The 57,671-nt window shown below is 72.9% G+C and carries 47 protein-coding genes (2 of these 47 only partly in view); 31 read left to right on the plus strand and 16 right to left on the minus strand.

Annotated elements, in window-relative coordinates:
- On the minus strand, window positions 1–405 hold the beginning of the coding sequence (locus ABT354_RS00445; RefSeq protein ID WP_351486869.1) for an ATP-binding protein. 1,872 nt of this gene lie to the left of the window's left edge; the window shows 405 of its 2,277 coding nt (coding positions 1–405); its start codon is at window positions 403–405; the stop codon falls past the left edge of the window.
- 257 nt (window positions 406–662) lie between these two features.
- Window positions 663–1,232: a TetR/AcrR family transcriptional regulator gene (locus ABT354_RS00450; RefSeq protein ID WP_351486872.1), complete on the minus strand. Its 570-nt coding sequence runs from the start codon at window positions 1,230–1,232 to the stop codon at window positions 663–665.
- A 119-nt stretch (window positions 1,233–1,351) separates the two neighbouring features.
- On the opposite strand from ABT354_RS00450, the gene ABT354_RS00455 reads away from it, so the two are divergent.
- Window positions 1,352–2,386 (plus strand): medium chain dehydrogenase/reductase family protein, encoded by a 1,035-nt coding sequence (locus ABT354_RS00455; protein ID WP_351486874.1) that lies wholly within the window; start codon window positions 1,352–1,354, stop codon window positions 2,384–2,386.
- Window positions 2,387–2,458: 72 nt separating this feature from the next.
- Window positions 2,459–3,133, plus strand: coding sequence for an ABC transporter permease (locus ABT354_RS00460; RefSeq protein WP_351486876.1), 675 nt, complete (start codon window positions 2,459–2,461; stop codon window positions 3,131–3,133).
- A gap of 40 nt (window positions 3,134–3,173) precedes the next feature.
- Here ABT354_RS00460 and ABT354_RS00465 read toward each other — a convergent pair whose 3' ends face one another.
- Window positions 3,174–3,863 (minus strand): TetR/AcrR family transcriptional regulator, encoded by a 690-nt coding sequence (locus ABT354_RS00465; protein WP_351486879.1) that lies wholly within the window; start codon window positions 3,861–3,863, stop codon window positions 3,174–3,176.
- Window positions 3,864–4,123: 260 nt separating this feature from the next.
- On the opposite strand from ABT354_RS00465, the gene ABT354_RS00470 reads away from it, so the two are divergent.
- From ABT354_RS00470 to ABT354_RS00495, 6 genes are all read left to right on the plus strand, one after another.
- Window positions 4,124–5,170 (plus strand): PDR/VanB family oxidoreductase, encoded by a 1,047-nt coding sequence (locus ABT354_RS00470; protein ID WP_351486882.1) that lies wholly within the window; start codon window positions 4,124–4,126, stop codon window positions 5,168–5,170.
- 79 nt (window positions 5,171–5,249) lie between these two features.
- Complete coding sequence (locus ABT354_RS00475; RefSeq protein ID WP_351486885.1) at window positions 5,250–6,563, plus strand: cytochrome P450; 1,314 nt, start codon at window positions 5,250–5,252, stop codon at window positions 6,561–6,563.
- Window positions 6,564–6,749: 186 nt separating this feature from the next.
- Window positions 6,750–8,240: an MFS transporter gene (locus ABT354_RS00480; RefSeq protein WP_351486887.1), complete on the plus strand. Its 1,491-nt coding sequence runs from the start codon at window positions 6,750–6,752 to the stop codon at window positions 8,238–8,240.
- A 116-nt stretch (window positions 8,241–8,356) separates the two neighbouring features.
- Complete coding sequence (locus ABT354_RS00485) at window positions 8,357–9,724, plus strand: aminotransferase family protein (protein ID WP_351486890.1); 1,368 nt, start codon at window positions 8,357–8,359, stop codon at window positions 9,722–9,724.
- Between the two features lie 80 nt (window positions 9,725–9,804).
- Complete coding sequence (locus tag ABT354_RS00490; RefSeq protein ID WP_351486893.1) at window positions 9,805–10,101, plus strand: DUF1905 domain-containing protein; 297 nt, start codon at window positions 9,805–9,807, stop codon at window positions 10,099–10,101.
- Window positions 10,102–10,194: 93 nt separating this feature from the next.
- Window positions 10,195–10,578, plus strand: a complete 384-nt coding sequence (locus ABT354_RS00495; protein ID WP_351486895.1) for a VOC family protein — start codon at window positions 10,195–10,197, stop codon at window positions 10,576–10,578.
- A gap of 91 nt (window positions 10,579–10,669) precedes the next feature.
- On the opposite strand, the gene ABT354_RS00500 is transcribed toward ABT354_RS00495, so the two are convergent.
- Together ABT354_RS00500 and ABT354_RS00505 are read right to left on the minus strand one after the other, a co-directional pair.
- Entirely contained in the window at window positions 10,670–11,575 is a 906-nt protein-coding gene (locus tag ABT354_RS00500; protein WP_351486898.1) for an alpha/beta fold hydrolase, read from the minus strand.
- A gap of 33 nt (window positions 11,576–11,608) precedes the next feature.
- Window positions 11,609–12,856, minus strand: coding sequence for a cytochrome P450 family protein (locus tag ABT354_RS00505; RefSeq protein ID WP_351486900.1), 1,248 nt, complete (start codon window positions 12,854–12,856; stop codon window positions 11,609–11,611).
- A 212-nt stretch (window positions 12,857–13,068) separates the two neighbouring features.
- Here ABT354_RS00505 and ABT354_RS00510 point away from each other — a divergent pair, with 212 nt between their 5' ends.
- The gene (locus ABT354_RS00510) at window positions 13,069–13,518 is read left to right on the plus strand and encodes a VOC family protein (RefSeq protein WP_351486902.1); all 450 of its coding nucleotides are present in this window, start codon (window positions 13,069–13,071) and stop codon (window positions 13,516–13,518) included.
- A gap of 163 nt (window positions 13,519–13,681) precedes the next feature.
- Complete coding sequence (locus tag ABT354_RS00515; RefSeq protein ID WP_351486904.1) at window positions 13,682–14,443, plus strand: SDR family NAD(P)-dependent oxidoreductase; 762 nt, start codon at window positions 13,682–13,684, stop codon at window positions 14,441–14,443.
- 218 nt (window positions 14,444–14,661) lie between these two features.
- Here the strand turns inward: ABT354_RS00515 and ABT354_RS00520 are convergent, their stop codons facing one another.
- Complete coding sequence (locus ABT354_RS00520; RefSeq protein WP_351486906.1) at window positions 14,662–15,825, minus strand: epoxide hydrolase family protein; 1,164 nt, start codon at window positions 15,823–15,825, stop codon at window positions 14,662–14,664.
- Window positions 15,826–16,142: 317 nt separating this feature from the next.
- Between ABT354_RS00520 and ABT354_RS00525 the strand changes: the two genes are divergently transcribed.
- The 6 genes from ABT354_RS00525 (at window position 16,143) to ABT354_RS00550 (ending at window position 22,794) form a co-directional block, all read left to right on the plus strand.
- A complete protein-coding gene (locus ABT354_RS00525; RefSeq protein WP_351486909.1) occupies window positions 16,143–17,591 on the plus strand; it encodes an FAD-dependent oxidoreductase in 1,449 nt (482 codons plus the stop codon).
- Window positions 17,592–17,752: 161 nt separating this feature from the next.
- Window positions 17,753–19,255, plus strand: coding sequence for an MFS transporter (locus ABT354_RS00530; RefSeq protein ID WP_351486911.1), 1,503 nt, complete (start codon window positions 17,753–17,755; stop codon window positions 19,253–19,255).
- Between the two features lie 81 nt (window positions 19,256–19,336).
- Entirely contained in the window at window positions 19,337–20,224 is an 888-nt protein-coding gene (locus ABT354_RS00535) for an alpha/beta fold hydrolase (protein WP_351486913.1), read from the plus strand.
- A gap of 63 nt (window positions 20,225–20,287) precedes the next feature.
- Entirely contained in the window at window positions 20,288–20,590 is a 303-nt protein-coding gene (locus ABT354_RS00540; protein WP_351486916.1) for a hypothetical protein, read from the plus strand.
- Window positions 20,587–21,942, plus strand: a complete 1,356-nt coding sequence (locus ABT354_RS00545) for an FAD-binding protein (protein WP_351486919.1) — start codon at window positions 20,587–20,589, stop codon at window positions 21,940–21,942. Before ABT354_RS00540 ends, ABT354_RS00545 begins: the two co-directional genes overlap by 4 nt.
- 417 nt (window positions 21,943–22,359) lie before the next feature.
- Entirely contained in the window at window positions 22,360–22,794 is a 435-nt protein-coding gene (locus ABT354_RS00550) for an enediyne antibiotic chromoprotein (RefSeq protein ID WP_351486921.1), read from the plus strand.
- Between the two features lie 204 nt (window positions 22,795–22,998).
- On the opposite strand, the gene ABT354_RS00555 is transcribed toward ABT354_RS00550, so the two are convergent.
- Window positions 22,999–23,661 (minus strand): TetR/AcrR family transcriptional regulator, encoded by a 663-nt coding sequence (locus ABT354_RS00555; protein ID WP_351486922.1) that lies wholly within the window; start codon window positions 23,659–23,661, stop codon window positions 22,999–23,001.
- Window positions 23,662–23,891: 230 nt separating this feature from the next.
- Window positions 23,892–25,637 (minus strand): (2,3-dihydroxybenzoyl)adenylate synthase, encoded by a 1,746-nt coding sequence (locus ABT354_RS00560; protein WP_351486925.1) that lies wholly within the window; start codon window positions 25,635–25,637, stop codon window positions 23,892–23,894.
- Between the two features lie 520 nt (window positions 25,638–26,157).
- Here ABT354_RS00560 and ABT354_RS00565 point away from each other — a divergent pair.
- Complete coding sequence (locus ABT354_RS00565; protein WP_351486927.1) at window positions 26,158–31,659, plus strand: type I polyketide synthase; 5,502 nt, start codon at window positions 26,158–26,160, stop codon at window positions 31,657–31,659.
- 224 nt (window positions 31,660–31,883) lie between these two features.
- Here ABT354_RS00565 and ABT354_RS00570 read toward each other — a convergent pair whose 3' ends face one another.
- On the minus strand, window positions 31,884–32,558 hold the full coding sequence (locus ABT354_RS00570; RefSeq protein WP_351486929.1) for a TetR family transcriptional regulator: 675 nt from the start codon (window positions 32,556–32,558) through the stop codon (window positions 31,884–31,886).
- Window positions 32,559–32,694: 136 nt separating this feature from the next.
- On the opposite strand from ABT354_RS00570, the gene ABT354_RS00575 reads away from it, so the two are divergent.
- From ABT354_RS00575 to ABT354_RS00620, 10 genes are all read left to right on the plus strand, one after another.
- On the plus strand, window positions 32,695–33,138 hold the full coding sequence (locus tag ABT354_RS00575) for a winged helix-turn-helix transcriptional regulator (protein WP_351486931.1): 444 nt from the start codon (window positions 32,695–32,697) through the stop codon (window positions 33,136–33,138).
- 235 nt (window positions 33,139–33,373) lie between these two features.
- Entirely contained in the window at window positions 33,374–33,895 is a 522-nt protein-coding gene (locus ABT354_RS00580) for a MerR family transcriptional regulator (protein WP_351486934.1), read from the plus strand.
- Between the two features lie 95 nt (window positions 33,896–33,990).
- The gene (locus ABT354_RS00585; RefSeq protein ID WP_351486936.1) at window positions 33,991–35,016 is read left to right on the plus strand and encodes a DUF1702 family protein; all 1,026 of its coding nucleotides are present in this window, start codon (window positions 33,991–33,993) and stop codon (window positions 35,014–35,016) included.
- A 99-nt stretch (window positions 35,017–35,115) separates the two neighbouring features.
- On the plus strand, window positions 35,116–36,078 hold the full coding sequence (locus ABT354_RS00590; RefSeq protein ID WP_351486938.1) for a DUF1702 family protein: 963 nt from the start codon (window positions 35,116–35,118) through the stop codon (window positions 36,076–36,078).
- A 63-nt stretch (window positions 36,079–36,141) separates the two neighbouring features.
- Window positions 36,142–38,004: an FG-GAP repeat domain-containing protein gene (locus ABT354_RS00595; RefSeq protein ID WP_351486941.1), complete on the plus strand. Its 1,863-nt coding sequence runs from the start codon at window positions 36,142–36,144 to the stop codon at window positions 38,002–38,004.
- A 5-nt stretch (window positions 38,005–38,009) separates the two neighbouring features.
- The gene (locus ABT354_RS00600) at window positions 38,010–38,999 is read left to right on the plus strand and encodes an enediyne biosynthesis protein (protein WP_351486944.1); all 990 of its coding nucleotides are present in this window, start codon (window positions 38,010–38,012) and stop codon (window positions 38,997–38,999) included.
- Window positions 38,999–44,845 (plus strand): type I polyketide synthase, encoded by a 5,847-nt coding sequence (locus tag ABT354_RS00605; RefSeq protein WP_351486947.1) that lies wholly within the window; start codon window positions 38,999–39,001, stop codon window positions 44,843–44,845. The genes ABT354_RS00600 and ABT354_RS00605 overlap by 1 nt, the downstream gene beginning before the upstream one ends.
- Window positions 44,842–45,309, plus strand: coding sequence for an acyl-CoA thioesterase (locus ABT354_RS00610; protein WP_351486950.1), 468 nt, complete (start codon window positions 44,842–44,844; stop codon window positions 45,307–45,309). Before ABT354_RS00605 ends, ABT354_RS00610 begins: the two co-directional genes overlap by 4 nt.
- Window positions 45,306–45,845, plus strand: coding sequence for a flavin reductase family protein (locus ABT354_RS00615; RefSeq protein ID WP_351486953.1), 540 nt, complete (start codon window positions 45,306–45,308; stop codon window positions 45,843–45,845). Before ABT354_RS00610 ends, ABT354_RS00615 begins: the two co-directional genes overlap by 4 nt.
- Window positions 45,842–47,233: a cytochrome P450 gene (locus ABT354_RS00620; protein WP_351486956.1), complete on the plus strand. Its 1,392-nt coding sequence runs from the start codon at window positions 45,842–45,844 to the stop codon at window positions 47,231–47,233. Before ABT354_RS00615 ends, ABT354_RS00620 begins: the two co-directional genes overlap by 4 nt.
- Before the next feature lie 106 nt (window positions 47,234–47,339).
- On the opposite strand, the gene ABT354_RS00625 is transcribed toward ABT354_RS00620, so the two are convergent.
- Window positions 47,340–48,107, minus strand: a complete 768-nt coding sequence (locus tag ABT354_RS00625) for a helix-turn-helix domain-containing protein (protein ID WP_351486959.1) — start codon at window positions 48,105–48,107, stop codon at window positions 47,340–47,342.
- Window positions 48,108–48,147: 40 nt separating this feature from the next.
- Window positions 48,148–48,963: a ParB/RepB/Spo0J family partition protein gene (locus ABT354_RS00630; protein ID WP_502983294.1), complete on the minus strand. Its 816-nt coding sequence runs from the start codon at window positions 48,961–48,963 to the stop codon at window positions 48,148–48,150.
- A 506-nt stretch (window positions 48,964–49,469) separates the two neighbouring features.
- Between ABT354_RS00630 and ABT354_RS00635 the strand changes: the two genes are divergently transcribed.
- The 4 genes from ABT354_RS00635 to ABT354_RS00650 all read left to right on the plus strand — a co-directional run bounded on the left by ABT354_RS00635 (window position 49,470) and on the right by ABT354_RS00650 (window position 53,723).
- Entirely contained in the window at window positions 49,470–50,030 is a 561-nt protein-coding gene (locus ABT354_RS00635; RefSeq protein ID WP_351486962.1) for a DUF5987 family protein, read from the plus strand.
- Entirely contained in the window at window positions 50,027–51,673 is a 1,647-nt protein-coding gene (locus ABT354_RS00640; RefSeq protein ID WP_351486965.1) for an FAD-dependent oxidoreductase, read from the plus strand. Before ABT354_RS00635 ends, ABT354_RS00640 begins: the two co-directional genes overlap by 4 nt.
- A 127-nt stretch (window positions 51,674–51,800) precedes the next feature.
- Window positions 51,801–52,811: a carboxymuconolactone decarboxylase family protein gene (locus tag ABT354_RS00645; protein WP_502983295.1), complete on the plus strand. Its 1,011-nt coding sequence runs from the start codon at window positions 51,801–51,803 to the stop codon at window positions 52,809–52,811.
- Between the two features lie 108 nt (window positions 52,812–52,919).
- Window positions 52,920–53,723, plus strand: a complete 804-nt coding sequence (locus ABT354_RS00650; RefSeq protein ID WP_351486971.1) for a TIGR03084 family metal-binding protein — start codon at window positions 52,920–52,922, stop codon at window positions 53,721–53,723.
- Between the two features lie 204 nt (window positions 53,724–53,927).
- On the opposite strand, the gene ABT354_RS00655 is transcribed toward ABT354_RS00650, so the two are convergent.
- The 5 genes from ABT354_RS00655 to ABT354_RS00675 form a co-directional block, all read right to left on the minus strand.
- A complete protein-coding gene (locus ABT354_RS00655) occupies window positions 53,928–54,362 on the minus strand; it encodes an SgcJ/EcaC family oxidoreductase (protein ID WP_351486974.1) in 435 nt (144 codons plus the stop codon).
- A 123-nt stretch (window positions 54,363–54,485) separates the two neighbouring features.
- Complete coding sequence (locus ABT354_RS00660; protein ID WP_351486976.1) at window positions 54,486–55,544, minus strand: methyltransferase; 1,059 nt, start codon at window positions 55,542–55,544, stop codon at window positions 54,486–54,488.
- Between the two features lie 66 nt (window positions 55,545–55,610).
- The gene (locus ABT354_RS00665) at window positions 55,611–56,201 is read right to left on the minus strand and encodes a CchlQ (protein ID WP_351486978.1); all 591 of its coding nucleotides are present in this window, start codon (window positions 56,199–56,201) and stop codon (window positions 55,611–55,613) included.
- A gap of 108 nt (window positions 56,202–56,309) precedes the next feature.
- The gene (locus ABT354_RS00670) at window positions 56,310–57,473 is read right to left on the minus strand and encodes an ABC transporter substrate-binding protein (RefSeq protein WP_351486981.1); all 1,164 of its coding nucleotides are present in this window, start codon (window positions 57,471–57,473) and stop codon (window positions 56,310–56,312) included.
- A 23-nt stretch (window positions 57,474–57,496) separates the two neighbouring features.
- Window positions 57,497–57,671, minus strand: partial view of an ABC transporter permease gene (locus ABT354_RS00675; protein WP_351486983.1) — the end only. 722 nt of this gene lie beyond the right edge of the window; the window shows 175 of its 897 coding nt (coding positions 723–897); its start codon lies off the right edge, out of view; it ends in the stop codon at window positions 57,497–57,499.

A 57,671-nucleotide genomic window follows, 5' to 3' on the forward strand; every position in this document is an offset into this window, starting at 1 on the left:
GAGCAGCACCGCGTCCGGCAGGTCGAGCGCCCCGGCGGCGGCCCGCCCGAAGTCCGCCGCCGGGTGGGCCGGGGCCGGGTCCGGGCCCAGGCTCAGGTCCCGGTCCCGGTCGAGGCTCGGGTCCCGGTCCAGGTCCAGGCGGAGCACCGGCCGTCCCGCCGTGGTCGCCTCCTGGGCGAACCGCCGCAGCAGCGCGGACTTGCCGATGCCGGGGGCCCCGTGCACGAAGAGCACCGGGGGTGTGTCCGGTGCCCCGGCGAGCATCGCGCGGAAGTGGGCCGTCTCCGGCTCCCGGCCCACGAACGCCCGCTCCCGCGCCGCCGTGAGCCTGGCCCGCAGCCGGTCGCCGCCGACCCGGTGCACGGTTCCACCGGCCTGGTGCACGGTTCCACCGATCCTTCCCATGGCCTTCCTCCACCGTGGTGCCGGGGGCCGGTGTGCCGCGCCGGCCCTCGTACAGGGGTACAGGGTGTGGTCGCTCACTCACTCGCACTGGAAAGACAACAGCAGCGCGCCTATCCGGCAGAGAGAGACGGAACCTTGATGTGTGAGTACTCAAACACTCACACTTGGGGGTGTCAACGGGCCCGCAGGCACGGGGAGTTGGTGGACGGCCCGCCCCGGCGGCCGGGGTGCCCGCATAAGCGCCGCCGGGGCCGGATTCAGCGGCCGAGTGTGGCGGCCTCGGCCGTGAAGAGCGCTTCCGGATCCAGCTCCATGCCACCGAAATGGCCCGCGAGTTCGAGCGACAGCACCCCGTGCAGCCGGGTCCAGAAGGCCATGGCCGTGGCGAAGGGATCCGCTACCCCCGCCGCGCCGCCGGTCTCCAGCAGGATCTTCATGATCTCGTCGGCGATCTCGGTGGTCTCCCTCGGTGCGCGATAGCCGGGTACGGGGGTGCCGTAGATGAGCAGATAGCGGTGCGGGTCGGCGAGCGCCCAGCCGCGCAGGGCGCGGGCCAGCCCCGCGAGATCCGCCCCGGCGCCGGCCGCCTCGTGGAAGGTGTCGGCGAGGCTGCGATAGGCGTCCCGGATCAGCTCGGTGATCAGCTCGTCCCGCCCGGCGAAGTAGCGATAGAGGGCGGGACCGCTCATGCCCATCTTCTTGGCGATGGCGTTGAGGGAGAGCGCCGAGGCGCCGTCCGCCGCGATCCGCTCCCAGGCGAGCTGCTTCACCTCCGCCCGGATCTGGTTCCGGTACCGCTCGCGGGGGGTCGCCCCGGTCTCCGTCATGTTCCGCTCCTGACCGCTCTCTGTTCGTTACAAGGTATCACCATGGCGAGCGGTTGACGCATTGACGAAGGGGTGGTTATAACTTCTCACAACAGCGATACCGAGTAGCGGAGGTCGTCATGAGTACCGTCGTCGAACGCCTGGAGGTGGTGCTGCCCGGCACCGTGGAGCCCGAGGGCCTGCGGCTGCGCCGGGTGCCGGTCCCGGTGCCCGGAGCCGGACAGCTGGTCGTGGCGATGGAGGCGACCGGAGTCTCCTTCGCGGAGCAGCAGATGCGGCGGGGCCGCTACTACGATCAGCCGCCCTTCCCCTTCGTCCCGGGGTACGACCTGGTGGGCACGGTGGACGCGGTGGGTCCCGGGGTCGGTCCGGAGCTGCTGGGGACCCGGGTGGCCGCGCTGACCAAGACCGGGAGCTGGGCCAGCCATGTCCTGCTGGACGCCGCCGACACCGTGCCGGTGCCCGAGGGGCTGGGCGCCGCCGAGGCCGAGACCGCCGTCGTCAACGGCATCACCGCCTGGCAGATGCTGCATCGCAGGGCGCGGATCGGGGCGGGGCGGACGGTCCTGGTCCACGGCGCCAACGGCGGTGTGGGGACCCTGCTGGTCCAGCTGGCGCTCAGCGCCGGGGCGAAGGTGATCGGCACCGCGTCGGACCGCCACCACGACGCGCTGCTGGAGCAGGGGGTGTTCCCCGTCGACTACCGGACCGAGGATGTCCCCGCCCGGGTGCGGGAGCTGGCGCCGGGCGGGGTGGACGCGGTCTTCGACCATGTCGGCGGGCGCAGTGTCACCGACTCCTGGCGGCTGCTGGCGCCAGGGGGCACCCTGGTCGCGTACGGCACGGCCGCCACCCGGGACGACACCGGATCCCAGCGGTGGCCGGTGCTGAAGATCCTCGCGAAGGTGTGGCTGTGGCACGCGCTGCCCAATGGGCGCCGTGCCTTCTTCTACAACGTCTGGGGCGGCCGGGCCTTCGCCAAGGAGCGCTTCCGGGCGCGGACGCGGGCCGATCTGGGGCAGGTCTTCGAGGCTCTGCGGCAGGGCGAGATCACCGCGCGGGTCGCCGCCGAACTGCCCCTGGACCGGGTCGCGGACGCGATGCGGCTCGCCGAGTCCGGCACGGTCAGCGGCAAGGTCGTGCTCACACCGTGACCCCCCGCCCCCGCCGCCTCTCCGCGCCGGGCCCTGCTTGTCCCTTCCGCTCCCTCCCGTGAGGAATCCACCATGACCGCCACCGTTCCCGCCGCCCGTGACGCCGCCGCGCCCGGTGGCCACGATCTACTCCCCGGCGCGCGAGCCGCCGCCGGGGGCGGTGCCGTCCTCGACAACCGGCCGTCCTATCTCGCGTTCGGCCTCGCCTGGCTGATCGGCCATGGCGCCGCCGCCCTCGCGCACGGCGCCGATCCCCTGGTGCCGATGCCGTCGGCGCTCCCTCAGTTCCTGCTGGTGGGCGGGTTGCTGGCGGCCACCGTCACCACCGGCGCGGTCGCGGCCAGGGCCGGGCGCGGGGTCACCGGCGGGGCGGCGCTCACCGCGCATCTGCTCACCGGCGGCTGGGCGGTCGGGTTCGGCTCGCTCTTCCTTCTGATCACCGCCCTAAGCGGTGCGCTGGACGAGGGGGTGGTGCACACCCTGATGTGGCCGGCCGCCTCCGGACTCGTCGTCGGCCTGCTCTATCTCGCGGGCGGCGCCGTCCACCGGGACCTGCTCCAGTACGGCCTGGGCTGCTGGCTCGCGCTCACCTCGACCGCCGCGCTCTTCCTCGACCGGCCGGGTCTGTACGCGGCCCTCGCGCTCGCCGGCGGCGGGAGCTATCTCGTCGCGGCGGCGCTGGAACCCCGGCGCCGGGCCGCCGCCCTCGTACCGCACCCGGTGGCGGCCCGAGTTCCGGCGGCCTGAGCCCCGGGGACCGGCCCCGGCGGGATCAGGGGTGGGGCGATCAGCGGCGGAGGTCCTCGATGACGGTGTTCACGACATGCTCCGCCAGCCGGTCCACGGTCTCGCGGTCCTGTCGCCGCAGCGGCCCCCGGGTGGCGAGGTCGGCGAAGCCGTGCACGGCGGACCAGCACACCCACTCGGCGTCGCTCCGCCGCCGGGCGGGGAGCGCCCCGGTGTCGACCGCCTCGTCCAGCGCGTCGAGGAGCAGTTGGTACGGGGGAGCCACCCGGTCCGCGACGGCGTCCGCGCGGTCGGGGTCGTTGAGGGTGAGGATGGCCAGCTCGAACCAGCCGGGCTCGGACAGGGCGAAGTGGATGTAGCCGAGCCCGACACCCCGCAGCCGCCGCAGCGCCCGCTCGCCCGGGCCGACGCTCTCGGCACCCTCGGCACCCTCTACGGGCTCGCCCGGGCCGGCCCCCTCGGCGGGCTCGGCCGGGTCGTCGGCCATCGCGTCCATCCGCAGCCGCATGGCACGGGCGAGGAGGTCCTGTGCCTCGACGGCGACCGCGAGGACCAGGGTCTGCCAGTCGGCGAAGTGACGGTACGCCGCATTCGGGGAGACCCCGACGGAGCGGGTGACCGACCGCAGCCCGAGCGCCTGGGAGCCGCCGTCCCGCGCGAGCCGCAGCCCGGCCTCCACCAGCGCGGAGCGCAGATCGCCATGGTGGTACGAGCGCGTGTCACTGACCATAGTCGGCACTACCTCCCGAGGCAGTGTACAGCGTGAACATCGGTGGGGCGCGGTATCACCACCACCCGGGCGTTCCGCTCCGTACCGCCCGTGCCGCCGGGCCGCTTTGAGCACGCCGCGAGAAGACGCGGGCCCGGTGCCATGGAAGCGTGGGAGGCGACGGCGGTCGGCCCCGGAGACCGGCCGTCCACGCCCCCGGGCGGCACACGACCGGGGACCGGAGCCACCCGGGTGGCGCGTCGACGGGGGAGTGCTGTCCCATGAAGCTCGCCGAGAGCGAGAGCGAGACTGAGGCCGGAGCCGGAGCCGGAGCCGGAGCCGGAGCCGGGACCGAGACCGGCGCCGGGGCCGAAGTCGGCCCGGCGTCCCGGGAGCTGACCCTGCGCGTGACGGCGAAGGAGCGCGCCGCCGACGGCGTGGCCGTCCTCCGGCTCGCCCACCCCGACGGGGCGCGGCTGCCCGACTGGACCCCCGGAGCCCATCTCGACCTCGTCCTGCCCGGCGGGCTGATCCGCTCGTACTCCCTCTGCGGGGACCGCTGGGACCCCCACTCCTACCGGATCGCCGTGCTCCGCGAACCCGCCGGCCGGGGCGGCTCGGCCCTGATCCACGACCGGATCCGGGTGGGCGACCGCGTCGGCGCCAAGCGCCCGCGCAACACCTTCCCGCTGGTCCCCTCGGACCGCTATCTCTTCCTCGCGGGCGGCATCGGCATCACCCCGCTGCTGCCGATGATCCATCAGGCCCGGCTGACCGGCGCGGAGTGGCACCTCGTGTACGGGGGACGCCGCCGCGCCGCGATGGCCTTCCTCGGCGAACTCGCCGCCCACGGCGACCGGGTCACCCTGGTCCCGGAGGACGAGTGCGGCCGGCCCACTCTGCCCACCTGGCTCGGCACGGTCCGGGAGGGCGTACGGATCTACTGCTGCGGCCCCGCCGGGCTGCTCGACGCCGTCGCGGCGGCCTCGGCGCACTGGCCCCCGTACACCCTGCGGACCGAGCGGTTCACCGCCCCGGAGCGGGAGACGCCGGTACGGGACGCCCCCTTCGAGGTGGTTCTCGCCCGTACCGGCGCCACCGTCACCGTCCCGCCCGGCACCACCGTGCTGGAGGCGCTGCGCACCGCCGGGGCGGATCTCCTCTCCTCCTGCGGGGAGGGCACCTGCGGCACCTGCGAGACCACCGTCCTCGCGGGCGCGGTCGACCACCGGGACGCCCTGCTCACCGACGCGGAACGGGCGACCGGCGACCGGATGTACCCCTGCGTCTCCCGCTCGCGCGGCGAACGGCTGGTCCTGGACCTGTGAGCCGGCCCGTACACCCGTCGCTGTCCGTCGCGTCCCCGGCCCCCGCGCCGGCCGTCCCCCACCTGGAGGCCGTTCACCGATGACCGAGACCAGCGGCACCGCCCACGGGTCCACGTCCCGCCCGCTCCCCGTCCTGGACCAGGACCCCTTCGGCCCCGAGGTGCTGACCGACCCCCTGTCCTTCGACACCGCGCTGCGCGACGCCGGTCCGCTGGTGCGGCTGAGCACCCACGACGTCTATGCGACCGGCCGGTACGCCGAGGTGCGCGCCGCGCTGCGCGACTGGCAGGGCCTCGCCTCCGGAGCGGGCGTCGGGCTGTCGAACTTCCGCACCGAGAAGCCCTGGCGCTCGCTGAGCGTGCTCCTGGAGGCCGACCCGCCCCACCACGACGCCCCGCGCTGGGTCCTGGCGGAGCTGCTCGGCCCCGCCGCGCAGCGCCGGTTGCGCGCCCGCTGGGCCGAGGTGGCGGAGGAGACGGTCGACCGGCTGCTGACCGGCCCGCCGGGCTCCTCCGTCACCTTCGACGCCGTGCCCTCGCTGGCGGAGGCGTACCCGCTGCGGGTCTTCCCCGACGCCCTGGGCATCCCCGACGAGGGACGCGAACATCTGCTGCCCTTCAGCGACTTCCTGCTCAACGCCTTCGGGCCGCGCAATGATCTGGTCTCCCGGGGAGCCCCGCACGCCCGGGCGCTGTCGGCCTGGGTGAGCGACCACTGCACCCGGGAGACCTATGCCGGGGAGGGCGACGGGTTCGGGGCACGGATCTGGGCGGCCGCCGACCGGGGTGAGATCACCCCCCGTCAGGCACCCCTGGTGGTCCGCTCCCTCTTCGCCGCCGGGGTCAACACCACGGTGCACGCGCTCGCCGCCCTGCTCCAGGCGCTCGCCACCCACCCCGACCAGTGGCGGCGGCTGCGCGCCGAACCCTCCCTGGCACGGGCGGCGTTCGACGAGGCGGTGCGCTGGGCGTCACCGGTGCAGACCTTCTTCCGGACCGCCACCGGCGAGGTGCGGGTGGGGGGTTCGGTGGTGCCCGACGGATCGAAGGTCCTGCTCTTCCTCGGCGCCGCCAACCGCGACCCGAGGCGCTGGCCGGACCCCGACACCTTCGACATCACCCGGGACCCCTCGGGCCATCTCGGCTTCGGCTTCGGGATCCATCAGTGCGTCGGCCAGAGCCTGGCCCGGCTGGAGGCCGAGTGTCTGCTCACCGCGCTGGTGCGGCGGGTGGAGACGCTGGAGCCCGCCGGGCCCGCCCGGCGCCGGCTCAACAACACGCTGCGGTCCTGGGATTCGGTCCCGGTGCGGGTCCGCCTCGCCGGGAGCGAACAGAATGTCAGTTCGATTCCGTCTGGGTGTTTGCCTCGCACTATCGAGGAGTATACGGTGTGAACACGGCCGATGTGAACAGTGTAAACTCCGGCGCGGTGCGGCCGGAGGAGTACGTTCCGGGGCCGCCTGGACCACCTGGGCCACCGGGAGACCCACCGGATCCCCCCGGGGTCCACCGCCGCCGGGGTGTCGACCGGTCGGGCGATCCGGCGCGTGTGCGCCATCGATGACGAAGGGAGAAACCCCGTGACCACGGTGGATTCGGGTACGTCGGAAGGTGCCGAGGTCCCGCGGACCGAGCCGGACCCCCGGCGGTGGCTGGTGCTCGCCCTGCTGTCGAGCCTTCAGTTCATGATCCTGCTGGATATGACCGTCGTGAATGTGGCCCTGCCCAGGATCCAGGACGGACTCGACTTCTCACCGTCGGGCCTCGCCTGGGTCGTCAACGGCTATGTCCTCGCCGCGGGCGGTCTGTTGATGCTCGGCGGACGGCTGGCGGACGTCTTCGGGCGGCGGCGTCTGCTGATGTGCGGGGTGGTCCTCTTCACGCTCTCCTCCGCCGTCTCCGGTGCCGCGGTCGACCCCTGGATGATGGTGCTCGGCCGGTTCGGCCAGGGCGCGTCCGAGGCGCTCGCCGCCCCCGCGTCCCTCGGCCTGATCGCCCTGCTCTTCACCGACCCCAAGGAGCGCACCAAGGCGCTCGGCATCTGGGGCGGGATCATCGGACTCGGCGGCACCCTGGGCTATGTCATCTCCGGAGTCCTGACTGATCTGGCCTCCTGGCGCTGGATCTTCTTCATCAATCTGCCGGTCGCCCTCGTGGTGATGTTCCTGATCCCGCGCCTGGTCACCGAGAGCAAGATGGTGCGCGAGAAGGGCCAGAGCCTCGACATCGTGGGTGCGATCACCCTGACCCTGGGCCTCGTCGGCGTCGTCTACGGACTCCTCCAGGCGGCCGATCACCCCTGGGGCTCCGCGAAGGTGCTCGCCCCGCTCGCCGCCGGTCTGGCGCTGCTCGTGGTGATGATCCTGGTGGAACGGAAGGTGTCCGACCCCCTCGTACCGCTGAGCTTCTTCGCCAACCGCACCCGCTCCGTCGTCAACTTCACCACGCTGTTCTTCATGGCCGCGTTCATCTCCTACACCTTTATGCTCACCCTGTTCGAGCAGCGGGTGCTGGACTACTCCCCGCTGGTCAGCGGATTGGCCTGGTTGCCGCTGAGCGTCGGCATCGGCACCGGTATCGGACTGGGCACCGCGCTCATCCCACAACTGGGCATCCGGGTGGTCACCTCGGTCGGCTACATCGGCGCGGGCGTGGGCCTCTTCCTCACCAGCATGATCGACGTGGACAGCTCCTACTGGGGCGGCATCATGCCGGGGATGCTCGTCTTCGGTCTCTTCGCGGGTGTCACCATGCCCGCCGCCACCAACGCCGCGCTCCACGGGGTCACCGTCCAGGACTCCAGCCTCGCCTCCGGGGTGCAGACCACCATGCAGCAGATCGGTGGCGCCCTCGGTGTCGCCGTCCTGGTGACCCTGGCGATCCGGGACACCGAGGACGCGATCGGGCGCGGTGTCGACGCCGATGTTGCCACCACCGAGGGGTACGCCCTGGCCTTCCGGGTCGGCGGCGCCCTGATGGTCATCGGCGGACTCCTGCTGCTCGCCCTGGTGGAGCGGGTCGACACCAAGCTGCGTGACCCCATGGCCGAGAGCGTCGCCCGCACCGGCTGACCCGGAGGGGCGAACCCCACCGGCTGACCTGGAGGGGAGAACCCCGCCGGAACGATCCGCCGGGAGGCCGGGCGCCTCCCGGCGGCCCCGTCCGTCGAACGGAAAGGCTGACCGCGATGACCGTCGCCCCCATCGTCCGTGCCGCGCCCAACCAGACCGAACTCCTCTCCGTCGACGCCGACTATCTGTGGCACCCCTGGTCGCCGAGCCGGGTCAGCCCCGACACCCTGGTCGCGGTCGCGGGCGAGGGCTGCGAGGTCCGGGACGCGGACGGCCGCACCTATCTCGACGCCAAGTCCTCCGGGCTCAACGCCACCCTGGGATACGGCTGCCGGGCCGTCACCGACGCGATCAGCGCCCAGCTGGCGCAGCTGATGACCTATGACATGGGCGAGGGGGCCAATGTCCCCGCGATCCGGCTGGCCCAGCGGATCGCGGGACTCACCGGACCCCGGCTGACCCGGACCTTCTTCTGCAACAGCGGCTCCGAGGCGATCGAGACCTGTGTCCGGATCGCCCGCTTCTACCATGCCGTCCGTGAGGACACCGGACGTACCCTCATCGTCTCGCTGGACACGTCCTACCACGGGGCCACGATGGCGGCGGCCGCCTGCTCGCCCGCGGCGACGCCGGTCGCGCCTGAGGTCGCCCCGGGCGGCTTTGTGACCGTGCCCGGACCGGGCCGTACGGAGGGGCCGGGCCATGCGGAAGGGTCCGGCGGTCACCCCGCCGACCCCGGTCCCGGCCCCGACCCCGCCGCCGATGGCGCGGACGCCCTGCGTGAGTTCCTCGCCGAACACGGGTCCCGTACCGCCGCCGTCGTCCTCGAACCGGTCCAGGCCCGGGGCGCCCAGGTGGCGTCCGACGCCTATCTGCGGGCGGTGCGCGCCCTGTGCGACCGCCACGGTGTGCTGCTGATCCTCGACGAGGTCACCACCGGATTCGGCCGTACGGGGCTGATGTTCGGCTACCAGCACTCCGGGGCCGAGCCGGACATCCTGGCCACCAGCAAGGGACTCGCCGCCGGATATATGTCCCTCGCCGCGGTCACCACCACCCAGCACATCTTCGATGTCTTCGACCGGAACAAGGAGCGGGCCGGGTTCGTCCACGGCCACACCCACTCCGGCCACGCCGCCGCCTGCGCCGCGGGCCTGGCGGTGATCGACGTCATCGAGAAGGAGCGGGTGCTCGCCAATGTCCGCGCCCGGGAGGCCCAGCTGTTCACCGCGCTTGAGGCCGTCCGCCCGCTGCCGCACCTCCGCGAGGTGCGCGGGAGAGGGCTGCTGATCGCCCTGGAGACGGACGGCTCCCGGCGCGCCGCGCGGATCCGGGCCCGTATGCGGCAGGACGGGATCCTGGTACGGCGCACCGGCCGGAACATCCTTCTGGCCCCGCCGCTGATCATCACCGAGACTGAGACGGCCCGGCTGGCCGGCGCGCTGACGGCCGCCGTCGAGGCGGTCGCCGGCGACGCGGGCTGACCGGCCGGCGGCACCCGGCGGCGTCCCGCCCCGCAGGACCATTCGAAGAGACACCGATCGGAAGAGCAAGGAGAAACGTCATGGCAGCCGCGGCGAAGAACCCCCCGCAGGACATCGACACCACCTTCACGGCGGACATCATCAAGGAGAACACCAGCGGCTGGATCTGTGTGATCATGCCCGGCTCCGGTGATTTCTTCGGCACCCGGAAGGCCGTCAAGGTCTCCGGTCTGGCCGACGGCAAGGAATTCCAGGCGACCATGCTCCCGATGGGGGACGGAACGCATATGCTCCCGCTCCGGGCAGCCCTGCGCAAATCCCTCGGAAAGGACCAGGGGGACAAGGTCACCGTGCAGCTCCAGAAGCGTCTGAGCTAAACGTTCTCGATTCACCGGGGAGCGGTCGGGCGAACTCCCCGAATGGCCGTTCCCACCTTGGCAATTCACTTTGGAAGGCGGTAGTTTCCCACCATGGCTGACGCAACACAGAACGACAATGGGGCGACGGTCGGGGATCCCACTCCCGGCTGGTTCGACATTTCCACTCCGGATTCCGCGCGGGCGCGTGCCTTCTACCAGAAGATGTTCGGCTGGTCGGTGCATGTCCTGGACGAGACCTACTCCGTGGTGGGCGCCGAGGGCGCCCCGCCCGCGGGCGGTATCGGCCAGGCGGGTCCCGACAGCCCGTATGTCGGGGTCGTCGTCTACTTCCCCGTCCCGGATGTGGACGCGGCGCTGGCGCACGCCGTGGAGCTGGGCGGCAAGCGGGTGATGGAGCCCCAGTCCACCCCGGACGGCCGGATCGCCGCGTTCTCCGACCCGGACGGCAACACCATCGGCGTGATGAGCCCCTGAGGCACTGACTTTCCGAGACGCACGGCAACGGCCTTCAGGACCCGGCCAGGGTCCTGAAGGCCGTTTCTTGAGGGGTGCGAGCCCCCGGGTGTCACCGGGCGAAGAACTCCATCAGCAGCGGCGCCCCCGCCTTCTGGTCGAAGAGGTGGTCATAGCCGTGCATCGTCACCAGCTCGGCCCCGGGCACCTCCTCGGCGATCCGGGCGCACGCGTCATGGATCACCCGCTGGCCCTCGTCGCCCCGCATCACCAGGGTGGGCACCCCGATGCGGTGCAGCGCGTCATAGGGGAGCGCCAGATGGTCCCGGTTGATCAGGGCGTCGTAGTAGGTGGACCGGGTCATGGTCTGGAAGGCCGCCCAGGCCGGGTGGGTCTTGAACTTCTCGATCGACTCGTCGTCCAGGAACCCCACGATGTCCCGGGAGAAGAGGGTGACCACCTCCTCGCGGCGGTCCTCGTCGATGAGCCGCCGCAGCGTGGAGACCTGCTCCGCCGTGGTCGGTGAGGACCAGTACGGAGGCTCGTACAGGCCGAGGCGGAGCATCGGCAGACCGCCGGCCGCGGCCAGTACGGCGATCATGCCGCCGGTGCAGTTGGCGAAGACATGGCTCGGCTCGCCCACCGCGTCCAGGATCGCGGCCAGGTCCTCGATCTCCCGGTCGATCGTCCAGCGCCCCGGGTCACCCTCACCGCTGTCGCCCCTGCCCCGGCGGTCATAGGTGTACACCGTGAAACGCTCGGACATGATGGTCGAGAGCGGGGTGAACATGGCCCGGTCGTTGAGCCCTCCGCCGATCACCACCACGGGCGGGCCGCTTCCGTACCGCTCGTACGCGATGACGGTGCCGTCCGCCGACACCGCCGTCTCCATCGGACAGTCGCGCGCGTCACCGTAGTCCGCGTCGAGATCGCCGAGGATGCCGCCGCCTTCCGCGCCGTCCTCCCCGGCCGGGGAGATGTCCACTGTGCCGCTCGTCGCGGGTGCTGGTTCCACCATGCTCCGTCCCTCGCTCCTGTCGTCCGTGTCTGCTCAGGCCACCAGGGCGGGCTTGCCGTGGAGATGTACGGGTACGGTCTCGTGACCGTTGACCACGAAACTGCCCTGCCCCACCAGCTTGTCCCGGTCGACCGCCAGCTCCAGGTCGGGGAAGCGCTCGAAGAGGGCGGGGATGCCGATCATCCAGGCACTCTTCGCCAGCCGTGCGCCCAGGCAGTAGTGCACGCCGAAGCCGAACGACAGATGGGTCTTGTCCTCGCGCAGCGCGTCGAAGGTGTGCGCGTCCGCCCCGTGGATCGCCGGGTCCCGGCCGACGCCGGCGAAGTCCACCAGCACGACATCGCCCCGCCGCATCCGTACCCCGCCGATCTCCACATCCCGGGTGGCGAAGCGGAACGGCAGATGCGCGACGGGCGACTCCACCCGCAGGGTCTCCTCGAAGATGTTCTCCCAGGGGACCTCCCCGGACTTGACCCTGGCCAGCAGGGCACGGTCGCTCATCAGGGCGACGGAGGCATGGGCGAGCGCGTTGACCAGCGTCTCGGAGCCGGCGCCCAGCAGCAGATGGAGGGTGCCGATCATCTCCGAGTCGCTGAGCCGGGAGCCGTCCTCGTCCTGCGCCGCGATCATCCCGGTCGTCAGGTCGTCACCCGGGTTGTCCCGCTTGTACTGGACCAGATTGCCGATGGCTATCTGCCACTGGTCGAGGTTGGCCGAGGCGACCTCGGCGGTGATCCGGGTGTCGATGTTCTTGTGGCCGCCCTCCAGCACCCCCGCGCGGGCGTCCTCCGGAACCCCGAACAGATCGCACATCAGCCGGGTCGGCAGCTCCATATGGAAGCGGCCCTTCAGATCCACGACCTCATCGGGGCCGGCGGCCGCCAGACCGTCCAGCAGCTCCTTCACCGTGGCCTCGATATAGGGCTTCATCGCCTCGACCCGGCGCTGGGTGAACGCCTTCAGCAGCAGCTTGCGCAGACGTGCGTGGTCGGTGCCGTCCTGGGTGGCCATGGTGTCCATCGCCGCCCAGGTGATCAGCGGCCAGCCGTTGGAGATCTCCCCGTTCATGTACGCGGGCCAGTTGCGGCGGGGGTTCTTGGAGAACAGCTCCTCGTTCCCCATGATCTCCTTGGTGACCTCGTAGTCGTGCACCGACCACGCGAGCACACCGTCCTGGAGTTCGACCCGTGCGATCGGGCCCTGCTCGCGCAGCCGGGTGGTCTCACCGTGTGTATCGAGGCCTTGCGGGTCGAGCCGGTAGGGGCAAACAGCGTCTGACATGAGACACGACCTCCAGCGGGGTCCATGGTGGTGGCGAGAATTCGATTTCATCGATGACTTCATGCTATTTCCCGCACCGGTGGCCGACTTCTTTCTGATTGCCATGATTCCCGGCCCCGCGAAAACACCGTGAGGATCCCCGCAAGCAGGAAGAAGAAAGCCCCGGGCCGCCCGGCGTACTTTCGAGTCTCCCGCCATCCGAGGAGATCGCCATGGAATTCGTCCTGACCCCGCCCACCGCCCCGCCGGCCCCCACCCCCGAGGGACTCGCGGCCCTGCACCATGTCGGGGTCACCGTCAGCGACCTGGAGCGCAGTGTCCGCTGGTACGAGGAGAAGCTCGGCATGGTCCAGTGGATGAAGGAGCGGTTCGACGGCGGGCGCACGGCGGGTCTGATGCGCCCCGGCACCGGTGTCTATCTGGGACTGACCCAGCACGAGAGCGGCACGGGGGAGGAGTTCGCCCCGCACCGCACCGGCCTGGACCATCTCACCTTCGCCGCCGGAAGCCTGGAAGAGCTGGAGAGCTGGCGGGCCCATCTGGTCTCCCTCAAGGTGGAGTGCAGCGAGGTGCGCGTCCATCAGGAGCCCATCGCGTTCGCCCTGTTCACCTTCAGCGACCCCGACGGGGTCGCCCTGGAGGTCATGCACATCGCGGGCTGACCCGGTCACAGCGCCGGCACACCAGCGCCGGCGAGACCACGAGCACACCAGCACCAGCACCAGCACCAGCGCCCGCCCCTCGTCCCCGTGGCCCGGTCGCCCCGGCCGGCGCGGAGCGGGGGGCGGCCCCGGCACCACCCCTTCGGAGCACTCTGGAGCGACCATGTCCGACATACCCCTGGCCGTAGTCACCGGGGCATCCTCCGGTATCGGCGCGGAGTTCACCCGGGTCCTGGCGGCCCGGGGACACCGGGTCCTGGCCGTGGCCCGGCGGGCCGACCGGCTCGCCGCGCTGGCGGCGGAGACCGGCGGCCTGGTGATCCCCGAGGTCCGTGACCTCACCGCCGACGGCGCCAACGCCGCCGTCGCCGAGCGCGCCGAGGAGCTGGGCGGCGCCGATCTGCTGGTCTGCAACGCCGGGCGCGGGCTGCACGGCCGGTTCGTCGACGCGGACCGCGCCGACACCCTCGACATGCTGCGGCTCAATGTCCTCTCCGGTGTCGACCTCACCGCCCGGGTGGTGCCGCGGATGGTGGCGCGCGGCTCCGGCGGGGTGATCGTGGTCGCCTCGACCCTGGGCTTCGTCACCACGCCGTATCTCGCCGCCTACGGGGCGAGCAAGGCGTTCCTGCTCTCCTTCGCCGAGGCGCTCGCCACCGAGCTGGCGGGGACCGGGGTGCGGGCGATGGCCCTCTGCCCCGGGCCGACCGTCTCGGAGTTCAGCGAGGTCGCCGGGCTCGGTGACAAGGTGGAGAAGACCCCCGGCCACACCACCACCGCCGAGGTGGTGGCGGGGGCGATGCGGGCCTGGGACGCCGGCCGGACGGTGACCGTGCCCGGCACCGTCACCCGGCTGATGACCACGGCGCTCGACCTCGCCCCGCGCCCGGTCTCCCGCCGGGTGATGGAGCGCATCTTCCGCTGAGGGAGCCCCGGGCGGTCCCGCGCGGGTCCCGGGCGGGTCCCGAGCGGGCGCCGAAGGGCCCGTGGTCCGTCTCCGGATCCACGGGCCCTTTGTCCACGGGCCTTGTCCATGGGCCCTTCGGCCGTGCCCGCGCCGTCGGGGCGACACCGGTGGGCGACACCGGTGGGGGGCGGGTGGGGCGTGCCGCTGTGATCCCGGCGGGGCGGCACCCCCGTACCTCACCGGCCCTCGGCCGCCCGGCGGAACTCCCGCAGTTCCGAGACGAACAGGTCCGGCTGCTCCATGGCGGCGAAGTGACCGCCGCGCGGCGCCTCCGTCCACCGGACGATCCGGGGATTCCTGCTCTCCGCCAGCCGTCGCACCGGCTGCGCCAGATCCGCGGGATACACCGTCACCCCCAGCGGCCCCGGCACGCCGGGCAGCGGCGGCGGGGGAGCGGAGGTGATCGGCAGGAACGGGGCGTTGTCCGCGTAGAGATGGGCGGACGAGGCACCGGTGCCGGTCAGCCAGTACAGCGACACATGGGACAGCAGCGTGTCACGGTCGATGGCGTCCTCGGGACTCTTCTCCGAGTCGCTCCACTCGTAGAACTTCTCCACGCTCCACGCCAGCTGGGAGACGGGAGAGTCCGTCATCCCGTACCCCACCGTCTGCGGCCGGGTCGCCAGCAGCTTCATATAGCCGGAGCCCTCGTCGACGAAGGTCCCCAGCCGCTGGAGCCTGCCCAGCTCCGCCGCGTCCAGATCGGCCGGCTCCGCCGGGTCGCCGGACGGGGCCGCGAAGAGGAAGTTGACCTGGGTGCCCAGGACATGCTCGGTGTCCATGGCCCCGAGGATGATCGACACCGAGGCCCCGAGGTCACCGCCCTGCGGGAGGTACCGCTCGTACCCCAGTGAGGCCATCAGCCCGGCCCACAGCGACGCCACCCGGGGGAGGGCCCAGCCGTGCTCGGTGATCGGCCCGGAGAAGCCGAAGCCCGGCAGCGACGGGACGACGACATGGAAGGCGTCCGCCGGGTCACCGCCGTGCGCCCGGGGGTCGGTCAGCGGGCCGATCACCTCCAGGAACTCGATGAACGAGCCGGGCCAGCCATGGGTGAGCAGCAGGGCGACGGCGTCCGGCTCGGGCGAACGCACATGCAGAAAGTGGATGTCCGCGCCGTCGATGGTGGTCATGAACTGCGGAAAGGCATTGATCCTGGCCTCGGTGGCCCGCCAGTCGAAGCCGTCGCGCCAGTACGCCGCCAGCTCCTGGAGATAGGACTGCGGCGCGCCCCTGCTCCAGCCGGTGTCGGGCATCCTCGCCGGCCAGCGGGTGGCACGGAGCCGCGCGCGGAGGTCGTCCAGGTCTTCCTGGGGAACGCGGACATGGAACGGACGCATGACTGCTCCTCATCTCTGCAACTCTGCAACTCCGCGTCGGTCGTGGAGGAATCCGCCACGGGGGAAGGGACGGGAGACCCGGGCGCGTGTGGAGAGCGGGCCCCGCCCCTGTCGTCCATCGCGGACGCTACAAGCCCCCGCTCCGGCGGCATACCGTCGTGCGTGATTGGAGCACGACAGGAGAAGCCGCCGCCGTACCACCGGTGGACCCGCCCGGCGCGCCCGCTACTTCGCAACGTGGGAGAAGAGACTCCCGGGGCCCGCCGCTAGCGTTTCCGGCGACCGCTCACCCGTCCCACCAGGGGAGGCGCACCTCCATGGGAACCAAGACCGGCGATCACGCCGTCGTGCTCGGGGGCAGCATCGGCGGCCTTCTCGCCGCGCGTGTGCTCTCCGACTCCTACCACCGGGTCACCGTCATCGACCGGGACGACCTCACCGGCTCGGGCATGGACCCCCGACCGGCGGTCCCCTGGTCCGTCCATATCCACGCCCTGCTCGAACGGGGCCGGCAGATCCTTGAGGAGCTGTTCCCCGGCTTTGTGGACGATCTGCTCGCCCTCGGCGTGCCGGTGGGCGACTACGGGACCACCTGCCACTACTACTTCAACGGCCGGATGTTCGCCGAGGCCGAGACCGGGATGGCCTGTGTGGGTGCCAACCGCCCGGTCCTGGAGCACCAGATCCGCACCCGGGTGACCGGGATCCCCGGGGTGACCCTGCGGGAGCGGACCGACATCGTCGGGCTGGTGGCCACCGGGGACAACGCCAGGATCACCGGTGTCCGGGTACAGCCCCGGGACGGCGCGGACCCCGGGCGGGGCACTGACCCCGGGCCGGGCGCGGTCTCCGGTCCCGGCGCGGCGGAGATCATCCACGCGGACCTCGTCGTGGACGCCACGGGGCGGGCCTCGCGCACCCCCCGCTGGCTGGAGGAGCTGGGCTATGAACGGGCTCCCGAGGAGAAGGTCCACATGGACCTGACGTACACCACCATGGACTTCACCGGACCGCTGCCGCACGATCCCCTCGGTGACGACATCGCGCTGGTGCCGACCGCGACACCGGCCCGGCCGCGCGGGGCCATCTTCGCCCGGCTGGCGGACCGGTACGCGCTCACCCTGACGGGGATACGCGGCGACCGCGCGCCCACCGACCGCGAGGGCTTCCTCGACTACGCCAGGACGCTGCCGATCCCCGATATCCACCAGGCCGTCCGGGACGCCGAACAGCGCGGCCCGGCGGGCAGTTTCCGCTTCCCGGCGAGTGTGCGGCACCGGTACGAGCGGCTGCGGCGCTTCCCCGCCGGCTATCTCGTCATCGGCGACGCCGCCTGCATCTTCAACCCCGTGTACGCCCAGGGGATGACCGTGGCCGCGATGGGGGCGACCGTGCTGCGGCGCCATGTGGCCGAGGGGCGCGAGCCGCGCGCGGACGCCTACTTCCGCGACCTGGCCAAGGTCACCGACGCGCCGTGGAGCATGTCGGCCGCGGCGGATCTGGGGTATCCGGGGGTACGGGGGCGCCGGACCCTGGCGACCCGGATGGCCAATCTCTATGTCACGAAGGTGCAGGCCGCGGCGGCCCATGACGCCGTGGTGGCGCGGAGCTTCATCCGCACGATCTCGTTGGTGGACCCGCCGCAGAGTCTGATGACGCCGTCGATGATGCGCCGGGTCCTCCTCGGCACCGGGTCCCGTACCGCGTCCGGCCCGGCGGACCGTGCCCCGGCGCCCTCCTCCGGCCCGCCGCCCACGGCGGGTTAGCCCTCCCGACCGGCCTCCGGACCGGCCTCCGGACCGGCCTCCCGACCGGCCTCCCGACCGGCAGCCCCGCCGACCGGGAGGCCGGCCTCACCCGCCTTCGACCGGCGGCCCGCCGTGTCAGCCCCGTGCGACCCCTTCCCTCACCCTGGACGAGGAGACCCGTGTCCCACCTCCGGCCGGACGGCGGACAGCCGCGCGCTGCCGCCGTCCCCGCACCCGCCCGCACCCGTCACCGATGGGCGGCGCTGGTCCTGCTCTGCGCCGCCAACTTCGCGGTCCTGCTGGACTCGCAGAGCGTCATCCTCGCCCTGCCCCAGCTCTCCGGCGACCTCGGCATGTCCGCCGGGGACGCGCAGTGGATCCTCAGCGCCAAACTGATCACCTTCGGCGGACTGCTGCTGCTGGGCGGGCGGACCGCCGACCGGCTCGGCCGCCGCCGGGTCTTCCTCGTCGGGACCGCCGTCTTCATCCTCTCCTCGGTGATCTGCGGCTTCGCCCCCAACGGCCCGGTCATCATCGGCGCACGGGTCCTCAGCGGGGTGTCGGCCGCGCTGATGGTCCCCACCGCCCTGTCGATCCTGCTGAACACCTTCCCCGAGGGCCGGGACCGCAACACCGCGCTCGCGGGATGGGCGGGCATCGGCGGCATCGGCGCCACCGCCGGGCTGCTGGTGGGCGGTCTGCTCACCGAACACCTCGGCTGGCAGTGGGTCTTCTTCGTCAATGTGCCCATCGGCCTGCTGGTCCTGGTCCTCGCCCCGCTGCTCCTCGCCGAGAGCCGGGGCCGGAGCCGGGACCACCAGGGCCCGTACAACATCAGTGGTGCCCTGACCAGCACGCTCGCCCTGGTCGTCGTCATCCTCGCGGTCACCAGGGCCTCCGTGAACGGCTGGACCGGGCCCCGCACCCTGGCCCTGCTCGCCGCCTTCGCCGTACTCGCCGCCCTCTTCGTCGCCATCGAGCGGAGATCGTCCTCACCGCTGCTCCCGCCGGACCTGCTGCGCCGGGGGACGCTCGCCGGGGGCAATCTCGTCACCCTCACCATGGGCATGGCCGCCTTCGGTCTCTCCGTCACCATCTCCCTCTACGGACAGGTCGTCCTCGGGCACGGCCCGCTCGAATTCGGCCTGCTCCAGTCCGTGATGCCGTTCCTCGCCTTCGTCGGGGCGTACGCGGGCCAGTCCGTGGTCACCCGGATCGGCTTCCGGCCGGTGGTCGGCGCGGGCCTGGTCCTGCTCTGTGCCGGTGCGCTGCTGCTCTCCCGGGTCCCGGTCGACGGCGAGTACGTCCCCGACATCCTCTGGGGTCTGGTGGTCTTCGGGCCCGGTCTGGGCGCCGGTACGGCGGCGGCGTCGGTGGCCGCGCTCGCCCGGGTCCCCGAGCGGGCCAGCGGGGTCGCCTCCGGGCTCACCGTCGCCGCCCTCCAGGTCGGCGGTGCGCTGGGCATCGCCATCGTCACCTCGGTGGCGACCACGTACTCCACCGGGCCCGGCCCCGAGGGCACGACGGCGGGACTGCGGGCCGCGTTCACGGCCTGCGCGGTCTTCGCGGTGGTCGGGATGGTGCTCGCCGCCGCGCTGCTGCGGCGCCCCGGACCCGGCGCGGCGGTGCCCCCGGACTCCGGAGCCCCGGGCCGGGAACGGGATCTGCCGCTCGTCCGCTGAACCCGCCCAGGGCCCCGGCGCCCGATCCCCGATGCCCGGAGCCACGGAAGCGGTACGAGGAGACAGGAAGGGAGACATCCGGTGACCGACCCGGTGGACAAGGCGACGGTCGAGGCGGCGGTCGAGCCGGGAAACGGGGCGGCGGTCGAGGCGGGCAGCGGGTCGGTGCCCCGGTCCCTGATGGTCCGTTCGTCCGACGGCACCCCGCTGGCCTGCGAACGGACCGGTGAGGGCCCCCCGGTCGTCCTGGTCGCGGGCGGCCTCGGCGACCGGCGGATGTTCGACCGGCTCACCGCCGCGCTCGCCGCGCGCTTCACCGTGGTCACCTATGACCGCCGGGGGCGCGGCGACAGCGGCGACCGGAGCCCCGGGCGCTACTCCATCGACCGGGAGACCGAGGACCTGGCCGCCGTGCTCCGCGCCGCCGGCGGCCCGGCCGCCGTCTTCGCCAACTGCACCGGCGGGATCATCGCCGTCCGTACCGCCGCCCAGGGCGTGCCATCGGCCGGACTCGTCCTCTACGAGCCGCCGTTCGGCGCCCCGCCCAACCCGGACGGCTATCTGGACCGGCTGCGGCGGCTCATCGCCCAGGGCCGCAGGGCCGAGGCGGTGACCCTCTTCTGGCGGGAGTCCGTCCGCTTCGACGAGGACGTGATCGTACGGCTCAGGGCGCACCGGGCATGGCCGGTCTTCCAGGAGCTGGCGCCGACCCTGGTCCACGACGGCCTCATCGGTGAGCGGCACGGCGCGCTCCCGCACGACATCCTGCCCCGGATCACCGCCCCCGTCCTGATCCTGGGCGGCACCCGCAGCCCCCGGTGGATCCAGGACTCCTGCACCACCCTGGCCCGGGAGATCCCCCGGGCCCGCTACACCCGTATCCCCGGCGAGGGCCATGTCCTCCCGCAGGAGGCCGTGGCCCCGCTGCTGAGGGATTTCCTGCTGTCCCGGCCCGCTGTCCCGACCTGATGTCTGAACTGCTTTCCGGCCGGGCGGAACCGCCGCCCCGGCCGGAGGCGAACGGAGAGAAACATGGCCACGACATTCGTTGTCCGCTACACCATGCGCCCGGAGACCGCCGACGCGAATCAGGAACTCGTGGAGAAGGTCTTCGCCGAATTGGCCCGGAAGAATCCCGAAGGGGTGCGCTACACCTCGCTGCGGCTTGCCGACGGGGTGAGCTTCGTCCATATCGCGGTCCTTGAGGAGGGTGCCGCACCCCTCACCGATCTCACCGCCTTCCAGGAATTCCAGAAGGGATTCGGCGAGCGGGCGGCGGGACCCGCCGAGGCCGGAGCAGCCACGGTGGTCGGTGCCTGGGGATTCGGTTCGTGATCGGACCGATCGGACTGCGCCCCGCGACCCGGGCCTGGGCGAGCGCGCCCGGCCCGGGCGTCGTGCCGCTGCCCGAGCTGCGTGGCACGCTCAGTACCGCCGACGCCGATCTCATCGCCGTGGCGGGGGACTTCGGCAACCGGATCCACCACCGCCCGCTCGCCGTGGTCCGGCCGGCGGACGCGGCCGATGTCGCCGCCGTGGTCCGCTTCGGAGATGTCTGCGGCATCCCGGTGGTGCCCCGGGGCGCCGGGAAGTCGGTCGACGGCCAGGCCCAGGCCCCGGACGGCATCGTGCTCGATCTGACCTCGCTCGCCACCGTCGGCCCCGTCGCGGGCGACCGGGTCACCGCGGCGGCCGGGGCCCGGTGGAGCGCGGTGGTCTCCACCACCCTGGCGCACCGGCTGATGCCCCCCGTCCTCCCCGACTATCTGGAGCTGTCCGTCGGCGGCACCCTCTCCGCCGGAGGGTTCGGCGGTACCAGCCACCGGTACGGCTCCCAGGCCGACCATGTCGATGCGCTCGATGTCGTCACCCCCGACGGATCGCTGACCCGCTGCTCACCCACCCGGAACACCGCCCTCTTCGACGCGGTGCGCGGCAGTCAGGGGCGGTACGGGGTGATCGTCCGCGCCACCCTCGCCCTGACCCGTGCCCCGGCCCTGGCCCGGGTCCACCGGCTGGTCTACCGCGACCTCGGTGTCTTCCTCGCCGACCAGCGGCGGCTCATCGGCGACGGCCGCTTCGGCCATGTCCTCGGCCAGGCCTTCCCGGGGGTTCTCCCCGGGAGCGGGGACGGGGAGTGGGCCTTCGTCCTGGAGGCCATGACCGCCTTCGACCCCCCGCACCCGCCCGACGACGGTGCCCTGCTCGGCGATCTCGCGTATGAGCCCGGTACGGCGGAGAGCGCCACCACGCCCCTCGCGGAGTTTCTGCACCGGCTCGCCCCTCTGGAGGAACGGCTGCGCGCCGCCGGTTCCTGGCAGTCGGATCCGCACCCCCGGCGCACCGTGCTGCTGCCGGGGCGCCATGCCGAACGGGTGGTCGCGGCGACCCTGCGCCGGCTGACCGCCGCCGGCCTCGGCACGGGCGGCTCGGTGCTGCTCTACCCGGTCCCCACGGGGCGGATCGGCGCCCCCGGGGTGCCGGTGGCCCGCGACCCGATCACCGTGGTCTTCGGTCTCCAGCGCACGGCGCCGCCCGGGGAGCGGGCCGTGCTCGACGCGATGCTGCGGGGGAACGCCGACCTGCTCGCCGAGGCGGAGCGGCTGGGCGGGGCGGGGTACGCGGGTCCTCCCGCCCGCCGTCCCGCCCGCTCCACCGCGCCGTCCGGGGAGGCCGGCCCGCGCTGAGACAGCCGCGTCACGATGTCCTCCGGCCCGTCGGGAAACCCCCGGCGGGCCGGATTCTTTTTCTGCGCACCCCTCCGGAAAAATTCCCCCGGAAATCCCGCCGGGCCGGAATCGATGGGTCCGTTTCACGCCATTCGGGGGGAGTGATGGCCCCATTCTTCCCGATCCTTCCGTCTGTGCTGGCCGAATCCCTTCGGAGCGACCGTACCGGCGCCGTCCGGAACTGCCGCACAACGGGGCTGAATTCATTCGGTCAAGGTTGAGCAATTTCTTTCGGAATGCTTCGTTCATATTGCTGCGGCAATTTATTGACCGGCTACATCCAGTGTCCGTAGGGTCATGATCAGACGCCATCCGGAAAAGGTTGTGCGAGTTCCCGGCGTCACAATTCCCCCCTCAATGAAGGAGTGGTTTTCTATGCGAGTGAAGAACCGCGTCGCGAAGATCGTCGCAGGCTCGGTGGTCGCACTCGGTATGACGGTGGCCTTCCAGGCGCCGGCCGTGGCCGTGGCCGCCGCGCCGTCGGTCTCGGTGACCCCGGCGACCGGTCTGGCCGACGGTGCCGTGGTCCAGGTGAGCGGTACCGGCCTCCAGGCCGGAGTCACCTACTCCGTCGGTCAGTGCGCCGAGGTCCAGGCGGGTGTGCTCGCCTGCAACCCCGCGAACGCCACCGTGACCGCCGGCGCCGACGGCACCGTGAACACCCCGCTGAAGGTCGACAAGCGGTACCAGGGCGTCCTCTTCGACGACAGTGTCTGGGGCACCGTGGACTGCGCCTCAGTGAAGTGTGTCGTCGGTCTGTCCGACAGCACCGGTCAGGGTCCCGCAGGTGTCCCCGTCTCCTTCCGGTAACGGGCGGCACTGACCGTCGACGGGCGGCGCTGACGGCGTCGTCCCCCCACCAGCGAGCGGCCCGCCGGTCTCCCCGGCGGGCCGTTCCGCTCTCCGGGCACGGGGGATACGAGGGTGTACGGGTACGGGTGCCGGTGCCGGTGCCGGGCGTCGCGGGGGCGCTGCCGCACGGTCAGGGGTGCGGCTCCCCGGCCAGGGGTGTGGCTACGGGGCCCTGACCAGGCCCTGGATGACCCGTTCCACGACATCCTCGGCCAGCGGCTCGATGACCGAGCGCTCCTGCCCGAACAGTGGCCCCCGGGTCACCAGATCGGCGAAGCCGTGCACCGCCGACCAGCAGACCCACTCCGCGTTCCGCCGTCTCCCGGGCGTCAGCCGCCCGGCCTCCACCATCGCCTCCAGCGCGTCCAGCAGCAGCTGGTACGGGGGCGGGACACGGTCCTCGACCTGCACCGAGGCACCGGGGTCGGCGCCCGCCCCGGGGTTCTTCAGGGTGAGGACGGCCAGCTCGAACCAGCCGGGCTCGGCCAGGGCGAACCGGATGTACCCGAGACCCACCCCGCGCAGCAGCCCCACCGCGCGCTCCCCGTTGTCCGCGCTGTCCGCGTTGTCCGCGCCGGGGGTGGCCGAGTCCATCTCCTCCCGCATGGCGCGGGCGAGCAGCCCCTGTGCCTCGACGGCGACGGCCAGGACCAGCGCCTGACGGTCCGCGAAGTGGCGGTAGGCGGCATTGGGCGAGACACCGACGGAGCGGGTCACCACCCGGAGTCCGAGCGCCTCGGCACCGCCCTGGCGTGCCAGGGCGAGACCGGCCTCGACCAGCGCCGAGCGCAGATCGCCATGATGATACGAGCGCGCCTCGGCCATGGATGCCGTACCTCCCGCTCCGGTGTGTGTCGTGTGAACATGGCTGATCAAGCCAGTATCGACCCTACCTTGACCGGAAACAGTCGTTGAGCCATCACGGCGTCGCGCCCCGGGGCGCTCGGATGGCCGGGGGGAGGAGTCGCCCCGTCCGCACTCCGGCGCGCGCATGCCACTCCGGCGCGCGCATGCCCGGGACCGGCGTGGCACCCGGCCCCGTCCTCCCGGCGCGCTCAGCCGGAACGGCCCCCGGCCCCCTCGGCGGCTGACGGCCCGTCCCCGGCCCCCTCGGCGGCGAGCCGCCGCGCCGCCTCGGCCCGCAGCGCCATCTTGTCCGTCTTCCCGAGCGGCGTCATCGGCAGCGCGTCCACCGTGAAGAGCCGCTCCGGGAACTTGAACGCGGCCACCCCCGCCCGGGTCATCACCGCCCGTATCTCCGCCGCCGCCACCCGCGCGCCGTCCACCGGCACCACGAAGAGACAGACCCGCTCGCCGAGTTCGCCGTCCGGCATCGCCACGGCCGCCGCCTGGGCCACCCCGGCGATCTGGAAGGCGAAGTTCTCGATCTCCTCGGCGTTGATCTTCTCCCCGCCCCGGTTGATCACATCCTTCTCCCGGCCCACCACGACCAGATTGCCGTCCGGGGTCCGCCGTACGATGTCGCCGGTGCGGTACCAGCCGTCCCCGGTGAACGCCCGCGCGTCCAGCGCGGGGGAGTCGTAGTAGCCCCGCAGGGTGTAGGGCCCCCGGGTGAGCAGTTCGCCCGGCTCCCCGTCGGCCGCCTCGGCGCCCCGCGCGTCCAGGATCCGTATCTCGTCGTCCGGGCAGATCGGCCGCCCCTGGGTGTGGTGGACGACATCCTCCGGGTCGTCCAGCCGGGTGAGACAGAGCAGCCCCTCCGCCATCCCGAAGACCTGTTGCAGGGTGCACCCCAGCTCCGTACCGACCCGGCGGGCCGCCTCGGGCGTCAGCCGCGCCGCGCCCACCTGGAGCAGTTCCAGCGACCCCAGATCGGCCTCCGGGTGCTCGGCCCGGTGGGCCAGCCAGCGCATCGCGACCGCCGGCACCACCGAGGTCGCCGTGACCCGCTCCCGCGCGATGGCCTCGAACGCCGCCTCCGGGGCGGGGGAGCCCGCGATGACCACCCGGCCCCCCGCGAGCAGGGTGCCGAGCACCCCCGGGCCGGTGTTGGGGAAGCCGTGTCCCAGCGGCAGCACCGCCAGATAGACGGTGTCCGGGCCGAAGCCGCACAGCTCGGCCGCGCGTCCCATCATGTAGGCGAGGTCGTTGTGGGTCCGGGCGACCAGCTTGGGCAGCCCCGTCGTCCCGCCCGAGAGCTTGAGCATCGCGACCTCCGTGCCGTCGGGCCGGGCGGCGTCGAACACGGCGGCCACCGCCGCCGGATCCGGCGCCGGCTCGCACAGCGCCCGCAGATCCACACTGCCGGGCCCCACCTCGTTCCCCGCGACCAGGACCTGCTCCACCCCGTGCACCGTCGCGGCGATCTCCCGGGCCATCGCCTGGTGGTCGAACCCCTTCCAGCGGTCGGGCACCACGATCGCCCGCGCCCCGGCGTGCGCCACCACCCCCGACAGCTCATGCGTCCGGTGCTGCGGCAGGGTCCACACCGGGAGCGCCCCGAGCCGCAGACAGGCCACCGTGACGACCACATGCTCCCAGCGGTTCGGCAGCTGGACCACCACCCGGTCGCCGGCCCCGAGACCGAGCCCGGCGAGCCGCTGGGCGGCCCCGTCGGCCCGTGCCATCAGCTCCCCGTACGTCATCCGCACCGGGCCGTCGACCAGACAGACCGCGTCCGGGGCCCGGCGCGCGCTCCGGGCCAGCAGGGTCCCCAGCGAGTGGCCCGCCCAGTAGCCCCGGGCGACATAGCGCGCGGCCAGGTCGGCGGGCCAGGGAACGGCCCCGGGAAGAGAGGGGACGGCCCCGGGAGGGGACGGGCTCACCGCTGTCTCGGACATGGGGGCTCCTGATGGTCGGCGGACGGTCACGGCAGGCCGGCCCCGGGACCGGCCCCTCTCCTCCGGGGCCGCCACCGCTCCTGCGCGGGCCAGCCTAGGGAGCCCGTACCCCCTTCGGCGTCTCACCGATTGCGCACTCCCGCACCCGCCCGCGCCGTCCCCGCGCCGGCCCGCGTCTCGCCGATTGCGCACTCCCGAGCCGTGCCTCTCCGGCCGGGCCACGCCGCACGACAGAAGTTGTCACCCGGAACGCGGCGGACACAACCTTTCGCTCAGCGGGGCTGCCCGCCGTCGCACGGCCGTCCCCGGGCACCGGAGCGGTCCGGCCGGGGGACGCACGGCACGGGTCCCCGGTGACACGGAGCGGCAGCGCGGCACACGAGGGACGGGCCGGGCCGCGGCCCGGCCCCGGAGAGCAGCCCCAGGGCTCAAGGCGCCACCGTGCGCGGAATCCGGACGCGGGCGAGGCCCGCGCCCCGGTGCGGCGTGTCCGTTCGGTGAACTGAACAGGAGCGAGGACTTGACGGAGAAAGCAACGTCCGACGAAGCCATAGCCATCATCGGCATGAGTTGCCGGTTCGCCCCGGACCTCGACTCGCCGCAGAAGTTCTGGGAATTTCTCGCGGACGGCCGCAGCACGGTCGGCGACATGCCGGACAAGCGCTGGAAGCCGTACGCCGCGAGCAGCCCCCGGGCGACCGCCATCATGCGGGAGACCGTGCGCCGGGGGGCCTTCCTGGACGACATCGAGGGATTCGACGCGGACTTCTTCGGGATCTCGCCCCGGGAGGCCGACTACCTCGACCCACAGCAGCGCTTCATGCTCGAACTCACCTGGGAGGCGCTGGCCGACGCGGGCGTCCCCCCGCTCTCCCTGCGCGGGACCGACGCCGGGGTGTACGTCGCCGCCAACTCCAACGACTACGGGCGGCGTCTGCTGGAGGACATCCCGCGCACCGGCGCGTACGCGGTGAACGGCACCACCTTCTACGGCATCGCCAACCGGGTCTCCTACTTCCTCGATCTGCGCGGACCCAGCATGGCGGTGGACACGGCCTGCGCCGGTTCGCTGACCGCGCTGCATCTGGCCCGGCAGAGCCTGCTCTCCGGGGAGAGCCCGCTGACCGTCGTCGGCGGGCTCAACATCATGTCGACACCCGCGCTCAATGTGGCCCTCAACGGCGCCGGGGCGATGTCCCCGGACGGGCGCAGCAAGGCGTTCGACAAGGACGCCGACGGGTACGGCCGGGGCGAGGGCGCCGGGGTGGTGGTCCTCAAACGGCTCTCCGACGCGCTGCGGGACGGCGATCCCGTCCAGGCGGTCCTGCTCGGCAGCGGGGTGTTCCAGGACGGCCGCTCCGACGGCATGATGGCCCCCAACGGCGAGGCGCAGGCCCATATGCTGCGGCAGGCGTACCGGCGGGCGGGGATCGCCCCCGGGGACATCGACTATGTGGAGGCCCACGGCACGGGGACCCCCACCGGCGACGGTGAGGAGATCAGTGCTCTCGCCGGGGTGTTCGGCGCCGGGCGCGCGGGGGACCGGCCCTGTCTGATCGGCTCGGTGAAGCCCAATATCGGTCATGTGGAGGGCGGTTCGGGCATCGCCGGGGTCATCAAGACCGTCCTGGCGCTGCGGCACCGGCAGCTCCCGCCCAGTCTGCACGGGGAGCCCCACCCCGGTGTCGACTGGGACACCTGTGGACTCGCGCTGGTACGGGAGCTGCGGCCGTGGACCGCCGCAGAGGGACGGCCCCGGCGGGCCGGGGTCTCCAGCTATGGCGTCGGGGGCACCATCTCCCATGTCATCCTGGAGGAAGGCCCCGCCGTCCCGGTGGAGGAGGGCAGCCCCGGCGCCGCCGCACTCCCCGAGCAGGGCGCCGTACCGCAGGAGTCCTCAGTACCGCAGGGGCCTGCCACCGGGGGCGGCCCTGCCGTCTTCCCGCTCTCCGCCGCCTCCGAGGCGGGTCTGCGCGCCCTCGCGGCCTCCGCCGCCGACTGGATCGCCGACCGGCCCGCCACCCCCCTCGGCTCCATCGGCCACACCCTGGCCCTGCGCCGATCCCATCTCGCCCAGCGCGCCGCCGTCGTCGCCGCGTCCCGCCGGGAACTGGTCCAGCGGCTGCGGGCGTTCGCCGCCGACGGCTCCGGCCCCGGTATCGCCACCGGGCGGACCGCGCCCGGCGGACGGACCCCCGTGGTCTGGGTCTTCTCCGGCCATGGCGCCCAGTGGTCCGGTATGGGACGTGATCTGCTCGCCCATGACGCCGTGTTCGCCGGGGCGGTCGACTCCCTCGCGGGCATCTTCCGCGAGGAGCTGGGCTGGACCCCCAGAGAGGCGCTGACCAGCGGCGGCCCCTGGACCGCCGCCCATGTCCAGGCACTGACCTTCGCCCTCCAGACCGCGCTCGCCGAGGTGTGGCGCGCCCGGGGCGTCGAGCCCGGCGCCGTCATCGGGCACTCCGTCGGGGAGATCGCCGCGGCGGTCGCCGCCGGGGTCCTCGACCGCGACGAGGCCGCGCGCTTCGCCTGTCGCCGCGCGGCGGCGCTCCAGCGGCTGGAGGGGCGGGGCGCGATGGCCATGGTGGGGCTCCCCTTCGACGAGGTCCGCGAACGGCTCGCCGGATATCCCGGTGCCGAGGCGGCGATCTCCGCCGCCCCCGCCTCCACCGTCGTCTCCGGCGATACGGAGGCCGTCGCACGGGCGGTCGCCGACTGGCGGGCGGCCGGTCTGTGGGTACGGACCGTGGACTCGGCCATCGCCTTCCACAGTGCGCAGGTCGACACGGTGGCCGCCGAGGTCGAGGCCGCCGCCCGGCTGCTGACACCCCGTCCGGCGGTGGTGCCGCTGTACACCACGGCCCTGGCCGACCCCCGTTCGACCGCCGCCCGCGACAGCGCGTACTGGGTGACGAATCTGCGCCGGCCGGTCCGCTTCACCGAGGCGGTCACGGCCGCGGCCGAGGACGGCCACCGGCTCTTCGCCGAGATCTCGTCCCACCCGGTCGTGGCGCACTCCATCGGGGAGACCCTGCTCCACCTCCGGATCGAGGACACGGCCGTCACCGGCACCCTGCGCCGGGACACCGCCGACCGGGAGAGCCTGCTCGGGCAGCTCGCCGCCCTGCACTGCCAGGGCGCGGCCGTCGACTGGTCCCGGGACCACGGCGCCGGCGGGCCGCTGCCGCTGCCCGCGGCCGTCTGGCAGCACCGCCCGTACTGGATCTTCCCCGAGGAGAGCGCCGAGGCCGGTCCGGGCGGCGGGCACGACCCCGAGCGGCACAGCCTGCTCGGTGGCCGGATGACGGTCAGCGGCTCCCCCGCGCGGGAGGTCTGGCAGACCAGGCTGGACATGGACACCCGCCCCTATCCGCTCAGCCATGGTCTGGTCGGCGTCGAGGTGACCCCCGCCGCGTCGATCATCAACACCTTTGTGGAGGCGGCAGGTACGGCGGCCGGCACGGCGACGGGCACGGGCACGGGCACGGGCGACGACGGTCCGGCCGAGGAGAGCCCCACCGCCCTCGCCGATATCGTCCTGCGCACCCCGCTCGCGGTCGAACCGCCCCGGGTGGTGCAGGTCGTACGGGAGGGCCGGTCCCTCTCGCTCGCCACCCGGCTCGCCGAGAGCGGCGCCGACGACGGTGACGAGTGGATCACCCACACCACCGCGAGCCTCGCCCCGGGGACACCGCCGCCCACCGGACGGGTCGACCGGGCCGCGCTCCGCGCCCGGCTGCCGGAGGGGTCGCTCACCCGCGCCGACGAGATGTTCGCCCGGATGGGGGTGGAGGGCTACGCCTTCCCCTGGACCCTGGACGAACTCCGCTACGACGAACGGGAACAGCTCGCCGTCCTGGAGATCGTGGCCCCGCCCGCGCGCCGGGCCGCGAGCTGGGCGCATGTCATCGACGGCGCGCTGACCATCAGCGCCATGGTGGTGTCGCCGGGCGATGCCACCGTGCTGTGGATGTCGCGTTCGATCGAGTCGGTCGGCTGGCGCGGTGAGCCGCCCGCCCGGATCGTGGTGCACGCCGTCCGCTCGCCCCGTTCCCCCCAGGACACCGTGGACGTCCGGGTCGCCGACGAGAGCGGCGAGGTCGTCTGCGAGGTGAACGGGTTGCGGTTCGCGGCGGTGGAGCACCTCGGCACCGCCGTACTGCCCCGGGATCTGGTCCATGAGATCGTCTGGCGCCCGGCGGCGCTCGACGGCCCCGGTGCCGCGCCCGCCGTCGCCGTCGAACAGCTGGTCCTCGTCGGCGATCCGGCGGTCACCGGGCCGCTGGCCGAGGAGTGCGAGGCCGCCGGGGTGCGCTGCGTCCTGGCGGGTACGGGTACGGGTACGGGGCCGGGCACGGGTCCGGACGCCGGCCTCGGCCCGGAGCTGTTCACCCGGCCCGGCGCGATCGTGGTGGCCCCCGCCCTCGCCGCCGGGGACGAGTCGGTGGAGGAGTCCGCCGAACGGATCGCCTGGACCCTGATCCGTACCGTGCAGCGGGTGGCCGAGATCCAGGCCAACGACACCGCCGGGACGCTCGCACCCCAGCGGGTGTGGAGCCTCACCAGCGGGGTACGGGACGCCCGGGACGAGCGCTCGGTGGCCCATGGCCCGCTGTGGGGGGTGTCCCGGATCATCGCCGGTGACCACCCCGAGCTGTGGGGCGGCGCCGTGGACCTGCCCGCCCCGGGGGCCCTGGCGCCCGGCACCGGCTCCCGGCTCCTCGCGGTCCTGCGGGGTCTCGCCGGCCAGGAGGACATCGTCTCGCTCACCGGGGACGGCCCGCTGGCCGCCCGGCTCGCCCGGATCGAGCGCGGCGCCGACGGCACCCCGCTCCAGTGCTCGCCCGCCGGCACGGTGCTGATCACCGGCGGGCTCGGGGCGCTCGGTCTGGAGGTGGCCCGCTGGCTGGTGGACCGGGGCGCGCGCCGGCTGCTGCTGGTGGGACGGCGCGGGCTGCCGCCACGCGCCATCTGGGAGACCGTCACCGACCCGGAGACCCGGCGGCAGATCGACGGGGTGCTCGCCCTGGAGGCGCTGGGGGTGACGGTGGGCGTCCAGGCGCTCGACATCACCGACGCCGCCCAGGTCGCCGCCGCGCTCGCCCCGGGTGTGCTCGGACTGCCCCCGGTGCGCGGCATCGTCCATGCCGCGGGCGTGGTCAACAACGCGCTGGTGGACAAGGTGGAGCTGGACGGGTTGCGGGAGGTCCTGGCGCCCAAGACCACCGGGGCGATGGTGCTGCACCGGCTCTTCCCGCCGGGCACCCTGGACTTCTTCGTCCTCTTCTCCTCCTGCGGCCAGTTCGCCCGGCTCTCGGGGCAGACCGGGTACGCGGCGGCCAACTCCTTCCTGGACGCGCTGGCCGCCCACCGCAACGCGGGCGGGCACACCGAGACGATCAGCATCGGCTGGACCGCGTGGCGCGGACTCGGGCTCTCGGCCGACATCGCCACCACCATGTTCGAGGCCAACTCGCGCGGCCTGGAGGCCGTCTCGGTCTCCGAGGCGTTCCGGGCATGGGCGTTCGGCGACCGCTTCCGCGCCGACTACCAGGCCGTGCTGAGGGTGGTCCCCACGCCGTCGCACACCCCTCGGCTGCCGATGTTCCGGGAGCTGAGCGTCTCCGACGAGGGCGGCGGCACGACAGGCGGCGACACCTTCGCGACGGAGATCGACGGGCTGCCCGACGACGAGGCCCGGGGCCGGGTCACCGAGGACGTCCGGGCGCAGGTCGCGGCCGAACTCAACCTCGGCCCGGCCGAGATCGAGCTGAAGCGGCCCCTGGTCGAGCTGGGGGTCGACTCGGTGATGACGGTCGCCCTGCGGGTGCGGCTGCACCGCAGGTACGGGCTGGATCTGCCGCCGACCATCCTGTGGGCCAGACCGACCGTGGCGGCCCTCTCGGACCATGTGCTCGACGCGCTGAGGCCGGACGAGGGAACGACGCCGGCGGGGGCGGAGGCGATGTCCGGGGAGGAGGCGGCGCGCCCCGAGCGGGAGGCGGTGGCGGTCCGGGCCTGACCCCCGGGGCCGGTGCCCTCCGGGCGCACGGGTCGTCCCCTCGGGGGCGGCCCGTGCGCCGTCGTACGCCCGGAAAGCCGCCCGCCCGGAAGTCGCACGCCGGAATCGGCTTCTTCGGATGTGCGCACTTCCGGGTACGGATGCGGCCCTCGCCGTCCCGGTGGGTATGCCGGTGGTGCCGAGGGGATCGGGATCCGGACCGGTGAACCTCTCCGGTCACGGCACTAGGAGGAGAGGGGAGAACGGATGAGTACGGGGGCCAGCACGGCCCGGCATTCGTCGTGGACAAGGCCCGGCAGAAGCGCGAGCCAGAACGCGTTCATATCGGCGGCGAGTTCGGCGAGTTCGGCGTGCGCGGGGGGATCGGCGGGACCCGGCAGTGCGCCGGGGTCCGCCGCGCGCGGAATCCGGGGAAGTCCGGTGAATCCCGAGAGAATCAGCCGGGCGGAGCGTGGGATATCGGTGCCGGGCAGCAGATCGCCCTGCTCGTCCGCCTCGGTCAACAGCCCCTCGACGGCGGCGAGCCAGCCGGTCAGGGGCCGGGGCAGGGACGGGGCGCCCGAGGTGACCTCGGACATCAGCCGGAGCCCCGCCCGCATGCCCACCTCGTTCCGGTAGGCGTCGATGACCTCCTGGCCCACGGCGACCAGGCGGGTCATCGCCCGTGGATGCACGGTACGGAGCCGTGCCAGACGCTGGGGCCAGGGGGCGTACGCGACGTCGATGACGGCTGCGGCGAGCGCTTCCTTGGAGGGGAAATGAAAGTAGAGGGCGCCTTTGCTCACATCGTGACCTGCGACGACATCCTCCAGCCGGGTCTCGCCGAAGCTGTTTCGCTCGAATGCCTCGGCGGCCGCGCGGATAAGGACTTCGCGGGTAACCGCTGATCGCTTTCGCATGCCGTCCGTGATTTTCGTCGGGTGAGGGCCTCGGCGGGATCGGACCGGGGCCGGTCGGTTCCGACGCGAGACGGCGGGGGCGGTGAGGTTTCCCATCGGTTCGTTCAAGCAACTCACTCCGCGTTAGCATAGCCCAATGCTCAGGCGTATTTATGAGGGTCAGGATTGCTCTCTCGCTCACGCACTGGAAGTGGTGGGTGAGAGATGGTCATTGCTCATCGTTCGCAACGTATTGCTCGGTATCAAGCGGTTCGACGGCCATCTCGGAGATCTGGGCATCGCCCGGAACGTCCTGAGCGACCGTCTCAATCGCCTTGTCGAATATGGAATTCTGGAGCGTGTGCGGTACCAGGACCGGCCCACGCGGTATGAGTACCACATCACACAGATGGGCCGCGACCTCACCCCTGCGGTGGTGGCTCTAATGCAGTGGGGTGACCGATATCTCGTGGGTGAGTCGGGGCCTCCGAGACGTATCGAGCACCTGGGGTGCGATGGTGCGGTACGCGTCGAGCTGACCTGTGAGCGGTGCACCAGACCGTTGATGAACGAGGAGGTCACAGCACGTCCGGTGACCTGATCCCGACCCGGTACCCGGGCGGCGTGCCGGAGCGGATCGGTTTCTGACATTTCATCAAGAAAATCGTGAACACGAGAGCCGGCGCCCGTGCGCCGGCTCTCGGGAAAGTCCTGGAACAGAGGTATCCGGAAGCGATGTCCGCGCGGTCGCGGACCGCTCCGTGCCCTGGCTCCCGGCCATTGTCCCGACCGCTTCCGGTGAACCCTCCGGGCTGTTTCGGAAAAGAGGTACGGCCATGCGTATGTCCGAACTCGGAGCCGTGTCGGGGATTCCCGACCGGGTGATCCGGCGCTATGCGAGGGAGGGGCTGCTCGTCCCCGGTGAACGGGCCCATGGCCGGCTGGTACTGATTCGCGCCCTGGTCGAGGTCGGCGGGCACTCCCTGCGGGAGGTACGGGCGATCCTCGACGCGATCGACGCGGCGGGCCCGCCGGGCTCCGGTGCCGCGACCCCGGCCCTCGCCCCTTCATCGACCGCCGCCCCGGCCCTCGCTCCTTCATCGACCGCCGCCGTGCCGCCCCCGGCCGCGTTACGCCCCACGTCTCCCCCGCACCCGAGAAGGCTTGTCGATCCCTCCGGCACCGTGCGCCTCCCGGTCCCCGGGCCCGTCGACACCGGACGCCCCCGTGGTGGCCTCGGCGCCGGTGAACTCATCGCGGACGCCCTGGACATCGCCCTGAGCCGGCTCGCCCGCCGTACGGCCGACGGCAACCTCCCCGGGGCCGCCCGCCGGGCGGACGCCCCCGCCGTCGAGTAGCGCACGCGGGGAGATGACCGGCCTTTGCCCAGAGTTCGACCATGGTGTCCCCCGCCACGCCCTTCCCGCGTGGCACCGTCCGGAGGACATCGACCATGCCGACCGTTCTGGGCTCCCTGCGCCGACTCCTGATGGCCCCCTCCCCGCTCGACGTGGGCTTCGCCGCCCGCGGCTTCCCGGTGACACCCTCGGCCGCCACCCGGCGGCTCGAGGCGATCCCGCAGGCGGTGGTCTGCGGCTTCGAGTGGGCCGTCGACGACCCCGGCCACCAGGAGACCGAGGCCAGGATCCGGCTGGTCGACGCCGAACTGCGCGGCTTCGCCTACGAAGGCGCCACCATGGCCCTCACCCTCCGCGACGCCATGGGCCCCGGGCCCGGCGGCCGGGCCCGGCGGCTGCTCATCGGCCCCGCCCGGCCGCATGTCTTCCTCGCCTACATCGGTATCGGCTTCGCCCTCGCCCGGCTGCCCCGCCCGCTCTGGCGCAAGGCCGTCCCCGATCTGACCGGCGCCGACTACCCGCAGATGAGCTGGCTGGCCGTGGACGGCTACGGCTTCGACCTCGCGTACTTCCGCACCCGGCGGTATGTGGACGAGCAGCGGCTGCCCGCCCCCTACGACTGGGAGGGCCACCCCGGCTACTTCGCCCGCGCCGTGGACCAGGGCATCGGCCGCGCGCTCTGGTTCATCCACGGGGCACGGGCCGACCGGGTCGCCGCCGCCGTGGAGCGCTTCGACCCCGCCCGCCGGCCGGATCTGTGGAGCGGCGCCGGACTCGCCGCCACCTTCGCCGGCTGCTGCCCGGACGGCGACCTCGCCGCGCTGCGCCGGGCGGCCGGTGCCCACACCGGCGAGCTGGGCCAGGGCGCGGTCTTCGCCGCCAAGGCCCGCGCGCACGCCGGGACGGTGCCGGAGCACACCCGTACCGCCCTCGCCGCCCTCACCGGGCTGACCCTGTCCGAGGCGGTCGCCCTCGCGGACGACACCGCCCCCGGCGCCGCGCCCCCCGACACCCCGGCGCCGGAGGGTTCCCCCGGGGCCCCGGGCGATATCGCGGACCTACCCGCCTATGAACAGTGGCGGCGGAGCATCCGTGACCGCCTCTTGGCAAGCGTGGGTTGAGCACTATTGAAGTAGCCGCCTCTTCGGTGGTCCTGTGTACATTCACTGGAAGATCCCCCAGGTATGCGAGGCCAATTCGGCGAGGGGCGGTAGAGCACCATGTCGGCTCTTTTGCGTGCGCTGCGGCGCCGTATTCTCACACCCAGCATTTCGGAAACGAGTCTCGACAAGCGAGGCTTTCACAAGAAGAGCCCGGCGGCCCAGGAACTTCTGGAGACCGTGGGCCGCAGCTTTCTCGACGGATATGGTCACGCGGTCGGGACGCGTAACACCGAGGAGCTGGAGAACTGCCTTTCCACCGTGCCGGACCGCTTTCGCGGATTCGCCTACGAGGGCGCGGCGATGGGCGCCACCGTCCTCGACGCGATCCCCGGCACCCGGGGGCGGCGGCTGGCCGGACTGCTGGCCGGCGAGGGCCGTCACCACATCTATATGGCCTATGTGGGGATCGGCTGGGCCCTGGCCCGGCTGCCCCGCCCGCTCTGGCCCGACCTGACCGGTACCGACCCGCTGCTGCGCTGGCTGATCCTGGACGGGTACGGATTCCACCAGGCGTACTTCCACACCGACCGGTACGTCCACGCGCGGCTGCCGGGGACCCCGCCCTGGCCCTGGGGCCCCGCCGGCTACCCCCAGCGCGCCGTGGACCAGGGCATCGGCCGGGCCCTGTGGTTTGTCGCCGGGACCGATCCCGATCTCGCCGCGACCCTCATCGAGAAGTTCCCCGAGGAGCGGCGGGCCGATCTCTTCAGCGGGACCGGACTGGCCGCGGCCTACGCCTGCGGGGCCCGCGAGGACGAACTGGCCCGGCTGCTCCACCGCGCCGGGCCGCACCGCCCCCAGCTCCTCCAGGGCGCGGCCTTCGCCGCCGAGGCCCGCGAGAAGGCCGGGCTGACCGTGGACCGCACCCGGCTCTCGGTACGGGCCCTGACGGGACTCGACCCCGCCGACGCCGCACTGGTGTGCCGCCGGACCAGGCCCACCGGGCCCATCGCCGGCGACTCCTATGAGCAATGGCGCCGGCAGATATCCGATGAACTCATCTCACGAGGGGACCGCTAGCACCCCATGAAACTGCGAACGCGAGTGAAGAACCAGCTTCCCGGAATCCTCGCACTCACACTCATGGTGAGTGTCTTCTATGCGGTCCGACTGCCGACCGTTTCGGAGGCCGAGGCCAACCGTCTCGCCGAGAAATTCGACTTCCGGCCCATGTCCATAGCCATGCCGGAGGGATACGACCAGCAGACCGTCCGGAAAGTGAACAAGAAATACAAGAACATCGAGGCATGGATTTCCTCGGTCGGTGCCGGGGTTTCGATGAACGATGTCGACGGCGATGGACTGGCCAACGATCTGTGTGTCACCGACCCCCGGATCGACCAGGTCGTCCTCACCCCGACCCCGGGGAAGAACTCCGGCCGCTACCAGCCCTTCGCCCTCGACCCCGCGCCGCTGCCCATGAGCGCGGTCATGGCGCCGATGGGCTGCGCCGCCGGTGACTTCAACGAGGACGGCGCCACCGATCTGCTCGTCTACTACTGGGGCCGCACCCCCGTCATCTTCCAGGCGCGCCCCGGCGAGCGGAAGAAGGACACCGCGGTCACCGCCGACTCCTTCACCCCGGTGGAGCTGGTCCCGGGCGTCGGCGACACCATCTACACCGGCCCGCAGTGGAACACCAACGCCACCACGATCGCCGACTTCGACGGCGACGGCCACGACGACATCCTGATCGGGAACTACTTCCCCGACAGCCCGGTCCTCGATCCGTCCAAGGACGGCGGCGTCGAGATGAACCACTCCCTGTCGCACGCCCAGAACGGCGGCGAGGACATCGTCCTCCGCTGGACCGAGAAGGGCTTCGTCCAGGCCGAGAACGCGCTGCCGGAGGACACCCGTAACGGCTGGACGCTCGGCGCCTCCGCCACCGACCTCGACGGCGACATGCTGCCCGAGCTGTATCTCGCCCATGACTTCGGCACCTCACGGCTGCTGCACAACCGCTCCCGCCCCGGAACGGTGAAGTTCGTCGCCGTGGACGGGGAGCGCGACGCCACCGTCCCCCGCTCCAAGCAGCTGGGCCGCAGCTCCTTCAAGGGCATGGGCGTCGACTTCGGCGACCTCGACAACGACGGTCTCCACGACATGTTCGTCAGCAACATCACCACCTCCTTCGGGATCCAGGAGTCCAACTTCACCTTCATCAACCAGGCGAAGGACAAGGAGGCGCTGCGCGAACGGTTCACCGAGGGCGTCGCCCCGTACCGGGACCGCAGCGTCCCCCTGGGCACCGCCTGGTCCGGCTGGGGCTGGGACGTGAAGACCGGCGACTTCGACAACGACGGCACCCTGGAGATCGCCCAGACCACCGGCTTCGTCAAGGGCAAGACCAACCGCTGGCCCCAGCTCCAGGAGCTGGCCACCGCCAATGACCTCCTCACCGCCAACCCGCTGTGGTGGCCCCATGTGAAGGAGGGCGACGACATCGGCGGCGACCAGACCCTGCGCTTCTTCGCCAAGAGCGGCGAGGAGGGCCGTTACGCCAACCTCGCGGGCCGGCTCGGCATGGCGGTACCGATCCCCACCCGGGGCATCGCCACCGGGGACGCCGACGGTGACGGCCGGCTCGACCTCGCCGTCGCCCGCCAGTGGGGCGAGCCCGTCTTCTACGCCAACCGCGGCGAGCGGCCCGGCAAGCACCTCGGGCTCACCCTCACCCACCCCTCCGGCTCCCCGGTGGTCGACGCCCAGGTCACCGTCGTCCTCCCCGACGGCTCCCGCCGGGTGGGCCGGGTCGACGGCGGCGGCGGCCACTCCGGCAAGCGCAGCCACGAGGTCCACATCGGACTCGGCGAAGAGGTCCGCGGACCCCTCCCGGTCGAACTGTGCTGGCGGGACCGGAACGGCGAGATCCGTGAGGCGAAGCTCCAACTGAACCCCGGCCGGCACGCGCTCCGGCTCGGCACCGACGCGAAGGAGAAGTGACGGACATGACCGCACAGGCCACCGCCGCACCCCGGCACGATCCCAAGGTCGTCGCGGCCCTGCGCCGGTTCGCGATCTCGATGAGCGTCTTCAATATCCTCGGCTACACCGTCCTCGGCTTCGAACAGCCCTGGACCTGGCCGTTCATCGCCCTCGCCACCGCCTATTCCACCGAGATCGCGCTGGAGCTGGTCGCCGCCGGGGTGGAGAGGCGCGCCCCGCGCTTCCGGGGCGGCGGGGCCCGCGGCTTCATCGAGTTCCTGCTCCCCGCCCATATCACCGGCCTCGCCCTCAATATGCTCACCTATGTCAACGACCGGGTCTGGGTGATGGTCTTCGGCGTCATCGTCGCCGTCGGCACCAAGTGGGTGCTGCGCGCCCCGGTCCGCGGCCGGCTCCGCCACTACATGAACCCGTCCAACTTCGGCATCGCCGTGATCCTGCTGCTCTTCCCCTGGGCCAGCATCGCGCCCCCGTACCACTTCACCGAGTATGTGGACGGCCCCATCGACTGGCTGATCCCCGTCGCCATCATCGGCCTCGGCACCATGCTCAACGCCAAGCTCACCGGACGGATGTGGCTGATCGCCGCCTGGGTCATCGGCTTCGCCCTCCAGGCGGTCGTCCGGGGACTCCTCTTCGGCACCTCGATCCCCGGCGCGCTCGCCATGATGACCGGCGTCGCCTTCGTCCTCTTCACCAACTACATGATCACCGACCCCGGTACCACCCCCTCCCGGCCGGCCGCCCAGATCGCCTTCGGCGGCGGAGTGGCCGCGATGTACGGGGTGCTCACCGCCCTGGGCATCGCCTACGGCATCTTCTTCGCCACCGCCGCCGTCTGCCTCATCCGGGGCGGCTACCACTGGTGGCTGGCACTCTCCGACAAGCGCCGCCTCACCACGGCGGACCTCCCACACCCCCAGCCGTCGCGGCCGGCCACCGAGCCGCAGCTCGCGACCTCCGGGGCGGACCGGAATGCGGTGGCCGCCTGATGAACCGAATCGCCATCGTCGGCATGGCCTGCCGCTATCCCGACGCCGATACCCCCCGCGACCTCTGGGAGAACTCCCTCGCCGGACGGCGCGCCTTCCGCAGACTCCCCGATGTCCGGATGCGTCTCGCGGACTACTGGGACCCCGACCCCAGCGCCCCCGACCGCTTCTACGCCCGCAACGCCGCCGTCATCGAGGGGTACGAGTTCGACCGCGTCGGGCACCGGATCGCCGGGAGCACCTATCGCTCCACCGACCTCACCCACTGGCTCGCCCTCGACATCGCGGGCCGCGCCCTCGCCGACGCGGGCTTCCCCGGCGGCGAGGGACTGCCCCGGGAGCGGACCGCCGTCATCGTCGGCAACACCCTCACCGGCGAGTTCACCCGGGCCAACACCCTGCGGCTGCGCTGGCCGTACGTCCGCCGGGTGCTCACCTCCGCACTGCGGGAACACGGCTTCGAGGACGACCGGCTCGCCGGACTCCTCACCTCCGTGGAGAGCGCGTACAAGAGCCCCTTCCCCCCGGTCAACGAGGACACCCTGGCCGGCGGGCTCTCCAACACCATCGCCGGCCGGGTCTGCAACCACTTCGACCTCGGCGGCGGTGGCTACACCGTCGACGGCGCCTGCTCCTCGTCGCTGCTCTCCGTCGCCCAGGCCGCCCGCTCCCTCCTCGACCAGGACATCGACGTCGCCGTCACCGGCGGGGTCGACCTCTCCATCGACCCCTTCGAGATCATCGGCTTCGCCAAGACCGGCGCCCTGGCCACCCAGGAGATGCGGGTGTACGACCGCCGCGCCGGCGGCTTCTGGCCCGGCGAGGGCTGCGGCATGATCGTGCTGATGCGGGAGGCCGACGCGCTCGCCGCCGGACACCGCGTCTACGCGACCATCGCCGGCTGGGGCATCTCCTCCGACGGACAGGGCGGCATCACCCGCCCCGAGGTCCACGGCTACCGCCTCGCCCTCCGGCGGGCCTACGACCGCGCCGGATTCGGCATCGAGACCGTCGGCCTCTTCGAGGGCCACGGCACCGGCACCCAGGTCGGCGACACCACCGAACTCGGCGCCCTCTCCCAGGCCCGCGACGACGCCGACCCCGCCGCCCGCCCCGCCGCCATCAGCTCGGTCAAGGCCATCATCGGCCACACCAAGGCCGCCGCCGGGATCGCCGGACTCATCAAGGCCGCCCTCGCCGTCGAATCCGCGACCCTGCCCCCGGCCGTCGGCCTCCAGGACCCCCATCCCCTCCTCGGCGGCGACCGCCCCGCGCTGCGGGCCCTGCGCCGGGCCGAACCCTGGCCCGAGGACACCCCCGTCCGCGCCGGCATCACCGCCATGGGCTTCGGCGGCATCAACACCCATGTCGTCCTCGACCGGCCGCAGGGCTCCGCCCCGGCCCGGCGCCGCCGCGCCACCGGAGAGCGGACCACCCAGGCCGCCCCCGTCCAGGACACCGAACTCCTCCTCGTCGACGCCGACACCCCCGAAGCGCTGCGGGAACGGCTGGACCGGCTCGCCGCCCTCGCCCCGAAACTCTCCTACGCCCAGCTCGGCGATCTCGCCGCCACCCTCCAACGGGAGCTGCGCGACGCCCCGTACCGGGCGGCGGCCGTGGTCTCCTCGCCCGACGAGGCCGAACGGCTGCTCCTGCTCCTCGCCGGTGAACTCGCGGCGGGCCGCGACCGCCATCTCGCCGCCGACGGCCGGACCTTCCTCGGCCACGCCGGCGGACCCGCCAGGATCGGCTATCTCTTCCCCGGCCAGGGCTCCGGCCGGGGCACCAGCGGCGGCGCCCTCTGCCGCCGGATGCCCGAGGCGGAGGAGGTCTACCGCGCCGCCGCACTGCCCACCGGCGCCTCCGACACCGTGGCCACCGAGGTCGCCCAGCCCAGGATCGTCACCGGCTCCATGGCCGGACTGCGCGCTCTGGCCGCCCTCGGCCTCGACGCCACCGTCGCCGTCGGCCACAGCCTCGGCGAGATCACCGCCCTGGCCTGGGCCGGCGCCCTCGACCAGGAGCTGCTGATCGAGGTCGCCCGGATGCGCGGACGCACCATGTCCGAGTACGGCGTCGCCGGCACCATGGTCTCCCTCGCCGCCGACCCCGAGCGGGCCCGCGCCCTCGCCGAGGGACTCCCCGTCGCCGTCGCCGGGCACAACGCCCCCGAACAGACCGTCCTGGCCGGGCCGGCCGACGCCGTCGCCGCCCTGGAGACCCGCGCCCAGCAGGCCGGCATCACCGCCACCCGGCTCGCCGTCTCCCACGCCTTCCACTCACCCCTGGTCGCCCGCGCCGCCCAGGAGGTCGGCCGCTGTGTGGCGGAACTCGCCTTCGCCCCCCTCACCCGCCGGGTCGTCTCCACCGTCACCGGCGACGACCTCGCCCCCGACACCGACATCCCCCGGCTGCTGCGCCGCCAGATCACCGAACCCGTGCTCTTCGCCCCGGCCGTCGCCCGCGCCGCGCGGGAGACCGATCTGCTGATCGAGGTCGGCCCCGGCCGGGTGCTCAGCGGACTCGCCGCCGCCGTCACCGGGGTACCCGCCCTCGCCCTCGACACCGACGACGAGTCCCTGCACGGGCTGCTGCACATCGCCGGGGCCGCCTACGTCCTCGGCGCCCCGCTCGACCACGCCCGGCTCTTCCGCGACCGGCTGATCCGCCCGCTGGACATGAGCGGCGACTTCCGCTTCTTCGCCAGCCCCGCCGAGTCCGCCCCCGTGGCCGAGGCCCCCGTGTTGGAGGCCCCCACCCCCGCGGCGCCCACCGCACCCGCCCCGGAGACCGCACCGGAGAGCACGCCGCAGAACGGCGACAGCACGGGCGACAACGCCGTCGACCTGCTGCGGCGGCTGGTCGCCGAACGCGCCGAACTCCCCCCGGAGACCGTCGGCCCCGACACCCGGCTCCTCGACGACCTCCACCTCAGCTCCATCACCGTCGGCCAGCTCGTCACCCAGGCCGCCCGGCTCCTCGGACTGCCGCCCTCCGCCACCCCGCTCAACTACGCCACCGCCACCCTCGGCGAACTCGGCCGCACCCTCCAGGAGATCGCCGACACCGGAGACACCGCCCCCCCGGACACCGCGCCCGCCGTGGCCGGAGCCGCCGCCTGGGCCCGCGCCTTCGCCGTCGACCCGGACCCGCTGCCCCGCCCCGCCCGCACCGCCCCCGAGGAGAACGGCGCCTGGGAGCTGTTCGCCCCCGACACCCACCCCTTCGCCCGGGCGCTGCGCCAACGGCTGGAGACCGCCTCCGTCGGCCGGGGGATCCTGCTCTGCCTGCCCCCCGACAGCACCGAGGACGACCTCGCCCCCGCCCTGGACGCGGCCCGGCGCGCCCTCGCCGACACGGGGGTACGCCGCTTCGTCCTCGTCCAGCACGACACCGGCGCCGCCGCCCTCGCCAAGACCCTCCACCTGGAGGAACCCCGGCTGCGTACCACCGTCGTCCGGCTCCCCGCCGATCTGGCCGCCGACCGGGCCGTCTCCGAGGTGGTCGCCGAGACCGCCGCCACCACCCGCTTCAGCGAGGCCCACCTCGACGGCGCGGGCACCCGTACCGTCCCCACCCTGCGACCCCTGCCGATCACCCCGGACCGGACCGAACAGCCCCTCGGAGCCACCGATGTCCTCCTCGTCACGGGCGGCGGCAAGGGAGTCACCGCCGAGTGCGCGCTGGCCATGGCGCAGGACAGCGGCGCCGCCCTCGCCCTGCTCGGCCGCTCCGACCCCGCCGACGACCGGGAACTCGCCGCCAATCTCCGCCGGATGACCGGGAGCGGGATCACCGTCCGCTACGAGCGGGCCGATGTCACCGACCCGGAGGCCGTCCGCGCGGCCGTCCGGCGGCTCACCGACGGGCTGGGTCCGGTCACCGCCGTCCTGCACGGCGCCGGGCGCAATGAACCCGCCCCGCTGACCGCCCTGGACCGCGCCGCCGTCCGCCGTACCTTCGCCCCCAAGATCGACGGACTGCGGGCCGTCCTCGACGCCGTCGACCCCGGCCGGCTGCGGCTCCTGGTCACCCTCGGCAGCATCATCGGCCGGGCCGGACTCCGCGGCGAGGCCCACTACGCCCTCGCCAACGACCGGCTCGCCCAGCTCACCGAGGAGACCGGCCGCGCCCACCCCGGCTGCCGCGCTCTCTGTCTGGAGTGGTCCGTCTGGTCCGGTGTCGGCATGGGCGAACGGCTCTCCGTGGTCGAGTCCCTCACCCGCGACGGCGTCACCCCCCTCACCCCCGACCAGGGCGTCACCCTGCTGCGCCGGCTGCTCGCCGACCCCACCACCCCCGCCGTCACCGTGATCAGCGGCCGGACCGAGGGCGTCGGCACCGTCCGCCGCGACCGGCCCCCGCTGCCCCTGCTGCGCTTCGCCGGCAAACCCGTCGTCCGCTACCACGGCGTCGAACTGGTCACCGAGGCCGAACTGAGCGCGGGCACCGACCCCTATCTCGCCGACCACCACCTCGACGGCAACCTCCTCTTCCCCGCCGTCATCGGACTGGAGGCGATGGCCCAGGTCGCCGCCGCCTGCACCGGCCGCACCACGGTCCCCGTGATCGAGGACGCCGACTTCCCCCGCCCGATCATCGTCCCGCCCGGCTCCACCACCACCATCCGGATCGCCACCGTGGTCACCGGCCCCGACACCGTACGGGCGGTCATCCACAGCGAGGAGACCGGCTTCGCCGCCGAACACTTCCGGGCCCGGTTCGTCTTCCGCGACACCCCGGTCCCCGAGGGACCGCCCGAGCAGACCCCCGACCCCGAGCCCGTCGTCCCGCTCGTCCCCGAGGAGGATCTCTACGGCGGCATCCTCTTCCAGAGCGGACGCTTCCGGCGGCTGCGCCACTACCACCGGGCCGCCGCCCGCACGGTGGACGCGGTGGTCGCCACCTCGCAGACCGACAGCTGGTTCGCCGGCTTCCTCCCCGGCGATCTGCTGCTGGGCGACCCCGGGATGCGCGACGCCCTGATGCACGGCAACCAGGTCTGCGTCCCGCACGCCACCCTGCTGCCCCAGGGCATCGACCGGATCCACCCCTGCGGCGACAAGTCCGCCGCCGGAGAGCTGCGCTACACCGCCACCGAGCGGCACCGCGACGGCGACACCTACACCTATGACATCGCCGTCCGCACCGGGGACGGCGCGATCGTCGAACGCTGGGAGGGCCTGCGGCTGCGCGCGGTCCGCAAGGGCGACGGAGCGGGCCCCTGGGCCGCGCCCCTGCTCGGGCCCTATCTGGAACGCACCGTGGAGGAACTGACCGGCGTCCGGGTCGCGGTCGCCGTCGAACCCGGCACCGGCTCCGACCGCCGCTCCCGGACCGCCGCGGCGGCCCGGCGGGCCCTCGGCCGCCCCGTGACCCTCCGCTACCGCCCCGACGGCCGCCCCGAACCCGACACCGGCGGCACCCTCTCCGCCGCCCACTGCGGGGAACTCACCCTCTGCGTGGCCGCCGACACCACCGTCGCCTGTGACGCCGAGACGGTCACCGCCCGCCCGGCGGGGGAGTGGGACGCCCTCCTCGGCGACCACGCCCCGCTCGCCCGGCTGATCGCGAAGGAGACCGGGGAGACCCCCGACACCGCCGCCACCCGGGTGTGGACGGCCCTGGAATGCCTCCAGAAGGCCGGACTCACCGCGGGCGCGCCGCTGGGCCTGGCCCCCGGTGAGCCGACCGGCTGGACCGTCCTCACCTCCGGCGAACTGCGGATCGCCACCCTGGTCACCTCCGTGCGCGGGACGGCGGGACCGCTGGCCCTCGCCGTCCTCACCGCACCGGCGGAGCCCGCCGCCCCCGCCGTCCCCGAGCAGAAGGAGCGCCCGTCATGACGGACCACGCCGACTACTTCGAGCACCGGCACATCGTCGGCTTCGAGGAGACCAACCTCGTCGGGAACGTCTACTACGTGAACTATCTCCGCTGGCAGGGACGGTGCCGGGAGATGTTCCTCAAGCTCCGCGCCCCCGATGTGCTCGCCGACGTCCAGGCGGACCTGAAACTCTTCACCCTCAAGGTGGACTGCGAGTTCTTCGCCGAGATCACCGCCTTCGACGAGCTGTCCATCCGGATGCGCCTCGCCGACCTCGCCCAGACCCAGCTGGAGTTCACCTTCGACTATGTCCGGATCGACCCGGACGGCGAGGAGACCCTGATCGCCCGGGGCCGGCAGCGGGTCGCCTGTATGCGCGGCCCCAACACCGCCACCGTGCCCTCGCTCGTTCCCGAGGCGCTGATCCGCGCGCTCCAGCCGTACACCCGGACCACCGTCGCCCCGCTGGGGAGGACGGCATGAGCGGTCCCGGACTGCCGGGGGACGTGACCGACCCCCGGCAGCTGCGCCACACCTTCGGCGCCTTCGCCACCGGGGTCACCGTGGTCACCGTCGGCGGCCCCGCCCCGCGCGGGATGACCGCCAACTCCTTCACCGCCGTCTCCCTCGACCCGGCCCTGGTCCTGGTCTGCGTCGGCCGGGACGCGCTGATGCACCGGCTGCTGGAGAGCGCCGACCACTTCGGCGTCTCGATCCTCGCCGCCGCACAGGAGCCGGTGGCCCGGCACTTCGCCGACCGCTCCCGGCCGCTGGGCGCCGGACAGTTCGACACCGTCGACTGGCGCCCCGGCCCGGCCACCGGGTCCCCCCTCATCGAGGCGTCCCTCGCCCGGCTGGAGTGCGCCCTCTGGCGCCGTTACGAAGGCGGTGACCACACCGTCTTCCTCGGCCGGGTGGTCGCCATGGGACGCGGCCCCGCCGACGAGGGGCTGCTCTTCGCCGGCGGCCGATTCCGCCGGCTGGCCCCCGCCCCCACCCCCGAGGAGGTGGCGGCATGACCACCGGAGCCCGCCCGCCGCGCCTCACGGCGGGCCCCCGCACCCGCGCCACCCCGCCGGGCCCGCGCCGCCGCGAACTCCCCCGGCTGGTGCGCAAACTGGTCTCCGACCGCATCGGACTGCTCACCGAGGCGGCGGCCCTGGGCGACGCCGTCCGGGTGGCGCTGGGCCCCCGTACCCTCTACATCTTCAACGCCCCCGAGCACGCCAAGCACGTCCTCGCCGACAACAGCGCCAACTACCACAAGGGCATCGGCCTCACCGAGGCCCGGCGCGCCCTCGGCGACGGGCTGCTCACCAGCGAGGGCGAGCTGTGGCGCACCCAGCGCCGCACCGTCCAGCCCGCCTTCCAGCACAAGAGGCTCGCCGCCCAGGCCGAGGTGGTCGCCGACGAGGCCACCCGGCTGACCGACCGGCTGCGCGCCCACACCGACCGGGGCCCGGTGGACCTCACCGAGGAGCTGACCGGGCTCACCCTCGGGGTGCTCGGCAGGACCCTGCTGGACACCGATCTCTCCGTGTACGGGTCGGTGGGCCATGCCTTCGAGGCGGTCCAGGACCAGGCGATGTTCGAGATGGTGACCCAGGGCATGGTCCCGCTCTGGGCCCCCCTGCCCCAGCAGCGGCGCTTCCACCGGGCCCGTGCGGAGCTGGAGGGTGTCGTCGAGCGGCTGGTGGCCGACCGGTACGCGCGCCCCGGCTCCACCGGCGGCGACGATGTGCTCACCCGGCTGATCGACTCCACCCGGCGGGAGAGCGACCCCCGCATCGCCCGGCGGCGGCTCCGCGACGAGGTGGTGACCCTGCTGCTCGCCGGGCACGAGACCACCGCGAGCACCCTGGGGTGGACCTTCCATCTGCTCGACCGCCACCCCTGGGCCGCGCGGCGGGTCCGCGCGGAGGCCCGGGAGGTGCTCGGGGACCGGCCCCCGGCCCACGAGGACCTGCTCGGACTGCCGTACACCCTGAGCGTGGTGCAGGAGGCGATGCGGCTCTATCCGCCGGTGTGGATCCTCACCCGCCGGGCCCAGGGCGACGACGAGGTGGGTGGCTACCATGTGCCGGCCGGGGCGGATGTGCTGGTCTGTCCGTACACCCTGCACCGGCATCCGCGGTACTGGCAGGACCCCGAGCGCTTCGACCCGGAGCGGTTCGCCCCGGAGGCGGGCCAGGGCCGTCCGCGCTACGCCTATCTGCCCTTCGGGGCGGGGCCCAGATTCTGTGTGGGGAGCAACCTCGGCACGATGGAGGCCGTGTTCGTGACGGCCATGGTGATGCGGGAGTTCACGCTCCGGACACCGCCGGGGCACCGGGTGGTGCCGGAGCCGATGCTCTCCCTGCGGGTACGGGGCGGTCTGCCGGTGGAGGTGGGGCGGGCGGAGCGGTGAACGCGCCCCGGTGGACGGCCGGAACGGGCCGGGAGGCGAAGGGGGGATGCCCCGCCTCCCGGCCCGTGCGCGGTCCGATGTGTGCTCAGTACTCAGTACTCAGTGCTCAGACCGCGACCGCCGCGAGGGCGGTCATCCGCATGTCCAGCAGGGCCAGCAGCACCGGCGGGTCGAGCGCCCGCATCGCCCGCAGCTGGATGGGGGCGGGTTTCAGCAGGGTGTCCGCGCTGATCGTGACCGGTCCGTAGGAACCGATCGAGGGCGCGGTGTCCTCGCCGATGCCGTCCGCCTCCTCCATGCCATAGGGGACGGACTGGGTCAGGACGTACCAGGTCCCCTCGGGAACGTCCTCCAGGACATAGTCGCCCGGCCGGTCCAGGACCGTGCACCGTACCGGCTGGCCCTGGGGAATACAGTCCGGGAACAAACCGATGAAGACGAAACCCGCGCTGCCGTCGTCAGGGGCATGGACGGTTCCGCGCAGGGAGATCGGCCGGTTCCGGTCGGTGGGCCGCCGATGGTCGGTATGAATGACTTCGGCGAATCCCCCCAATTGCCTATAGGTGGTCGGTGCCATACCCACAGAACTTTTGAAACGGGAACTGAAAGTGCCGACGCTCTGATATCCGACGAGATTGCTTATATCGGTGATGTTCAGCTCGGTGGTCACGAGCAGCCGCTTGGCTTCCTGGAGTCGGAGCGCGGAGAGAAAGCGGCCGGGCGTCGTTCCGGTCATGCCCTTGAATATGCGAGTGAAGTGGAACTTGCTGTACATCGCGGTCTCGGCCATGTCATCAATGGTCAGCTCCTGGCCGAGATTCTCGTGCATGCTGCTGATAACGCGGGTGACGGCTCGCTCGACAGTGGTTTCCATGACCCCTCCAGGTTCGGTCGCACGGTCTACCCGTGTGTGCTCAACGAGTTCTCGCTTGCTCCAGTTCGTTCGCGATCTGCTGCCAGATGTCCGAGCAGCTCCGGGCCAGTTCGGCGACGGCGTCCGCGCAGTGCGCGGGTACCGAACTGATCCTGGTGGGCCAGTCGCTGTCGAGGATGGCCTGGGTGTGCAGCCAGCGCAGCAGCTCACGGCCGGACTCGGTGTTGCGCAGCGACGGGTCCCGGGTGAGGGTCCGCAGGACGGCGACCCGGTCCCGGGCCTCGCCCGGGCAGGGGGCGCCGCCCGGTGCCCGGCGCCGGTGCGGCGCGGGCCCCGGGTGGTGCGCGGGGGTCTCCGGCGCCGGTGGTGCGGTGGTGCCCAGGGCCTCGGTGTCCGTCAGGGGCGGATCGCCCCGCAGGACGCGTCGGCGCACATCATGGGCGGTGCCCAGGGAGACCCCGGCGTCCCGGGCGATCTTTCTGAGCGGTGTCTCGGGATGGGCCGAGACCATCTGCGAGGCCAGCAGCCTGCCCCGGGTGGTGTCCTGGGGATAGCGTCGGCCGTCCGCGCCGATCCGGGTGTTCACCCGCGGTGGTTCCCCGGGTGAACGGCGGCGCACGGTGGCGACCGTCTTGGCCGAGAGCCCCGTCCGTGCCGCGATGGCCCGGTCGGAGAGTTCCGGACGGCCGGCCAGAATGCGCTGCGCGGCGGCCTTGCGGTCGGCCAGGGGCAGCGGCAGTCCATGGGCGATGTTCTCCTCGACGGCCCGGATGAACGCTTCCTCCCGGGTGCCGTCGAAGAAGGTGACGGCTAGCGTCCGCCGCCCTTTCAGAGTGGCTGCTCGTAAACGGTGCATACCATCGATGATCTGCATCGTGGCGCGATGCACAAGGATCGCTGGAAGCTCTGATTCCGCCTCGATGAGCCGCTGTATGTGATTCTCGTCCATTCCCCCCAGGCGCGGTGAATCCGCAGGGAGCAGCAGGGAGATCGGGACGATATGGACCCCGCTCGGCCGGGGTCCGGGACGGTCCGTCGATTCATTGTTTCCGACGGCCGGATGGGGGGACGGTGGCGATGCTCTGGATTGTGGTGGGGGTGGCTCAGCGCTGCGCACGGTGAAACCCCCGTAGGTAAGGCGACACATCGACCTGACTCCGGCCGAGGGTGTGCATAGGTGCTCCATGTTCGCGTCGAAGCAATGAACTGCGAGAAGCGTACCGGCTGGCCGACTTACGGCCAAGGCTCCTACCACGGGAGTTGAGCGGATGGCTCCGCAATCTGTGAGTTGCTTGAAAGGACTTACTATCTCTAGTTTATCGATGGCTGAAAATCAATAGTGCAAATCAGGAGGCACCTGTTGTGGAACGTGTCCCGGACAATGGCAGGACCACCACGCTTGAGGCATACGCCGATACGATCGTGCCCGGTGAAAAGCGATGGCCCGGGGACACGGCGATAGCGGGCGTCGCCGAGGGCGGTGGATCCGTCGCCGCCGGCGCCCTCGCCCTCCTGGAGTGGGACGCGACCGGGGTGAGTGAGGGCCTCGGCGATCTCGCGGACCTGCTGAACGCGCACGCCCTGGCCTATGCCGATGAGCACGGCCTGACCCTTGACGAAGGACAACCGCCCTTTGTCGCCCTGGAGTTCCCCCATCGGACGGCCCTGGTCCAGCTGCTGACCGCGCCCGGCCACCCCGAGAAGGAGTTCTGGGTACTGCTGACCCTCTTCAGCAATATGGCCTTCGACTCCGCCGCCCATCTGCACACCGCCGAAGCGCTGGCCCAGGGACACCCCGGACTGGTCGCCATGGGGGTCGAGCCACCGGGGCCCGACGGACTCTGGCGGTACGGGGAGCACTCCTACGGCCGCCCCCTGGCCCGGTTGCATCCGGGCACCACAACCTCGGGGAGCCCGGAATGAACGCGGTGGAACGTACGGACGTCCTGGTCGTCGGCAGCGGATTCGGCGGCGCGATCACCGCCTACCACCTGGCCGCGGGCGGGGCCGCGGTCACCGTCCTGGAGCGCGGACCCTGGCTCGACGGCGACGACTTCGAGCACGACTACAAGCTCGGCTCCTCCTACACCCGGGTCTTCGACTTCACCGTCGGCGACGGCATGAGCGTCCTGGGCGGCAACTGCGTCGGCGGCGGCAGTGTCGTCTACTTCGCTTCCATGCCGCGCGCGCCCCGATTCGTCTTCGAGCGCCATGGCTCCATCGGACGGCGCATGTGGCCCGCCGCGATCAGCCGCGAAACCCTCGATCCCTGGTACGACCGGGTGGCGGAGGCCCTGCCGGTGCACCGGCAGGAGTGGAGCGATGTCACCTACGCGGGCGGGCTCTGGGCCGCCGCCTGCGACCACGCCGGCCGCACCGCGAACCCGCTGCCGGTGGCGATCGACACCGACAAGTGCGTCAACTGCAACTGGATGATGGCCGGCTGCCGCTTCGACGCCAAACGCTCCCTCCTCTTCAGCTATCTGCCCGCGGCCATCGCCCATGGCGCCGAGATCCGACCCCTCCACGAGGTGCAGTCCATCGCCCGCACCGACGACGGCGGCTACCGGGTGCACTTCGACATCGTGGACGACGAGGACTACCGGATCCACCGGGGGACCGGCGCCATCGACGCCCGGATCGTGGTGCTGGCGGCGGGGGCGGGCGCCACCCCCGTCATCCTCCAGCGCAGCGAGGCGGCGCTCGGGCCGATGCCGCCCGCGGTCGGCCGCTACTTCTCCGGCAACGGCGAACGCCTCAACACCGCCGTGCTCGACGAGGACCGGGTGGCGGAGGTGCTGGGCCTGAGCCGGGGCGACGGACTCGCCTACGCCGCCAACCACATCGGCCGCGGACCGACCGTCGCCAACTGGGACCGGCTCGACGGCTCCCTGCCCGAGTACTCCCGCTACTCCCTGGAACAGCTCTACTTCCCGCCCGGCCTCGGCACCATCCTGGCGCAGGCCGCCGATGTCACCGACGGACCCACCTGGTTCGGGCTGAACAAGAAGGAGATGCTCAAGCGCTGGAGCTCCTGGCTGACCATCTTCACCATGAGCGAGGACGACAACGAGGGCGTCTTCGGGCCCCCGCCGCTCACCGGCAACGCCACCCGGATCTCGCAGCAGATGCTCGGCCACGGCGCCCTGCGCTACCGGCCCACCGCGAACACCCTGCACGGCTGGGCCGCGTCGGACGCTGAGGTGAAGGACATCCTCGAACGGGACGGGCTGGCCCGGGTGATGCCCTGGACCAATGACGTGGTCGGCGCCTACACCGTGCACCCTCTGGCCTCCTGTCGTATGGGCGACGACCCGGGCACCTCGGCCCTGGACGACCGCAATGAACTCCGCGGCCATCCCGGGATCTTCGTCACCGACGGCTCCGCGGTGCCCGGAGCGCTGACCGTCAACCCGGCGATGACCATCGCCGCGGTGGCGGAACGTTCCGTCCCCGGCATCGTGGAGGCCGCGCGGCGCCGCGGCGTACGCGTCACCTACGGCGCGCCCGCCCCCGACGGATCGACCAGCGGACGGCGGGCGGTCCTGCCGCTTCTGGCGACCTGACCACCTGCCACCCACCCGCCGATCCGTCCGGCAGTTCATCCGATCGTCCGCACAGAAGATCTCTTTCCCGCCGGGGAGGGGGTGTGAACCCCCTTTCCGGTTCCACGGTGACACGTGACCAGAGGTGATGAGGGTGAGACCGGTCGTCCGTACGGTTCTGCGCGGAGCGCTGGACCGTGTCCACCATGTCCGGGCGGTGCCACCGGGGGAGGCCCGGTCCACGGTGGCCGCCGTCTACGCCCAGACCGAACGGGACTTCGGAGCGCTCGCGCCGCCGGTCGCACTGCACTCCCCGGACCCCCAGGTGCTCGCCGCGGCCTGGACGATGCTCCGGGAGAGCCTGCTGGTCGAGGGCGCGACGAGCCGCGCGGACAAGGAGGCGGTGGCCACCGCCGTCTCCCGGGCCAACACCTGCCCCTACTGCGCCGAGGTGCACGGGGCCGCCCGGGGCCCCGACGGAGGGCGCGCCGCCGGGCCGGTGGCGGCCTGGGTATGGGACGGCGGAGCCGCCGGACCGCCCCCGGTCCCACCGGACCGGATCCCGGAGATCATCGCGACCGCCGTCACCTTCCACTACCTCAACCGCATGGTCAATGTGTTCCTGGACGGCTCACCGCTGCCCCCGGCGCTGCCGGCCGCCGCCCGGGGCACCGTCCTGAGGGCGGTCGCGCGGAGCCTGCGGCCCCGGCGGCCCGGCGGCCCGGCGCGGGGCGGCTCCCTGGCGCTGCTCCCTGCGGCGCCGCTCCCCGAGGATCTGGCGTGGGCCGCCCCGTACCCCCATCTCGCCGGGGCGTTCGCCCGGGCCGGTGCCGCGATCGGCGCGGCGGGGGAGCGCGTGCTGCCCGGCGCGGTACGGGAGATGGTGACGGCCCGGCTGGACGCCTGGGACGGCCGTCCACCGGGGCCCGGCAGCGGCCGGCCGGACGAGCCGCTGTCCCGGCTGGCCCCCGGGGAACGCCCGGTGGCCCGGCTGGCCCTGCTGACGGCGCTGGCCTCCTACCGGGTCACGGCGGCGGACATCGCCGCGGTCCGGGGCGGGCCGGTGCCGGTGGACGACCGGGACCTCATCGGGATCACCGCCTGGGCGAGCCTGGCGGCGGCGCGCCGGGCGGGCCTGCTGCTGGCACGGAACGGATGACCCGGCCCCCGGCGCCCCCGTACACCCCGCCCCCGCACACCCCACCTTGTACACCTCACCCCCGTACACCCACCTCGTACAACCCCACCCCGAGAAGAGAGCGAGCGCATGTTCGATGTGCAGAGTGTCCTCAAGGATCTGACCACCGCCGTGGACGAGACCGACCGGCTGGTCGCCGATCTCACCGACGAGCAGTGGGCCCGCGAGACCCCCGCGCCCGGCTGGACGATCACCCAGCAGGTCGCCCATCTCTCCTTCATCTTCCGGCTGGCCGGTACCGCCGCCGCCGACCCCGACGGCTTCCGGGCGATGACCGCCGAGGCCGCGAAGGACTTCAACGGCGCCGTGAACGCGGCCCTGAACGCCTATCCGCTGGCCGATCCCCGGGCGGTGCTCGACCGCTGGCGTTCCGAGCGGGCCGACTGCGTCGAGGCGCTCGCCGCCGTACCCCCGGACCGGCCGGTGCCCTGGCTGGTCAACCCGCTGCCGCCCGCCGTCCTCGGCTGCGCCGGGATCATGGAGACCTTCGCCCATGGCCAGGACATCGCCGACGCCCTCGGCGTCCGCCGGGAACCCGCCGCCTGGCTGCGCCATCTCGTCGGGTTCGCCGTGCTGACCCGGGACTTCGGCTATCTCTCCCGGGGGCTGACCCCGCCGGCCGAGCCCTTCCGCTTTGAGCTGACCGGGCCCTCCGGCGAGGAGTGGCGCCATGGCCCCGAGGACGCCGCCGAGCGGATCACCGGCCCCGCCCATGACTTCTGCCTGCTGGTCACCCGCCGCCGCCACCGGGACGATCTGGCCCTGACGGCGACCGGCCCGGTGGCCGACCACTGGCTGGGGATCGCCCAGGCGTACCGGGGGCCGGCCGGCGCCGGCCGCACCCCGGGCCAGTTCGCGCACCTCGACGGCTGACCCGCCGCGCGTACCGAACGGCCGCCGCCCCCGGACCCACCGTCCGGGGGCGGCGGCCTTCCGCCCCCGGGCCCGGACAGACCCGTACCCCCTGAACACGGGGCTCAGGGGGTACGGGACACGGGATACAGCGGTACGGGGTACGGGGGTACGGGGCAGGGCGCACGGGCCGGGTGGGGCGCGGGGTGCCGCGACCCGGCCGGGTCAGGGCAGCCGGACCGGGCTGTTGTGGTACGCGCTGATGAACCACCCCTCCGCCCGCTTGCTGAGGATCCAGGTGGCCCGGATCTCCCGCTCGGGCGCGACCTCCGACTCACCCGGCAGCAGCACCCCGCCCTGGGTCACCAGCACCGCCGTCCCCGCGTCCACGAACCGCACATCCAGCGGCGCCCCGAAGACCGAGGTCCCCCGGTACGGCCCGGCGTAGTTGTCGGCCATGAAGCCGCGGATCTCGTCCCGGCCCTTCTTGAACACATCGCCGGGCAGGATCATCGTCGCGTCCTCGGTGAACAGCCCGGCCAGGGCGACGGCGTCGTTGTCGGCCCAGGCGGCCATCATGCGCTGCGGTACACCGCCCACGGCGGCCATGTCGTCGGCGGTCGGCGCGATGGAGAGTCCGGCGCTCATCATGTCTCCCATTCCAGGAAATATCGCGGAAGGTCTGTACGGCCCATCCTGGTACGGTCCCGCCCCCGGGGGCATCTCGCGGACTGCTGTCCCGGGGCCACCGGCGCCGGCACCCGCACCACCCGACACCGTCCCTCAGCCGGCGGCCAGTTCGAGGATCGAGAGATAGCCGACCGGATGGACCGCGCGCACCGCGAGCCCCGCCGCCCCGGCGAGGGCACCCAGCTCCGCCAAGCCGCGCTCGCGGCCCCCGCAGTACGTCAGCATCCGCAGATCCATCGCGGTACTGGGCGACTCCCCGTCGGCGCCGACCGCCTCGATCACCAGCACCACCCCCCGTTCGCCCGCCGCCTCCGCACACCGCCGCAGCAGGGCGACGGCGGGCCCGTCGCTCCAGTCGTGGAGGATCGCGGAGAGCACATAGCCACCCGCGCCCGCCGGCAGCGGATCGAAGAAGCTGCCGGTCACGACCTCGGTACGGGCCGCCAGGCCCAGCCGCTCGAAGTTCCGCCGGGCCGAGGCGGCGGGCCCCGCCAGATCCACCACGGTGCCCCGCAGCGACCCATGGGCCGTCAGCAGCGCGCCCAGCAGACCGCCGCTGCCGCCGCCCACATCCACCACATGACCGAGGGCCGCCCAGTCGTACGCCCGCGGGACCCCGCCGTCGTCCAGATCGATGTGATGGTTCATCAGGGCGTCGAAGGAGGCGGAGAGCGGCGGATCGGCCGCGAGATCGTCCCAGAACGGCACCCCGTAGCGGACCGGATACGCCGGTTCGCCCGTCCGCACACTGTGGGCCAGCTCCACAAAGCTCAGGTCGCCCTTGCCGACCGCGCCCCCGGTGTCCAGCCACTTGCGCCGGCCCGCCGGATGGTCCTCCCGCAGCTGCTCCCCGAAGGCGGTGAGGGCATAGCGGCCCACCGGGTCCCGGGTCAGCAGGGCGACCGTGACCAGATGCCGCAGCAGCCGGTCGAGTGCGTCGGTATGGGTCCCGGTGGCGGCGGCCACCTCCTCGGCGGTGTCCCGGCCGGCCGCGATGTGGTCGGCCACCCGCAGGGTCGCCGCCACCCGTACGGCCATCGGGGTCGCCAGATCGGCCAGCGCCCTCAGCCCGACACGGCCCGCCGTTCGACCCGTCTGCACCGCCCGACCCGCCTGCCCCGTCTGCTCTGTCTCCCCCGTCTCCCGCGCCATCTGCGCTCTCCCTTCGTCTGGGCCGAGCGTAGGGGGCGCCGGACCCCCGGTTTTCTTCGTGCGTGCTCAGGCGCGCTCGGGCGGGCTCAGGGCGGTCACACGGTCGTCCGTGCCCGGCGGGAGCGCGGCACGGCAGTGCGGACAGCGTTCGGCGGCGTCCCACTCCTCCCAGCCGAAGGCGGCCGGGGCCAGCGTCCGCCCGCCGGACAACTCCTTGCGGACGGCGACCCGGTAGGCCCAGACGGCGTCCAGATAGGGGTGGTACGCGGCATGGAACTCCGCCGACTCCTGGGCCGCGCCCGAGCCGACCACCCGCTGGAGCGCCCGCAGCCGCTCGAACATCGCCTGGCCCGCCCCGGCGACGGCGGTCGTCGCCTCGATGAAGAGCCGCTCGCGCACCTCGTGGACGGCGGCCGTGCGCAGCGCGTCCCGCGCGGCGCCCGCCGGATCCGGGTGCTCCGCAGGCCGGCGCGCTATCCGGCGCAGCTCGGCATGGCACTCCCCGGCCGCCCCGATGAAGTCGGTGTAGACGGCCCGCCGTCGCTCGTCCCCGCTCTGCCGCGCCTCCTGCCTGCTGCGCAGCCCGTCCACGAGGACGGTGCCCGCCATGGCGATGAAGCCGCCGCTCGCGGTGGCCGCCAGAGTCCCCCAGTCCATGACGCCCGCTCCCCGACCTCTCCGCTCCGCCCGGTCACCGCCGGCCGGCGGTCCGCCCCGGCAATCTACGGCGGTCGGCACCCCGGTGGCCAGCGGAATCGGCCGGATTCAGGGCCGCCGCCCGACGGCCTCCCCGTACAGCGAACGGTCCACCAGACGTCGCTCCGGCAGGGGATCCCCGGTGAGGACGCCCTGGGCGCGATAGGCCCGCTGGAGCCTGCCGGTGGTGCCGGAGCGGATCTCCCAGTCCATCCGGAGGGAGGGGGTGGCGGCCAGCACGGCGGGGTCGGTGTCCAGCAGCCGGGCCAGCTCGGCGGTGAAGGCCCGGTCGGCCTTGTAGTCGCCCGCGAAGTAGGTGTTGACGGTACGGATGTACGCGCGGACCAGCGCGACGCCCGCGGCCCGGTCGTCCTGGAGCAGTCCCGGCCCGAAGAGCAGCCCGCCGAGCGGTTCGCCCCGGGGCTGGCCGCCGAGGTAGGCGTAGTCGCGGTCGCCGTCGAGGGTCCGCCACACCGGGTCGAGCAGCCAGGCCGCGTCCACCCCGCCGTTGCGCAGGGCGGTGAGCACATCGGCGGTGCCGAGCTGCTGGTAGCGGATGCGGTCCAGCGCCCCGCCGTGCCGGGCCAGGGTGCGGCCCATGGGGTAGGCGATGACCGAGCCCTTGCCGATCATCGTGCCCAGGGTGCGGTCCTCCATGGTGACCCGCCGCGCGCTCTCGCCGTCGCGCAGCCGTACCCAGAGCCCGCTGCGGGAGCCCCGCGCGGGGGAGTAGTTCCCCGCCACCCACCGCAGGGGGAAGCCGGCGGAGACCCCGTGCACCACGGCCGCCTCGGGGGCCGCCCAGAGCGCGTCGATCTCCCCCTTGGCCAGCAGCGGGAGCGCGTCCGGTGTGGGCAGCACCTTCAGGGTCACCTTCAGGTTCTCCCGGGCGAACTCGCCCCTGCGCACCGCCGTCACCAGCGGGGCCGCGTACTCCGCGCCGAGGGTGCCGCTGACGACGGTCAGCTCGCGCCGCCGGTCCAGCGGGCGGGGCGCGGGGGCCCCGGGGGAGCAGCGGGCGGGTGTCCGGCCGGGGGTGAGATCGGCGGGGTCGGTACGGGCGGCGGGGCCGCATCCCTGGACGGGGGTCACGGTCCGGGGCGCGGCGGGGCGGGTGTCGTCCGCCGGGGGAGTTCCCGCGCAGGCGGCCAGGGTCAGCAGGGCCAACAGGGCGGCCGCGACGAGCGGGGCACGCGGGGCGCGCGGGACGGGCGCGGTGGCACGGCGGCGCATGGAACCTCCCGGGGGGCGGACGGTCAGGACGGGCCCCGGCCCCGGTCGCGCGGGGCCCAGGGGGTGAGCAGCCGCCCGGTCGCGCGGACCAGTTCCGAGAAGACGACACCGAGGACGGCGACACAGACGATCCCGACGAACATCACGTCATTGCGGAACAGCGCCCGGGAGTCGAAGATCAGTCGGCCGAGGCCGTCG

Origin of the sequence: Streptomyces sp. NPDC000594, from assembly GCF_040299965.1 — a bacterium.
Lineage (GTDB): Bacteria > Actinomycetota > Actinomycetes > Streptomycetales > Streptomycetaceae > Streptomyces.

What these genes read in the sequence shown, in the direction of transcription:
- ABT354_RS00580 (WP_351486934.1), top strand. Translation starts at nt 33,374, where the DNA reads ATGCGTATGTCCGAACTCGGAGCCGTGTCGGGGATTCCCGACCGGGTG.
- ABT354_RS00450 (WP_351486872.1), bottom strand. Translation starts at nt 1,232, where the DNA reads ATGACGGAGACCGGGGCGACCCCCCGCGAGCGGTACCGGAACCAGATC.
- ABT354_RS00455 (WP_351486874.1), top strand. Translation starts at nt 1,352, where the DNA reads ATGAGTACCGTCGTCGAACGCCTGGAGGTGGTGCTGCCCGGCACCGTG.
- ABT354_RS00595 (WP_351486941.1), top strand. Translation starts at nt 36,142, where the DNA reads ATGGTGAGTGTCTTCTATGCGGTCCGACTGCCGACCGTTTCGGAGGCC.
- ABT354_RS00550 (WP_351486921.1), top strand. Translation starts at nt 22,360, where the DNA reads ATGCGAGTGAAGAACCGCGTCGCGAAGATCGTCGCAGGCTCGGTGGTC.
- ABT354_RS00605 (WP_351486947.1), top strand. Translation starts at nt 38,999, where the DNA reads ATGAACCGAATCGCCATCGTCGGCATGGCCTGCCGCTATCCCGACGCC.
- ABT354_RS00665 (WP_351486978.1), bottom strand. Translation starts at nt 56,201, where the DNA reads ATGGACTGGGGGACTCTGGCGGCCACCGCGAGCGGCGGCTTCATCGCC.
- ABT354_RS00520 (WP_351486906.1), bottom strand. Translation starts at nt 15,825, where the DNA reads ATGCGTCCGTTCCATGTCCGCGTTCCCCAGGAAGACCTGGACGACCTC.
- ABT354_RS00630 (WP_502983294.1), bottom strand. Translation starts at nt 48,963, where the DNA reads ATGCACCGTTTACGAGCAGCCACTCTGAAAGGGCGGCGGACGCTAGCC.
- ABT354_RS00660 (WP_351486976.1), bottom strand. Translation starts at nt 55,544, where the DNA reads ATGGCGCGGGAGACGGGGGAGACAGAGCAGACGGGGCAGGCGGGTCGG.
- ABT354_RS00610 (WP_351486950.1), top strand. Translation starts at nt 44,842, where the DNA reads ATGACGGACCACGCCGACTACTTCGAGCACCGGCACATCGTCGGCTTC.
- ABT354_RS00510 (WP_351486902.1), top strand. Translation starts at nt 13,069, where the DNA reads ATGGAATTCGTCCTGACCCCGCCCACCGCCCCGCCGGCCCCCACCCCC.
- ABT354_RS00640 (WP_351486965.1), top strand. Translation starts at nt 50,027, where the DNA reads ATGAACGCGGTGGAACGTACGGACGTCCTGGTCGTCGGCAGCGGATTC.
- ABT354_RS00460 (WP_351486876.1), top strand. Translation starts at nt 2,459, where the DNA reads ATGACCGCCACCGTTCCCGCCGCCCGTGACGCCGCCGCGCCCGGTGGC.
- ABT354_RS00475 (WP_351486885.1), top strand. Translation starts at nt 5,250, where the DNA reads ATGACCGAGACCAGCGGCACCGCCCACGGGTCCACGTCCCGCCCGCTC.
- ABT354_RS00555 (WP_351486922.1), bottom strand. Translation starts at nt 23,661, where the DNA reads ATGGCCGAGGCGCGCTCGTATCATCATGGCGATCTGCGCTCGGCGCTG.
- ABT354_RS00540 (WP_351486916.1), top strand. Translation starts at nt 20,288, where the DNA reads ATGGCCACGACATTCGTTGTCCGCTACACCATGCGCCCGGAGACCGCC.
- ABT354_RS00625 (WP_351486959.1), bottom strand. Translation starts at nt 48,107, where the DNA reads ATGGAAACCACTGTCGAGCGAGCCGTCACCCGCGTTATCAGCAGCATG.
- ABT354_RS00525 (WP_351486909.1), top strand. Translation starts at nt 16,143, where the DNA reads ATGGGAACCAAGACCGGCGATCACGCCGTCGTGCTCGGGGGCAGCATC.
- ABT354_RS00670 (WP_351486981.1), bottom strand. Translation starts at nt 57,473, where the DNA reads ATGCGCCGCCGTGCCACCGCGCCCGTCCCGCGCGCCCCGCGTGCCCCG.
- ABT354_RS00500 (WP_351486898.1), bottom strand. Translation starts at nt 11,575, where the DNA reads ATGGTGGAACCAGCACCCGCGACGAGCGGCACAGTGGACATCTCCCCG.
- ABT354_RS00560 (WP_351486925.1), bottom strand. Translation starts at nt 25,637, where the DNA reads ATGTCCGAGACAGCGGTGAGCCCGTCCCCTCCCGGGGCCGTCCCCTCT.
- ABT354_RS00490 (WP_351486893.1), top strand. Translation starts at nt 9,805, where the DNA reads ATGGCAGCCGCGGCGAAGAACCCCCCGCAGGACATCGACACCACCTTC.
- ABT354_RS00585 (WP_351486936.1), top strand. Translation starts at nt 33,991, where the DNA reads ATGCCGACCGTTCTGGGCTCCCTGCGCCGACTCCTGATGGCCCCCTCC.
- ABT354_RS00620 (WP_351486956.1), top strand. Translation starts at nt 45,842, where the DNA reads ATGACCACCGGAGCCCGCCCGCCGCGCCTCACGGCGGGCCCCCGCACC.
- ABT354_RS00645 (WP_502983295.1), top strand. Translation starts at nt 51,801, where the DNA reads ATGAGGGTGAGACCGGTCGTCCGTACGGTTCTGCGCGGAGCGCTGGAC.
- ABT354_RS00485 (WP_351486890.1), top strand. Translation starts at nt 8,357, where the DNA reads ATGACCGTCGCCCCCATCGTCCGTGCCGCGCCCAACCAGACCGAACTC.
- ABT354_RS00650 (WP_351486971.1), top strand. Translation starts at nt 52,920, where the DNA reads ATGTTCGATGTGCAGAGTGTCCTCAAGGATCTGACCACCGCCGTGGAC.
- ABT354_RS00575 (WP_351486931.1), top strand. Translation starts at nt 32,695, where the DNA reads ATGCTCAGGCGTATTTATGAGGGTCAGGATTGCTCTCTCGCTCACGCA.
- ABT354_RS00600 (WP_351486944.1), top strand. Translation starts at nt 38,010, where the DNA reads ATGACCGCACAGGCCACCGCCGCACCCCGGCACGATCCCAAGGTCGTC.
- ABT354_RS00570 (WP_351486929.1), bottom strand. Translation starts at nt 32,558, where the DNA reads ATGCGAAAGCGATCAGCGGTTACCCGCGAAGTCCTTATCCGCGCGGCC.
- ABT354_RS00590 (WP_351486938.1), top strand. Translation starts at nt 35,116, where the DNA reads ATGTCGGCTCTTTTGCGTGCGCTGCGGCGCCGTATTCTCACACCCAGC.
- ABT354_RS00615 (WP_351486953.1), top strand. Translation starts at nt 45,306, where the DNA reads ATGAGCGGTCCCGGACTGCCGGGGGACGTGACCGACCCCCGGCAGCTG.
- ABT354_RS00465 (WP_351486879.1), bottom strand. Translation starts at nt 3,863, where the DNA reads ATGGTCAGTGACACGCGCTCGTACCACCATGGCGATCTGCGCTCCGCG.
- ABT354_RS00515 (WP_351486904.1), top strand. Translation starts at nt 13,682, where the DNA reads ATGTCCGACATACCCCTGGCCGTAGTCACCGGGGCATCCTCCGGTATC.
- ABT354_RS00505 (WP_351486900.1), bottom strand. Translation starts at nt 12,856, where the DNA reads ATGTCAGACGCTGTTTGCCCCTACCGGCTCGACCCGCAAGGCCTCGAT.
- ABT354_RS00655 (WP_351486974.1), bottom strand. Translation starts at nt 54,362, where the DNA reads ATGGGAGACATGATGAGCGCCGGACTCTCCATCGCGCCGACCGCCGAC.
- ABT354_RS00470 (WP_351486882.1), top strand. Translation starts at nt 4,124, where the DNA reads ATGAAGCTCGCCGAGAGCGAGAGCGAGACTGAGGCCGGAGCCGGAGCC.
- ABT354_RS00495 (WP_351486895.1), top strand. Translation starts at nt 10,195, where the DNA reads ATGGCTGACGCAACACAGAACGACAATGGGGCGACGGTCGGGGATCCC.